At 65.0% G+C, this 57,671-nt stretch carries 45 protein-coding genes and 2 tRNA genes (2 of these 47 only partly in view); 21 read left to right on the top strand and 26 right to left on the bottom strand.

The window, feature by feature from the left end; translation table 11 throughout:
• The 6 genes in view from AC56LU_RS13960 to mnhG are tightly spaced (each overlapping or abutting the next) and all read left to right on the top strand, a layout consistent with a single transcriptional unit that may run on beyond the window.
• Positions 1-2,722, top strand: partial view of a monovalent cation/H+ antiporter subunit A gene (locus AC56LU_RS13960; RefSeq protein WP_497176205.1) — the 3' portion only. The gene continues 203 nt to the left of window position 1, outside the view; the window shows 2,722 of its 2,925 coding nt (coding positions 204-2,925); its start codon lies off the left edge, out of view; it ends in the stop codon at positions 2,720-2,722.
• Positions 2,722-3,066, top strand: coding sequence for a Na+/H+ antiporter subunit C (locus AC56LU_RS13955; protein WP_497176204.1), 345 nt, complete (start codon positions 2,722-2,724; stop codon positions 3,064-3,066). Before AC56LU_RS13960 ends, AC56LU_RS13955 begins: the two co-directional genes overlap by 1 nt.
• Entirely contained in the window at positions 3,063-4,712 is a 1,650-nt protein-coding gene (locus tag AC56LU_RS13950; RefSeq protein ID WP_497176203.1) for a monovalent cation/H+ antiporter subunit D, read from the top strand. The genes AC56LU_RS13955 and AC56LU_RS13950 overlap by 4 nt, the downstream gene beginning before the upstream one ends.
• Positions 4,709-5,242 carry a Na+/H+ antiporter subunit E gene (locus tag AC56LU_RS13945; RefSeq protein WP_497176202.1) on the top strand — a complete coding sequence of 178 codons (534 nt, stop codon included), beginning with the start codon at positions 4,709-4,711 and terminating at the stop codon, positions 5,240-5,242. The genes AC56LU_RS13950 and AC56LU_RS13945 overlap by 4 nt, the downstream gene beginning before the upstream one ends.
• A complete protein-coding gene (locus AC56LU_RS13940; RefSeq protein ID WP_497176201.1) occupies positions 5,226-5,504 on the top strand; it encodes a K+/H+ antiporter subunit F in 279 nt (92 codons plus the stop codon). The genes AC56LU_RS13945 and AC56LU_RS13940 overlap by 17 nt, the downstream gene beginning before the upstream one ends.
• Entirely contained in the window at positions 5,501-5,923 is a 423-nt protein-coding gene (mnhG, locus tag AC56LU_RS13935; RefSeq protein WP_497176200.1) for a monovalent cation/H(+) antiporter subunit G, read from the top strand. Before AC56LU_RS13940 ends, mnhG begins: the two co-directional genes overlap by 4 nt.
• Here the strand turns inward: mnhG and AC56LU_RS13930 are convergent.
• Entirely contained in the window at positions 5,920-6,861 is a 942-nt protein-coding gene (locus AC56LU_RS13930) for a LysR family transcriptional regulator (protein ID WP_497176199.1), read from the bottom strand. The genes mnhG and AC56LU_RS13930 overlap by 4 nt on opposite strands.
• A gap of 105 nt (positions 6,862-6,966) precedes the next feature.
• On the opposite strand from AC56LU_RS13930, the gene AC56LU_RS13925 reads away from it, so the two are divergent.
• The gene (locus AC56LU_RS13925) at positions 6,967-7,710 is read left to right on the top strand and encodes an SDR family oxidoreductase (RefSeq protein WP_497176198.1); all 744 of its coding nucleotides are present in this window, start codon (positions 6,967-6,969) and stop codon (positions 7,708-7,710) included.
• 32 nt (positions 7,711-7,742) lie between these two features.
• On the opposite strand, the gene AC56LU_RS13920 is transcribed toward AC56LU_RS13925, so the two are convergent.
• From AC56LU_RS13920 to AC56LU_RS13905, 4 genes are all read right to left on the bottom strand, one after another.
• A complete protein-coding gene (locus tag AC56LU_RS13920; RefSeq protein ID WP_497176197.1) occupies positions 7,743-9,032 on the bottom strand; it encodes a type II toxin-antitoxin system HipA family toxin in 1,290 nt (429 codons plus the stop codon).
• A gap of 2 nt (positions 9,033-9,034) precedes the next feature.
• Positions 9,035-9,280 (bottom strand): helix-turn-helix domain-containing protein, encoded by a 246-nt coding sequence (locus tag AC56LU_RS13915; protein ID WP_497176196.1) that lies wholly within the window; start codon positions 9,278-9,280, stop codon positions 9,035-9,037.
• Between the two features lie 193 nt (positions 9,281-9,473).
• Positions 9,474-9,971, bottom strand: coding sequence for a single-stranded DNA-binding protein (gene ssb, locus AC56LU_RS13910; protein WP_497176195.1), 498 nt, complete (start codon positions 9,969-9,971; stop codon positions 9,474-9,476).
• Positions 9,972-10,187: 216 nt separating this feature from the next.
• Complete coding sequence (locus tag AC56LU_RS13905; RefSeq protein WP_497176194.1) at positions 10,188-10,913, bottom strand: LbetaH domain-containing protein; 726 nt, start codon at positions 10,911-10,913, stop codon at positions 10,188-10,190.
• Positions 10,914-11,229: 316 nt separating this feature from the next.
• Here AC56LU_RS13905 and uvrA point away from each other — a divergent pair, with 316 nt between their 5' ends.
• A complete protein-coding gene (gene uvrA / locus AC56LU_RS13900; protein ID WP_497176193.1) occupies positions 11,230-14,079 on the top strand; it encodes an excinuclease ABC subunit UvrA in 2,850 nt (949 codons plus the stop codon).
• A 270-nt stretch (positions 14,080-14,349) separates the two neighbouring features.
• Here the strand turns inward: uvrA and AC56LU_RS13895 are convergent, their stop codons facing one another.
• Complete coding sequence (locus AC56LU_RS13895; protein ID WP_497176192.1) at positions 14,350-16,212, bottom strand: phosphoenolpyruvate carboxykinase (GTP); 1,863 nt, start codon at positions 16,210-16,212, stop codon at positions 14,350-14,352.
• A 345-nt stretch (positions 16,213-16,557) separates the two neighbouring features.
• On the opposite strand from AC56LU_RS13895, the gene AC56LU_RS13890 reads away from it, so the two are divergent.
• On the top strand, positions 16,558-17,550 hold the full coding sequence (locus AC56LU_RS13890; RefSeq protein WP_497176191.1) for a D-2-hydroxyacid dehydrogenase family protein: 993 nt from the start codon (positions 16,558-16,560) through the stop codon (positions 17,548-17,550).
• Here AC56LU_RS13890 and AC56LU_RS13885 read toward each other — a convergent pair.
• Positions 17,547-18,311, bottom strand: a complete 765-nt coding sequence (locus AC56LU_RS13885) for an L-asparaginase (RefSeq protein ID WP_497176190.1) — start codon at positions 18,309-18,311, stop codon at positions 17,547-17,549. The two genes, AC56LU_RS13890 and AC56LU_RS13885, sit on opposite strands and share 4 nt — an antisense overlap.
• A gap of 136 nt (positions 18,312-18,447) precedes the next feature.
• Here AC56LU_RS13885 and AC56LU_RS13880 point away from each other — a divergent pair, with 136 nt between their 5' ends.
• Positions 18,448-18,933 carry an asparaginase domain-containing protein gene (locus AC56LU_RS13880; RefSeq protein ID WP_497176189.1) on the top strand — a complete coding sequence of 162 codons (486 nt, stop codon included), beginning with the start codon at positions 18,448-18,450 and terminating at the stop codon, positions 18,931-18,933.
• An 81-nt stretch (positions 18,934-19,014) separates the two neighbouring features.
• Positions 19,015-20,628 carry a catalase gene (locus AC56LU_RS13875; protein ID WP_497176188.1) on the top strand — a complete coding sequence of 538 codons (1,614 nt, stop codon included), beginning with the start codon at positions 19,015-19,017 and terminating at the stop codon, positions 20,626-20,628.
• A 101-nt stretch (positions 20,629-20,729) separates the two neighbouring features.
• On the opposite strand, the gene AC56LU_RS13870 is transcribed toward AC56LU_RS13875, so the two are convergent.
• From AC56LU_RS13870 to AC56LU_RS13855, 4 genes are all read right to left on the bottom strand, one after another.
• On the bottom strand, positions 20,730-21,626 hold the full coding sequence (locus AC56LU_RS13870) for a recombination-associated protein RdgC (RefSeq protein ID WP_497176187.1): 897 nt from the start codon (positions 21,624-21,626) through the stop codon (positions 20,730-20,732).
• An 88-nt stretch (positions 21,627-21,714) separates the two neighbouring features.
• The gene (gene dinB / locus AC56LU_RS13865; protein WP_497176186.1) at positions 21,715-22,827 is read right to left on the bottom strand and encodes a DNA polymerase IV; all 1,113 of its coding nucleotides are present in this window, start codon (positions 22,825-22,827) and stop codon (positions 21,715-21,717) included.
• A gap of 137 nt (positions 22,828-22,964) precedes the next feature.
• The gene (locus tag AC56LU_RS13860; RefSeq protein WP_497176185.1) at positions 22,965-24,755 is read right to left on the bottom strand and encodes a S8 family serine peptidase; all 1,791 of its coding nucleotides are present in this window, start codon (positions 24,753-24,755) and stop codon (positions 22,965-22,967) included.
• Positions 24,756-25,120: 365 nt separating this feature from the next.
• The gene (locus AC56LU_RS13855; protein WP_497176184.1) at positions 25,121-27,325 is read right to left on the bottom strand and encodes a TonB-dependent receptor; all 2,205 of its coding nucleotides are present in this window, start codon (positions 27,323-27,325) and stop codon (positions 25,121-25,123) included.
• Positions 27,326-27,670: 345 nt separating this feature from the next.
• Here AC56LU_RS13855 and AC56LU_RS13850 point away from each other — a divergent pair.
• Together AC56LU_RS13850 and AC56LU_RS13845 are read left to right on the top strand one after the other, a co-directional pair.
• Positions 27,671-27,746 (top strand) — tRNA-Val (locus tag AC56LU_RS13850).
• Between the two features lie 41 nt (positions 27,747-27,787).
• Positions 27,788-27,864 (top strand) — tRNA-Asp (locus AC56LU_RS13845).
• A 295-nt stretch (positions 27,865-28,159) separates the two neighbouring features.
• Here AC56LU_RS13845 and AC56LU_RS13840 read toward each other — a convergent pair.
• Positions 28,160-29,314, bottom strand: a complete 1,155-nt coding sequence (locus AC56LU_RS13840) for a GGDEF domain-containing protein (protein WP_497176183.1) — start codon at positions 29,312-29,314, stop codon at positions 28,160-28,162.
• A 261-nt stretch (positions 29,315-29,575) separates the two neighbouring features.
• Between AC56LU_RS13840 and AC56LU_RS13835 the strand changes: the two genes are divergently transcribed.
• Positions 29,576-30,061: a cyclic nucleotide-binding domain-containing protein gene (locus AC56LU_RS13835; RefSeq protein WP_497176182.1), complete on the top strand. Its 486-nt coding sequence runs from the start codon at positions 29,576-29,578 to the stop codon at positions 30,059-30,061.
• Complete coding sequence (locus tag AC56LU_RS13830; RefSeq protein WP_497176181.1) at positions 30,058-31,221, top strand: AI-2E family transporter; 1,164 nt, start codon at positions 30,058-30,060, stop codon at positions 31,219-31,221. The genes AC56LU_RS13835 and AC56LU_RS13830 overlap by 4 nt, the downstream gene beginning before the upstream one ends.
• A gap of 93 nt (positions 31,222-31,314) precedes the next feature.
• Here AC56LU_RS13830 and AC56LU_RS13825 read toward each other — a convergent pair whose 3' ends face one another.
• The 6 genes from AC56LU_RS13825 to AC56LU_RS13800 all read right to left on the bottom strand — a co-directional run bounded on the left by AC56LU_RS13825 (position 31,315) and on the right by AC56LU_RS13800 (position 40,818).
• Positions 31,315-33,552 (bottom strand): YgiQ family radical SAM protein, encoded by a 2,238-nt coding sequence (locus tag AC56LU_RS13825; protein ID WP_497176180.1) that lies wholly within the window; start codon positions 33,550-33,552, stop codon positions 31,315-31,317.
• 90 nt (positions 33,553-33,642) lie between these two features.
• Positions 33,643-33,951 (bottom strand): DUF4404 family protein, encoded by a 309-nt coding sequence (locus AC56LU_RS13820; protein WP_497176179.1) that lies wholly within the window; start codon positions 33,949-33,951, stop codon positions 33,643-33,645.
• A gap of 10 nt (positions 33,952-33,961) precedes the next feature.
• A complete protein-coding gene (locus AC56LU_RS13815; RefSeq protein ID WP_027866485.1) occupies positions 33,962-34,174 on the bottom strand; it encodes a VF530 family protein in 213 nt (70 codons plus the stop codon).
• Positions 34,175-34,263: 89 nt separating this feature from the next.
• Entirely contained in the window at positions 34,264-36,402 is a 2,139-nt protein-coding gene (locus AC56LU_RS13810) for a M3 family metallopeptidase (protein WP_497176178.1), read from the bottom strand.
• A gap of 64 nt (positions 36,403-36,466) precedes the next feature.
• A complete protein-coding gene (locus AC56LU_RS13805) occupies positions 36,467-38,587 on the bottom strand; it encodes a M3 family metallopeptidase (protein WP_497176177.1) in 2,121 nt (706 codons plus the stop codon).
• Positions 38,588-38,682: 95 nt separating this feature from the next.
• A complete protein-coding gene (locus tag AC56LU_RS13800) occupies positions 38,683-40,818 on the bottom strand; it encodes a M3 family metallopeptidase (protein ID WP_497176176.1) in 2,136 nt (711 codons plus the stop codon).
• Positions 40,819-40,998: 180 nt separating this feature from the next.
• On the opposite strand from AC56LU_RS13800, the gene AC56LU_RS13795 reads away from it, so the two are divergent.
• A complete protein-coding gene (locus tag AC56LU_RS13795; protein WP_497176175.1) occupies positions 40,999-42,333 on the top strand; it encodes an FAD-dependent oxidoreductase in 1,335 nt (444 codons plus the stop codon).
• Here AC56LU_RS13795 and AC56LU_RS13790 read toward each other — a convergent pair.
• From AC56LU_RS13790 to AC56LU_RS13780, 3 genes are all read right to left on the bottom strand, one after another.
• Positions 42,308-42,511: a SlyX family protein gene (locus AC56LU_RS13790; RefSeq protein ID WP_497176174.1), complete on the bottom strand. Its 204-nt coding sequence runs from the start codon at positions 42,509-42,511 to the stop codon at positions 42,308-42,310. The genes AC56LU_RS13795 and AC56LU_RS13790 overlap by 26 nt on opposite strands.
• A gap of 53 nt (positions 42,512-42,564) precedes the next feature.
• On the bottom strand, positions 42,565-44,712 hold the full coding sequence (locus tag AC56LU_RS13785) for a DUF4214 domain-containing protein (RefSeq protein ID WP_497176173.1): 2,148 nt from the start codon (positions 44,710-44,712) through the stop codon (positions 42,565-42,567).
• A 156-nt stretch (positions 44,713-44,868) separates the two neighbouring features.
• The gene (locus AC56LU_RS13780) at positions 44,869-46,929 is read right to left on the bottom strand and encodes a UvrD-helicase domain-containing protein (RefSeq protein WP_497176172.1); all 2,061 of its coding nucleotides are present in this window, start codon (positions 46,927-46,929) and stop codon (positions 44,869-44,871) included.
• A gap of 66 nt (positions 46,930-46,995) precedes the next feature.
• On the opposite strand from AC56LU_RS13780, the gene modA reads away from it, so the two are divergent.
• The 4 genes from modA (at position 46,996) to AC56LU_RS13760 (ending at position 49,682) form a co-directional block, all read left to right on the top strand.
• A complete protein-coding gene (gene modA / locus AC56LU_RS13775; RefSeq protein ID WP_497176171.1) occupies positions 46,996-47,760 on the top strand; it encodes a molybdate ABC transporter substrate-binding protein in 765 nt (254 codons plus the stop codon).
• A complete protein-coding gene (modB, locus tag AC56LU_RS13770) occupies positions 47,753-48,460 on the top strand; it encodes a molybdate ABC transporter permease subunit (RefSeq protein WP_497176170.1) in 708 nt (235 codons plus the stop codon). The genes modA and modB overlap by 8 nt, the downstream gene beginning before the upstream one ends.
• A gap of 68 nt (positions 48,461-48,528) precedes the next feature.
• On the top strand, positions 48,529-49,014 hold the full coding sequence (locus AC56LU_RS13765; RefSeq protein WP_497176169.1) for an SRPBCC family protein: 486 nt from the start codon (positions 48,529-48,531) through the stop codon (positions 49,012-49,014).
• Positions 49,015-49,220: 206 nt separating this feature from the next.
• Positions 49,221-49,682: a PEP-CTERM sorting domain-containing protein gene (locus AC56LU_RS13760; protein WP_497176168.1), complete on the top strand. Its 462-nt coding sequence runs from the start codon at positions 49,221-49,223 to the stop codon at positions 49,680-49,682.
• Between the two features lie 19 nt (positions 49,683-49,701).
• Here AC56LU_RS13760 and AC56LU_RS13755 read toward each other — a convergent pair whose 3' ends face one another.
• On the bottom strand, positions 49,702-51,141 hold the full coding sequence (locus tag AC56LU_RS13755; protein WP_497176167.1) for a dihydrolipoyl dehydrogenase: 1,440 nt from the start codon (positions 51,139-51,141) through the stop codon (positions 49,702-49,704).
• Between the two features lie 65 nt (positions 51,142-51,206).
• Between AC56LU_RS13755 and AC56LU_RS13750 the strand changes: the two genes are divergently transcribed.
• Positions 51,207-52,064 (top strand): oxygenase MpaB family protein, encoded by an 858-nt coding sequence (locus AC56LU_RS13750; RefSeq protein ID WP_497176166.1) that lies wholly within the window; start codon positions 51,207-51,209, stop codon positions 52,062-52,064.
• A gap of 168 nt (positions 52,065-52,232) precedes the next feature.
• Here the strand turns inward: AC56LU_RS13750 and AC56LU_RS13745 are convergent, their stop codons facing one another.
• The 4 genes from AC56LU_RS13745 to hemE all read right to left on the bottom strand — a co-directional run.
• Positions 52,233-52,472, bottom strand: coding sequence for a hypothetical protein (locus AC56LU_RS13745; protein ID WP_497176165.1), 240 nt, complete (start codon positions 52,470-52,472; stop codon positions 52,233-52,235).
• 703 nt (positions 52,473-53,175) lie between these two features.
• Positions 53,176-54,033: a hypothetical protein gene (locus AC56LU_RS13740; protein WP_497176164.1), complete on the bottom strand. Its 858-nt coding sequence runs from the start codon at positions 54,031-54,033 to the stop codon at positions 53,176-53,178.
• An 80-nt stretch (positions 54,034-54,113) separates the two neighbouring features.
• The gene (locus AC56LU_RS13735) at positions 54,114-56,120 is read right to left on the bottom strand and encodes a primosomal protein N' (RefSeq protein ID WP_497176163.1); all 2,007 of its coding nucleotides are present in this window, start codon (positions 56,118-56,120) and stop codon (positions 54,114-54,116) included.
• A 558-nt stretch (positions 56,121-56,678) separates the two neighbouring features.
• Positions 56,679-57,671: the 3' portion of a uroporphyrinogen decarboxylase gene (gene hemE / locus AC56LU_RS13730; RefSeq protein WP_497176162.1), read on the bottom strand. Its footprint extends 90 nt past the window's final position; 993 of the gene's 1,083 nt are visible here — the last part of the coding sequence; the start codon falls outside the window, past its right edge; the stop codon is at positions 56,679-56,681.

The following is a 57,671-nucleotide window of genomic DNA, read 5'->3' as shown; positions in this document are numbered from 1 at the left end:
TATCGTGCTGCGCCTGGACGGCCTGGCCTGGGTCTTCACCGTGATGGTGCTCGGCATCGGGGCGCTGGTGCTGCTCTATGCCCGCTACTACATGTCGCGGCGCGATCCGGTCGCCCGCTTCTACGCCTACATGATGGCCTTCATGGGCGCGATGCTCGGCGTGGTCCTGTCGGGGAACCTGATCCAGCTGGTGGTGTTCTGGGAGCTGACCAGCGTCACCTCCTTCCTCCTGATCGGCTACTGGCAGGAGCGCAACGACGCGCGCCGCGGCGCCCGCATGGCCTTCACCGTCACCACCATCGGCGGCCTGTGCCTGCTGGCGGGTGTGCTCCTGCTCGGCCACATGGCCGGCAGCTACGAACTGGTGGACGTGCTGGCGGCGGGCAACCGGATCCGTGCCCACGACTGGTATGTGCCGGCCCTGGTGCTGGTGCTGCTGGGGGCGCTGACCAAGAGCGCTCAATTCCCCTTCCACTTCTGGCTGCCGCACGCGATGGCGGCGCCGACACCGGTCTCCGCCTTCCTGCACTCGGCCACCATGGTCAAGGCCGGCGTGTTCCTTCTGATCCGCCTGTGGCCGGCCCTGGCCGGCACCGAGGAATGGACCTGGATCCTCGGCAGCGCCGGGGTCTGCACCCTGCTGCTGGGGTCTTTCTTCGCGATCTTCCAGTACGACATGAAGGGCCTGCTGGCCTATTCCACCATCAGCCACCTCGGCCTGATCACCGTCCTGCTGAGCATCGGCACCCCGCTGTCGGTGGTGGCGGCGATCTTCCACACCATGAACCATGCGGTGTTCAAGGCGTCGCTGTTCATGGCGGTCGGCATCGTCGACCACGAAACCGGCACCCGCGACATGCGCCAGCTGCGCGGATTGCGGCGCGCCATGCCGCACACGGCGGCGCTGGCCATCGTGGCCACCGCGGCGATGGCCGGGGTGCCGCTGATGAACGGCTTCCTGTCCAAGGAGATGTTCTTCGCCGAGACCATGATCGTGGGCGGCAGCGAGAACTGGTGGATGTCGGTGGCGGCCGGCATGATGGGCCTGTTCAGCGTGATCTATTCTCTGCGCTTCATCAGCGTCTTCTTCGGGCCGCTGGCGCACGACCTGCCGGACGAACCGCACGAGCCGCCGCGCTGGATGCGGGTGCCGATCGAGTGCCTGGTCCTGCTGTGCGTCGCGGTGGGCGTGATGCCCGAGCGCGTGGTTGGCGACGTGCTGGCGGTGGCGGCGCATGCGGTGCTCGGTCCCACCATGCCCGAGTACAGCCTGGCGATCTGGCACGGCGTCAACCTGCCGCTGGCGATGAGCGCGATCGCGCTGGCCGGCGGCGTGGCCGCTTACCTGGTCCTGCGCAACTGGTTCGAGCTGGCGCAGCGCGACCGGGTGCCGGTACTGCACCGCCTGAAGGGTGCGCAGCTCTACGAGAACATCATGCTGGGCCTGTCGCAGGGCGCGGCCTGGCTGCTGCGCCTGGCCGGCACCCGGCGCCTGCAGCCGCAGCTGCTGGTGCTGATGGCGGCAATGGTCGCGGTGCCCCTGCTGGTGGCGCAGCCGCTGCGCGACGTCGCCCTGTCCGGCCTGGCTGCGCGTTCCCCGCTGTTCGCCCTGCTGTGGCTGATCGGCGCCGGCTGCGCCGTGGCCGCCGCCTGGAAGGCCAAATACCACCGGCTGGCAGCGCTGGCCCTGGTGGGCGGCACCGGGCTGGCCACCAGCGCCACCTTCCTGTGGCTGTCGGCGCCGGACCTGGCGCTGACCCAGCTGATGGTCGAAACCGTGACCACCGTGCTGATCCTGCTCGGCCTGCGCTGGCTGCCGCCGCGCTTCCCCCCCGCCGGCTTCGCGGCGCGCATCCCGCCAAGTGCCTGGCTGCGGCGCGGACGCGATGGGCTGGTGGCGGCGGCCGGCGGGCTCGGACTGGCGGCGCTGAGCTACGCGGTCCTGAGCACCCCGCAAGATGGCGCCAGCAGCGCGCTGCGCGATTTCTTCGTGCTGCGCGCCCTGCCCGAAGGCGGCGGCGCCAACGTCGTCAATGTGCTGCTGGTGGACTTCCGCGGCTTCGACACCATGGGCGAGATCACCGTGCTGTCGGCGGTGGCGCTCACGGTGTACGCCCTGCTGCGCCGCTTCCGCCCGGCGCCGGAAAGCGTCGCCATCCCGGTGCAACAGGCCAACGACGTCGACCCGGCGGTGGGCCAGAAGCCGGGGCAGCAGGCGCGCGACGGCTACCTGATGGTGCAGGCCGTGTACCTGCGCTTCCTGCTGCCGGTGATGGGCGTGATCGCCGTGTACTTCTTCATGCGCGGGCACAACCTGCCGGGCGGCGGCTTCGTGGCGGGCCTGATCTTCGCCACCGCACTCATCGTGCAGTACATGGTGGCCGGCACCGACTGGGTCGAGTCGCATCTGCGGCTGCGCCCGCACCGCTGGATCGGCTGGGGCCTGGCAACCGCCTGCGGCACCGGCATCGGGGCCTGGCTGCTCGGCTACCCCTTCCTGACCAGCCACACCGCCCACGTCACCCTGCCGCTGCTGGGCGAGCTGCACCTGCCCTCGGCCTTCGTGTTCGACCTCGGCGTGTTCCTGGTGGTGGTGGGCACCACCATGCTGATCCTGGTGGCGCTGGCGCACCAGTCGCTGCGCAGCCGCCGCACGCCGCCGGGCGGCAAGACCACGGCCGCCGCCCTGGCCGCCATGCCGCCCACCAAGGAGATCGGATAATGGAAATCGTCCTGGCCCTCGCGATCGGCATCGTGTTCGGTTCCGGCATCTGGCTGGTGCTGCGTCCGCGCAGCTTCCAGGTGCTGATGGGCCTGATGCTGATGTCGTACGCAGTCAACCTGTTCATCTTCGCCATGGGGCGCCTGAACCTGGACCGGCCGCCGCTGACGCCGGCCGGCACGATTCCCGATCCGGCCACGCTGGCCGACCCGGTGCCGCAGGCGCTGGTGCTCACCGCCATCGTGATCGGCTTCGCCACCACGGCCCTGTACCTGGTGGTGATGATCGGGGCGCGCGGCCTGAGCGGCACCGACCACGTCGACGGCGAGGAGCCGGAATCTTGACCGAGCTGACGAACCTGGACTGGACCCGCCACCTGGTGATTCTCCCGGTGCTGCTGCCGCTGCTGTGCGGCGCGCTGCTGGCGTCGCTCACCGAAGGCCGCCACGGCCTGAAGTTCGCGGCCGGCTACGTATCGGTGCTCGGCCTGCTGGCCAATGCGCTGGCGCTGGTGCTGCTGACCGACGGGGGCTGGCCGACCAGCATCCAGGTGTATTTCGCCGCCAACTGGGCCGCGCCCTTCGGCATCGCCCTCGTGGCCGACCGCCTGTCCGCCATCATGCTGGTACTGACCGCGCTGCTGGCGCTGGCCGCCCTGCACTACGCGCAGCCGCGCTGGGGCCGGATCGGGGTGCACTTCCACTCGCTATTCCAGTTCCTGCTCATGGGGATCAACGGCGCCTTCCTGACCCACGACCTGTTCAACCTGTTCGTGTTCTTCGAAGTGATGCTGGCCGCCTCCTATGGGCTGGTCCTGCACGGCTACAACGTGGCGCGCCTGCGCGCGAGCATGCAATACATCGCGGTGAACCTGGCCGCCGCCCTGCTGTTCCTGATCGGGGTCGCGCTGATCTACGCCACCACCGGCACGCTCAACATGGCCGACCTGGCGCAGCGCGTCGGGCAGCTGCCGCCGCACACGCTCGGCCTGCTCAAGACCGGGGTGACCGTGCTGGCGCTGGCCTTCCTGGTCAAGGCCGCCATGTGGCCGCTCGGCTTCTGGCTGCCCACCACCTACGCGGCCGCCTCGCCGCCGGTGGCCGCCATGCTGGTCCTGATGACCAAGGTCGGCGCCTACGTCATCCTGCGCATCTGGCTGCTGGTGTTCCCCGACGGGGCCGGCGAAGCCTCGCGCTTCGGCTACGACGCCCTGCTGTGGGGCGGGATGGCGACCATCGTGTTCGGCGCCGCCGGCATGCTGGCCACCGACACCGCCGGGCGCATGGCCGGCTATGCGGCGATCGTCTCGTCCGGCACCTTGCTGGCGGTGATCGGCTACGGCCAGCCAGGCCTCGTCACCGCCGGGCTGTACTACTTCATCGCCTCCACCATCGGCATCGCCGCCTTCGTGCTCCTGATCGAGCTGATCGACCGCATCCGCACGCCGGGCGCCGCGATGCTGGCGCTGACGATGGAAGTCTATGCGGTCGAGGACACCCCGGCCGAGCCGAAAGGCCGCGGCGTGCCGGCCGCGATGGCCTTCCTGTCGCTGGCCTTCGCCGCCTGCGCCCTGATGATCGCCGGCCTGCCGCCGCTGTCGGGTTTCGTCGCCAAGTTCGGCATGTTCCATGCGCTGGTCAACCCCGGGCCGGGCCTGCCTGCGATCGCGGGCGCCGGCTGGACCCTGATGGCGCTGGTGATCGTCTCCGGCCTGGTCGCCATCGTGTCGCTGATGCGCTTCGGCGTGCGCACCTTCTGGGCGGCGGAGACCCTCGGCCCGCCACGCCTGCACGCGGCGGAAGCACTGCCGGTGGCGGCGCTGCTGGCGGTGTCGGTGCTGCTGACGATACAGGCGCAGCCGGTGATCGACTACCTGGCGCGCGCCAGCGCCGACCTGCACCGCCCGGCCCTGTACATCGAACGGGTGCTGCGAACGCCGCCCGTGCCCGGGCCAGTGGGCCCTGCACATGCGGCCGCGGAGGCCCCATGACGCCGTGGCTGCCCTTCCCGATCGTGTCGCTGTCGCTGTGCGCGCTGTGGCTGCTGCTCAACCAGACGCTCGACCCGGCCAACCTGCTGTTCGGGGCGGCGCTCGGCGTGGCCGTACCGCTGCTGACGCGCCGGCTGCAGCCCTTCGGCTACCCGCGCCTGCACGCGCCGCTGACCTTCCTGCGCCTGCTTGGCATGGCCTTCGTCGAGATCGTGCATTCGTGCTTCAACGTGTGCCGCATCATCCTGTTCCGCGACCACCAGACCGTGAATGCGCAGTTCATCCGCGTGCCGCTGACGCTGCGCGACCCCTACGGCCTGGCGATGCTGTCCTGCCTGATCAACATGACGCCGGGGACGGTGTGGGTCGAGATCCTGCCGGAGCAGCACGAACTGTCGCTGCACGTGTTCGACCTGCACGACCGGCAGTGGTGGATCGACACCATCAAGAGGCGCTACGAAGCCCCCCTCATCGTCATTTTTGAGAACGACAAACCCGAATCGGAGGACGACCATGCAAACCCTGCTTGAACTGGCCATCGCCTACGCCATGGTATGCGTGCTGCTGGCGATGGGCTTCTGCGCGCTGCGGCTCCTGATCGGACCGTCGGGGCACGACCGGGTGCTGGCGCTGGACACGCTCTGGATGTGCGGCATCCTGCTGGCCCTGGTGCTGGGCATCCGCTTCGGCACCCAGGTATATTTCGAGGTGGCGATCCTGATCGCGCTGGTGGGCTTCGTGTCGACGGTGGCGATGGCGAAGTTCCTGATGCGCGGGGAGATCATCGAATGAACGGCGAATCAGCCAACATCCTGAGTGGCATCGAGCATATTCCCGCCTGGGCGGCCCTGCCGGTGGCCCTGCTGCTGGTGCTGGGCGCCAGCATCGTCCTGATCGGCGCGCTCGGCCTGCTGCGCCTGCCCACCTTCTACCAGCGCATCCACGGCCCGGCCATCACCGTCACCCTCGGCGCCGGCTGCCTGCTGCTGGCATCGATGCTGTACTTCACGGCAGCGCAGTCGCGTCTCGTCATCCACGAAATCATCATCTCGGTCTTCATCCTGATGACGGCGCCGGTGGTCTCGATGACGATCATGCGCGCCGCCGTGTATCGCGACCTGCGGGCGCGCCGGGTGGACGCCGGGGCGACGGCGGGCGAGGTGTACAGCATCGTCGAGGAATCCGTGGGCAAGCCGCCCAGCGAGCCCTAGACCTCCCGGATGCCGGAAAAGCGCCCGGCGATGCCACGTGCCCGGAACTGCTCGACGACGTACTCGACGAAGACCCGGACCTTGGCGGGCACCAGCTTGCGGCTCGCGTAATAGATGAACAGGGGACGTGTCGTCGCATGCCAGCGTGGCAGGATGCGCACCAGTTCCCCGCTCTCGAGCAGGGGCAGCGCATGTGGCAGCGGCAGCAATGCAATCCCCAGTCCGCACGCGGCGGCACGCGCCATCGCTTCCGGATCGTCGAATACTACCGCCGGGCGGATATCGGCCACGACCTGCTCGCCGCTGTCGCTCTGCAGTTCCCAGCTGACCAGGCGCCGCGACACGATCGAGCGGCGCAGCAGGCCGCGGTGCTGCGCGAGCGCGGACGGCGCGTCCGGCGTGCCATGGCGTTCCAGGTAGGCCGGCGAAGCCACCGGCACGATCCGCACCTGCGACAGCTCGCGCGCAACCAGGCCCTCGGTGAGTTCAATGCTGCCGCCGCCGATGGCGACGTCGAAGCCTTCCGCAATCAGGTCGACCTGGCGGTTGTCGAACCAGATGTCGGGAACGATGTCCGGATACTGCGCCAGGAAATCTTCGAGCAGCGGCACGAAGTAGAGGCGTCCCACTGCCGGGGCCATCGATATCTTCAGGTTTCCCGCCGGTTTGCCGGCGCCCTGGCGCAGCTCGCCGAAGGCGTCGCCGATGTCGCGCCATGGCAAGCCTACCTGGCGGTAGAGCAGTTCGCCCCCGGCGGTCAGGCTCAGGCTGCGCGTGCTGCGCTGGAACAGGCGCACGCCCAGCCCTGCCTCGAGGCGGGCCACACTCTTGCTGACGGCGGCTGGCGTGACGCCCAGGCGGCGCGCCGCCGCTGAAAAGCCGGATTCTTCGACTGCGGCGATGAAGGCGTCGAGGTGAATGGCGAGCTCATTTTGCATGCCTCATTTTATACCATTGGTTGAAGCTGATATGCCTCATCTGTGACTACCGGTATGAATCATCCTGGCCGATACTGGTTCCATCAACTCACGAAAGGAACCATCATGAACACCAGGCTCGAAGGAAAAGTAGCATTCATCAGCGGCGGTTCGCGCGGCATCGGCGCGGCGATCGCACAGCGGCTCGCCAGCGAGGGCGCGCAAGTCGTGATCGGTTACGCGGCGTCCAGCGCGGCTGCGCTCGCCCTGGCCGACAGTATCAAGGACAGCGGCGGCAAGGCCATCGCGGTGCAGGCCGATGCCGCCGATCCGGCCGCACTCACCAGGGCAATCGATGGCGCTGCGGAACGCTTCGGCCGTCTCGACATCCTGGTCAACAATGCCGGCGTCCTGCTGCTGGGGCCGGTAGACGAATTCTCGCTCGAGGATCTCGACCGCACCCTGGCAGTCAACGTGCGCGCCGTCTTCGTTGCGGCGAAAGCGGCGGCAGCGCACATGGTCGATGGCGGCCGGATCATCAACATCAGCAGCACCAATGCCTTGCGCATGCCCTTCACCGGCGGCGCCGCCTACGCGATGAGCAAGTCGGCCCTGACCGGGCTGGCCAAGGGCCTGGCTCGCGACCTGGGGCCGCGCAACATCACGGTCAACAACGTCCAGCCCGGTCCTGTCGACACCGACATGAATCCGGCCGAGGGCGAGTTCGCCAGCTTCCTGCACGGCCTGATGGCGGTGCCGCGCCACGGCCACGTCGACGAGATCGCCGGCATGGTGGCCTACCTGGCCAGCCCGGAAGCGGCCTTCGTGACCGGGGCGGACCTGCTGATCGACGGCGGCTTCGCGGCCTGAGGCGTAAGAAGTGGAGCGGGCTTCTTCAAGACTTACTCGTTAAGGAGCCGTTGCCGCATCCTGCGCGTAATGGATAGCACTTTGTCGGTGATTCTTTGCGCGAGGACCCGCTCGCCGGGCGCCAGCAAAGGCATTACCTCGGCCGCAGCGGCCGGCACTGCGGTGTCGACCCCCCTGGCCATGTCCCGTGCCAGCTTGTCGAGATACCTGGGGCCCACTCCCAACTGTGCGGCCAGCGCGGCCAGGTGCTCGCGCCCCAGCTTCCCGGGATCGGTCTCGCCCGCGATCGAGAACGCGAATTGCGATCCGAGTCCGGTATAGGCGCGCGTGCACATCAGGTCGTAGAACGGTGCGAGCCGCATCCCGCGTTCTGCAGCGATCATCGACAGGTTCTTGGCGTGCGAATCGTTATTCCCCGTGTACAGGTTGAAGAACAGCCAGCGCAGCAGGTGACGCTGGTCGACACCGGGCTGGGTCGACGTTTTCAGGAGCGCATAGCATTCGTCAAAACCGGGGCCGCCATCATGCTCGTACTTGACGTCCGAAGGCTTGCCCAGCAACTGGCAAAAGTCGGCCTGCCAGAGGCGCTGCAGTGTGCCGTCCTCAAGGCGCCGGCGGTCGTAGCGTTCGACCAGGCAGGCGCGGGTCGCGGGCTGGTAGGACACCGCTGCCGTGGGCAGGCCGCAGCCTTGCGCGGCAAGCATCATGATGGTTTCATTGGCCGCCGACGCGAAGACACTGATGTCGTTCCTGACGATGTCGGGCTTAAGGATGTGCGTCGACGGCGAACTGCCCATCGGACGGTAAGGAAGGCCATTGGCATCGATGACCAGCAGGAGCTTGTGCTGCGCCCCCGAGATCGACATGCGAGGCTTCGGCAAACCTGCCGCGGCCTTTTCGATCGCCTCGCGTTCGGCCGGGTTCGCGTCGCGATGCACCAGGGCATTTACCTGCGCCCAGGTCAGCGACTGGTAGACGGGGCGGCCGGGCTCTTCGCCCTCGGGCAGCAGAACGACGGATCCCGCGCTTTCCCCGCCGACACGCGCCAGCAGGCCGAATACGGTCGAGACCTGTTCCCGCATGCTGATGAGCTTACGCTGGTCCCCTTCCGGAAGCAGGTTCTCGAAAAATGCCGTGACGAAGGGTGAGTCGATCGGTTCGGCACCCAATGGCAAGGCCGGATGCAAGGGCTGTGCGCCCGGCCTGTCCAGCCAGCCCCGGCTGTAACGGAAGCTCAGGGGTTCGGAGGGGTAAAGCGTGCCCATCAGTCCGTCCGGAGCGAATACCGACAAGGCAGCAGGCAAGGGCATGCGTTTCGCCATGGTCACCCCCTGCGCACGACGAGTTCGAGGCCGAGCAAGCCGAGTATGTCGATGACCTTCTGCATCTGGACGGTTTCCTTGCCGTGCTCGAGGTCGATGATGAAGCGGTTGCCGAACCCGGCCAGTCCGGTAACGTCTTCCTGCGTCATGTCCTGGCTCTTCCGTACTTCACGGATGAGCTTGCCTAGTTCATGCACGGAACGGACGGTCTTTTCACTCCATTCCTCCGGTAGAACAGGCTTTTCCATCAGGGGCTCCTTTGTGCACGATCGGTAAGATTCTATGCCAAATGCGCGGGGCCACGCTAAAAAATGAGTGCTCGGTAAGATTTGATCTATATAGGTCGGATTTCTGGTTCCATATTACCGATCGGTAAGAACAAACACGGCGAAAAAAAACCCCCTTCAGCAGCAAGGGGGTTGATGTTCAGAACCTTCAGGCTTAGAACGGGATGTCGTCATCCATATCCGAGAAGTTCGGCGCCGGTTTCGGTTGCGGACGGGCTGCCGGCGCCGGCGGGGCCTGACGCGGGGCCGGGCGCTGTTGCGGCTCGTAGCCGCCGCCGTCATCCATGCCACCACCCATGTTGTCGCCGCCCATGCCGGCACGGCCGCCCAGCATCTGCATATTCTCGGCGATGATGTCGGTCGCGTAACGCTCGATGCCGTCCTTGTCGGTGTACTTGCGGGTCTGCAGGCGGCCTTCGACGTAGACCGAGGAACCCTTTTTCAGGTACTGGCCGACGATCTCGGCCAGGCGGCCGAAGAACGAGATGCGGTGCCATTCGGTCAGCTCTTTCTGCTCGCCGGTCTGGCGGTCTTTCGACTTGTACGAGGTGGCCACCGCGATGTTCGCGATTGCGTCGCCGCTCGGCATGTAGCGGATTTCCGGGTCGCGGCCGAGGTTGCCGACGATGATGACCTTGTTAACTGATGCCATGTTGATACTCCAATGGATTTTGTAGAGCCCTGACTCTGCGTGCTTCTAAGCGTCAGGGAACGGGTGGTGCAACTGACTATTATGGGGCCGATGAGCAGGAAAACCAAAGCGCTTTTTTCGCGCGCCGGCGGCATGTATGCTGAGACCCCGGGCACCCTTGGCCGGTGCCTGCCAGCGCGGTGATCCGGGTCAAAAAACCACTTCTAACGGTCGTGCTCAGCTCTGCTTGCCGTGCTGCGCTTCGTAGGCTTCGCGGCTGGCCTTGAGCCCGGCAATGATGGCAAGCGCTTGGTCGTCGTCGGCGGTCATGTCTTGCAGGAACATTGCATTGTTGTCGCGGATCCAGCTCAGCGGCATGTCCCACCAGGCCAGGTCGACCAGGGCCGCGCGCACCGCTTCCGAAAAACGGAACCGGATCAGCTTGGCCGGCGAGCCGGCATAGATGCCATAAGGCTCGGAACGGAAGTTCGGCGGCAGCAGCGAGCGGGCGCCGATGATGCAGCCGTTCTCGATGATCCCGCCGCCCAGCATCATGACTTCGTCGCCGATCCACACATCGTTCTTGACCACCGAATCGCCGTATTGCGGCGGCGGCGGGTGGCGCAGGCCCATGCCAGCGAGTCCGAACATATAGGTGGAGATGGTCTTCATCTCGTGCTGGCCGTTGAGCAGGAAGCGCAGGCGCAGGCCGCCGGCGACGAAGCGCCCGATGGCCAGGCCCTGCTGCCCCGCATCGTACTTCGCCAGCGAGCCGACGCCGAGGCTGGAGCAGCGGCCGATATAGAAATGGCCCTGCTGCGCTTCCTGGTCGAGCCAGTCGCGGAAAAACTGGTGCGGAATCATGCTGGTTCCGCCGCTGGCGTAGCCCATCACCGTGAATTGCCCGGCCCAGGGGTGATTTTCCTGGACGCCGTTGAAATCGTCTTCGGTCGTGATCTGCATGCTTGCCTTTCAAGTGGCAATACTGTCTCACAATACAATATTGCTTATAACCAACACTGTACTACGAAGGACCCGGTGAATCGCAAAAAAACTGCGGTTTGTTGACGGGCGAACTATTGAACTAAGGCCCAGACACATCAGATACCTCTACTCAGTCCTGGCGCCCGCGTATCCATACGGCACAAAAGTGCTGGATGCATGTACAGCATTTCGAAAAACCGGCTACACTAATGGGTTCTCTCCGATTGGCCCGCTCACCGCGACGCATGTGCGCCGGCCCTCCGCAAAACTAATTGAAAGCCTTTAAAAAAACTTAATGGAAGAAATTCGTATCCGCGGTGCGCGCACGCACAACCTGAAGAACATCAACCTCGACCTTCCGCGTAACAAGCTGATCGTCATCACCGGCCTGTCGGGTTCCGGCAAATCTTCGCTCGCCTTCGACACTTTGTATGCCGAGGGCCAGCGCCGCTACGTCGAGTCGCTGTCGGCCTATGCGCGCCAGTTCCTGCAGCTGATGGAAAAGCCGGACGTCGACCTGATCGAAGGCCTGTCGCCGGCGATCTCGATCGAGCAGAAAGCCACCTCGCACAACCCGCGCTCCACGGTCGGCACCGTCACCGAGATCCACGACTACCTGCGCCTGCTGTACGCACGCGTCGGCACGCCCTACTGCCCGCAACACCCGCACGAGCCGCTGGCGGCCCAGACCGTGTCGCAGATGGTCGATGCCGTCCTCAGCATGCCGGAAGGCACCAAGCTGATGATCCTGGCGCCCGTCGTGGCCAACCGCAAGGGCGAGCACGGCGACCTGTTCCAGGCCATGCAAGCCCAGGGTTTCGTGCGCTTCCGCGTCGCCAGCGGCGTCAATGCCGCGAAGATCCATGAAATCGACGAGCTGCCCAAGCTCAAGAAGACCGAGAAGCACACGATCGACGTCGTCATCGACCGCGTCAAGGTGAACCCGGAAATCAAGCAGCGCCTGGCCGAGAGCTTCGAGACCGCGCTGCGCCTGGCCGACGGCCGCGCCGTCGCCTACGAGATGGACACCGAAAAGGAAACGGTGTTCTCGAACAAGTTCGCGTGCAACGTCTGCGGCTACTCGCTGCAGGAGCTCGAGCCGCGCCTGTTCTCGTTCAACAACCCGATGGGCGCCTGCCAGGAGTGCGACGGCCTGGGCCATATCGAGTTCTTCGATCCGAAGCGCATCGTCGCCTTCCCGCACCTGTCGCTGGCCTCCGGCGCCGTGAAGGGCTGGGACCGCCGTAACCAGTTCTATTACCAGATGCTGCAGAGCCTGGCGGCCCATTACGACTTCGACCTCGACAAGCCATTCGACACCTTGCCGAAGCCGGCCCAGGAAGCGGTGCTGCACGGTTCGGGCAAGACCGCGATTCCATTCAGCTACGTCAACGAGCGTGGCCGCACCGTGATCCGCGAGCACACCTTCGAGGGCGTGGTCAACAACCTGCAGCGCCGCTACCGCGAGACCGACTCGATGGCGGTCAAGGAAGAGCTGGCCAAGTTCATCAACGAGAAGAAGTGCCCGTCCTGCGACGGCGCGCGCCTGCGCACCGAAGCGCGCTTCGTCAAGATCGGCCAGGGCGCCCAGCAGCGCGCCATTTATGAGGTGTCCGACAAGCCGCTGCGCGACACCCTCGCCTTCTTCGAGACGCTGGAACTCACCGGCGCCAAGCGCGACATCGCCGAGCGCGTCATCAAGGAAATCACGGCGCGCCTGAAGTTCCTGAACAACGTCGGCCTCGATTACCTGTCGCTCGACCGCAGTGCGGACACGCTCTCCGGTGGCGAAGCCCAGCGCATCCGCCTGGCCTCGCAGATCGGTTCGGGCCTGACCGGCGTGATGTACGTGCTCGACGAGCCGTCGATCGGCCTGCACCAGCGCGACAATGACCGCCTGATCGCGACGCTCAAGCATTTGCGCGACATCGGCAACTCCGTGCTGGTGGTCGAGCACGACGAAGACGCGATCCGCACCGCCGACTACATTGTCGACATGGGACCGGGCGCGGGCGTGCATGGCGGCCAGATCATTGCCGAAGGCACGCTCGAGCAGATCATGCAGAACGAGCACTCGGTGACTGCGCAGTACCTGGACGGCCGACGCAAGATCGCCGTACCGAAAAAGCGCACCAAGGCCGATCCGGCGCGCCAGCTGGTGATCACCGGGGCGCGGGGCAATAACCTCAAGAACGTGTCGCTCACGCTGCCGGTCGGCTTGATGACCTGTATCGCCGGTGTCTCCGGTTCGGGTAAATCGACCCTGATCAACGACACCCTGTACCCGGCCCTGTCGCGCCACCTGTACGGTTCGCAGACCGAGCCTGCAGAGCACGATTCGATCCACGGCCTGGAACACTTCGACAAGGTGATCTCGGTCGACCAGGCGCCGATCGGCCGCACGCCGCGCTCCAACCCGGCAACCTACACCGGCCTGTTCACGCCGATCCGCGACCTGTTCGCCACCGTCCCGACCGCGAAGGAACGCGGTTACTCGGCGGGGCGCTTCTCGTTCAACGTGAAGGGCGGCCGCTGCGAGGCCTGCCAGGGCGACGGCGTGATCAAGGTCGAGATGCACTTCCTGCCGGACGTGTACGTGCCTTGCGACGTCTGCCACGGCAAGCGCTACAACCGCGAAACGCTCGAGGTGCACTACAAGGGCAAGAACATCACCGAAGTGCTGGACATGACGGTGGAAGATGCGCACGAGTTCTTCAAGCCGGTGCCGGTCATCGCGCGCAAGCTGCAGACCCTGCTGGACGTGGGCCTGGGCTACATCAAGCTGGGCCAGAGCGCGACCACGCTGTCGGGTGGCGAGGCCCAGCGCGTGAAGCTGTCGCTGGAACTATCCAAGCGCGATACCGGGCGTACCCTGTACATCCTCGATGAACCTACCACCGGCCTGCACTTCGCCGACATCGACCTGCTGCTGAAGGTGATCCACCGTCTGCGCGACCAGGGCAATACGCTGGCGATCATCGAGCACAACCTCGATGTGATCAAGACGGCGGACTGGGTCGTCGACCTCGGGCCGGAAGGCGGCGCGGGCGGCGGCCAGATCGTCGCCAGCGGCACGCCGGAGGAGGTGGCGAAGAACAAGGCGAGCGTGACAGGCAAGTACCTGAAACCCCTGCTCAAGCAGTAATCCGGGAAGAGGCTTCGGCCTCTTCTTTTTTTTGCAGGATAGCTGAGACTTGCCGTAGGGTGGGCGGCTCCGCCGACTGAGGCAAGATACCGCAGTGCGGGCGCCGCCACGCGTTCAAGCAGCCTCCGAACAGCCATCTCGTCTGCGCGACAGGATTTGAACGCGTGGGCGGCGTGGACGGTCCGGGTGATTCAGCTCGTCGGGTGGCCCACCCTGCAAAAACAAAGACAGGCCATGGCCTGTCCTTGTTTGTTGCCTCAACTGGACGGCTTACGCAGCCAGTTGCTTCTCCAGCCTGGCCTTGGTATCCACCAGCTCCTGCGGCAGGTGGTAGGCCAGCTTCTCGAACAGCTCGCTGTGCAGCGTCAGCTCTTCACGCCAGGCGTCCTTGTCGATCGAGGTGATCTGGGTGAACTGCTGCTCGGTGAAGTCCACGCCATCCCAGTTCAGGTCGGCGTAGTTCGGCGAGGTGCCGAACAGGTGCTGCTGGCCGGCGGCGGCAGTGCCTTCGGAACGGTCAAGGACCCACTTCAGCACGCGCATGTTGTCGCCGTAGCCTGGCCACACGAAGCTGCCCTGGTCGTCGGTGCGGAACCAGTTGACGCAGAAGATCTTCGGTGCGGTGCCGGCGGCTTCGACTTTCTTGCCGAGGTTCAACCAGTGCTGGAAGTAGTCGCTCATGTTGTAGCCGATGAACGGCAGCATCGCGAACGGATCGCGGCGCACGATGCCCATCTGGCCGGCGGCGGCGGCGGTGGTTTCCGAGCCCATGGTGGCGGCCATGTACACGCCTTCGACCCAGTTGTTGGCTTCGGTCACCAGCGGCACGGTGGTCGAGCGGCGGCCGCCGAAGATGAAGGCCGAGATCGGCACGCCGGCCGGGTCGTCCCAGGCGGCGTCGATCACCGGGTTCTGGGTGGCGGCGACGGTGAAGCGCGCGTTCGGGTGGGCGGCCTTGGTGCCGGAGGCCGGGGTCCAGTCCTTGCCCTGCCAGTCGATCAGGTGAGCCGGGGCTTCCTTGGTCATGCCTTCCCACCACACGTCGCCGTCGTCGGTCAGCGCCACGTTGGTGAAGATGACGTTCTCGCGCAGCGAGGCCATGCAGTTCGGATTGGTCTTGTCGTTGGTGCCCGGAGCCACGCCGAAATAGCCGGCTTCCGGGTTGATGGCGTACAGCTTGCCGTCCTGGCCCGGCTTGATCCAGGCGATGTCGTCGCCGATGGTGGTGACCTTCCAGCCGTCGAACGCCTTCGGCGGGATCAGCATGGCGAAGTTGGTCTTGCCGCAGGCCGAAGGGAAGGCCGCCGCAACGTATTTCTTGTCGCCCTTGGGCGATTCGACGCCCAGGATCAGCATGTGTTCGGCCAGCCAGCCGGTGCCGCCCTGCTGCGCTTCCTGGTAGCCCATGTTCGAGGCGATGCGCAGCGCGAAGCACTTCTTGCCCAGCAGCGCGTTGCCGCCGTAGCCCGAGCCGAAGGACCAGATCTCGCGGGTGTCCGGATAGTGGACGATGTACTTGGTGGCGTTGCACGGCCACGGCACGTCCTTCTGGCCGGCGGCCAGCGGCATGCCGACGGTGTGCACGCAGGGGACGAATTCACCGTCGGTGCCGAGCACGTCGAACACGGCCTTGCCCATGCGCGTCATGATGCGCATATTGACGGCGACATAAGGCGAATCGGACAGTTCGACGCCGATGTGGGCGATCGGCGAGCCCAGCGGGCCCATCGAGAACGGCACCACGTACAGCGTGCGGCCGGCCATGCAGCCGTCGAACAGGCCGTGCAGGGTCCGGCGCATCTCGGCCGGGTCCATCCAGTTGTTGGTCGGGCCGGCCTGCTCTTTCGTGCTGGAACAGATGTAGGTACGGTCTTCGACGCGGGCGACGTCCGACGGGTCGGACCAGGCCAGATAGGAATTCGGACGCTTTGCCGGGTTCAGCTTCTTCATCGTGCCGGCTTCGACCATCTGCGCGCACAGGCGGTCGTACTCTTCTTCGGAGCCGTCGCACCAGTAGATGCTGTCGGGCTTCGTCAGGGCGGCGATGTCTGCCACCCAATTGATGAGCTGCTGGTGCTTGACGTGAGCGGGAACGTTGAGAGCGGCGACGCCGTTCATCACGGGCTGGTTCATAGATACCTCCAATGCCAATTAAGAATGCTGTCTGTCCCGGGCAGGAACGTCCGCCTGGCCGTGCCTTAGAATGGCTGTCCGCTCCATCGGAGCGCGGCGAGGTGTTACAAGACGGGCGGTCGTACCGGCGGCCTCTGAAGGAAGGCCGGGAACGGTGCTGCTGGGTCGATACGAACGTGTCAGACCCTCAAGAATTGGCCGATTGTACACCCGGAAAACCCGGATTCGTGCTCAGCTACTACAAAAAAGTAGCAGGAAATTCCCGAGTAATGTAGTAGGCTATTCAAGCTCTTTTTGGAAGCTGTTATTTCGCTACGCGATGAACGTTGAATGAGAGAAACTCTTATGCGTATAGCTGTTTTGGACGATTACCAGGATGCCGTGCGCGGCTTGCAGTGCTTCCGCCTGCTCGACGGCCACGAGGTCAAGGTATTCACCCATTCCGCGCGCGGGATGGGGCAACTTGCGGCGCGGCTGGCGCCTTACGATGCGCTGGTGCTGATCCGTGAGCGTAGCGCCTTCCCTGCCGCGCTCCTGGGGCGGCTGCCGAACCTGAAGCTGATCTCGCAGACGGGCAAGGTCAGCGGCCATATCGATGTGGCGGCGGCCACCGGACACGGCATCGCGATCGCCGAGGGTATCGGCTCGCCGGTGGCGCCTGCGGAACTCACCTGGGCGCTGATCATGGCGGCCAGCCGCAAGATCGTGCCGTATGCAAGCAACCTGAAGGAAGGCTTGTGGCAAACGGCCTCGACCAACCCGGTCCTCAACGGCCTGGGACGTTCGCTGCGCGGCCGTACGCTGGCGATCTGGGGCTACGGCAAGATCGGGCGCCTGGTGGCGGGGTACGCGCGGGCCTTCGGGATGCGCGTGCTGGTCTGGGGAAGCGAAGGCAGCCGGCAGGCGGCACACGGCGACGGCGTCGAGGTGGCGGCCTCGCGCGAGGCGCTGTTCGCGCAGGCGGACGTCCTGAGCCTGCACCTGCGGCTGAGCGATGCGACGCGCGGCATCATCAAGGCCGACGATTTCGCACGCATGAAGCCGGATGCCCTGTTCGTCAACACGAGCCGGGCCGAACTGGTCGAGGATGGCGCACTGGAACAGGCGCTGCGCGCCGGGCGGCCGGGGCATGCCGCGCTGGACGTGTTCACCAGCGAGCCGCTGCGGCCGGATTCACCGCTGCTGCGCATCCCGACCGTGCTGGCAACGCCGCACCTCGGGTATGTCGAGCAGGACAGCTACGAGATTTATTTCCAGACGGCGTTCGAGAACGTCGTGCGGTTTGCAGCGGGGCAGCCGGATAACATCCTGAATCCCGAAGCACTGGGCAAGCGCTAGCTTTCCTGCTTCAGCGCGGGCAGGCCGGTGAAATCGGGTTGACGCACCGGCATCACATGCGTGCCGGTCCACAGCCCCGCCCAGCCCGGCGGCCAGCCGATCGCCGGCCCGGCGTAAGGCTGCAGGCCCGCGCGCACCGGCACCACCGGCACCGGCGGCGCTTCGATCAGTCCCCCGCCTGCCGGACGTTCCATGTTCAGGCTGTACATGTAGCCTGGCAACAGCAGCTCGCACACCTGGGCGAACCAGGCCGTGTGGTCTTCGTCGCGCCCCAGCGCCTGCGCCAGGCCCTGCGGGTCAAACTTCGCCAGCGCGTGGATCAGCTCGTCCGTCGTCGCGCCCGGCGTGTCGCCCCAGCCCATCACCGGATTATTGTTGTAGTCGGCGCCCGAGCCGTACCAGCCTTCGCGCCAGGTACGCTGCATCCAGTTGCGCGGGCCGGTGAACAGGTGCCAGCGCCAGTGCAGGCCGGAGGGCTTCGGCCACGAGTACAGGTAGAGCTTCTGGTAGCCCGCCTGGTGCAGGGCGCGCACCATCTCCATCAGGCGCGCGTGCGGCATGCGGTCGGGCGGCGCGCGGCGGAACAGGATCGGTTCGCCATCCGCGTGCTGCACTTCGTCGCTCGACAGGTTCAGGTCGAGCGTGCGCTGCTCGCTGCCGAAGCGGGCCGAGATCCACCCGGTCAGCAGGTTGACGTGGGTGATCACGCCATAGCCTCGATGGCGGTGGAAGATGACAGTGCCCGGTGCGACGGCTTTCATGGGAAAGGAGTGAAGAAGAGAAGGAAAGGATTAGTCTACTCATCCGATCCAGGTGATTCTAGCGCAGTCACACTCGGATACATACCCGTTTACGGCTATCATTAGCCACCTTTTTTCTGCACGTGGACAAACCAACATGACTTTGCGAATCATCGCCACCGGCGGCACTTTCGATAAACACTACAACGAACTGAACGGCGTACTCGGCTTTGCCGAAAGCCATTTGCCGGCGGTAATCGCGCGCTCGCGCATGACCATTCCCGTCGAGTTGGAGGTGCTGCCGCTGCTCGACTCGCTCGACATGCAGGACGCCGACCGCCAGCGCGTGCTGGCAGCGTGCCAGGCGGCCAGCGAGAAGGCCATCGTCATCATCCACGGCACCGACACCATGCGCGACACCGCGGCCGTGCTCGGCGCGGCGACGCCCGGCCAGACCATCGTGCTGACCGGCGCCATGATCCCCTACGAGATCGCCAACTCGGACGCGCTGTTCAACCTCGGCTTCGCCTGCGGCGTGGCGCAGACTTTGCCGTCCGGCGTGTACGTGGCCATGAACGGCCAGGTGTTCCCATGGGATAACGTCACCAAGAACCGCGCCGCCGGCGTGTTCCAGCAACTGTAATTCTTCCCGGCACGCGCGCGCTGCCCGGGCGCGCGCCTTCCTATACTGCTCCCTCGACCGCATCCGTACGAGGAGAGAGCAATGAACGAGCAGCGTCCCATTCTAACCACGCGCCAGGGCCACCCGGTCCGCGACAACCAGTCGCTGCGCTCGGTGGGCGAGCGTGGTCCGGCCACGCTCGAGAATTACCAGTTCATCGAAAAGATCACCCATTTCGACCGCGAGCGCATTCCCGAGCGGGTGGTGCATGCGCGCGGCACCGGCGCCCACGGCTTCTTCGAACCTTACGGCACGATCGGGGGCGAGCCGGCCAGCAAGTACACCCGCGCCCGCGTGCTCAACGAGCTCGGTGTGCAGACCCCGATCTTCGTGCGCTTTTCCACCGTGATCGGCGGCAAGGAGTCGCCGGAGACGGCGCGCGACCCGCGCGGCTTCGCCATCAAGTTCAAGACCGTCGACGGCAACTGGGACCTGGTGGGCAACAACCTGAAGGTGTTCTTCATCCGCGACGCGATCAAGTTCCCGGACATGATCCACGCCTTCAAGCCCGACCCGGTGACCAACCAGCAGGAGCCATGGCGCTTCTACGACTTCATCTGCAGCCATCCGGAAGCGCTGCACATGGTCACCTGGGTCAAGAGTCCGTGGGGCATCCCGGCCAGCTACCGCGAGATGGAAGGCTCGGGCGTGAATACCTATAAACTGGTCAACGACCAGGGCGTGGCCCATCTGGTGAAATTCCATTTCCAACCAAAGCAGGGCGTGCGCAACCTCACCGCGCAACAGGCCGCCGAGATCCAGGCCACTGATACCAGCCATGCCACGCGCGACCTGTACGAGGCGATCGAGCGCGGCGACTGTCCGGAATGGGAGTTCTGCGTGCAGCTCATGAGCGACGGCGAACATCCGGAACTCGACTTCGACCCGCTGGACGATACCAAGCGCTGGCCGGAAGACCGGTTCCCGCTGCTGCCGGTCGGCCGCATCGTGCTGAACAAGAACCCGGACAACGTGTTCGCGGAAACCGAGCAGTCGGCCTTCGGCACCGGCGTGCTGGTGGACGGCATCGACTTTTCCGACGACAAGATGCTGCAGGGCCGCACCCTGTCCTATTCCGACACCCAGCGCTACCGCGTGGGCCCGAACTACCTGCAGCTGCCGATCAACCAGCCGCAGGAAGGCGCCGCGTCACGCACCAACCAGCGCGACGGCCAGATGACCTATTACGTGGACGGCCGCGGCGAGGACAAGCACATCAACTACGAGCCGAGCCTGATGGGCGGCTACGACGAAGCGCCCAAGCCCGAGAAGGAATACAGGCAGCACGTCGAAGGCCACCTGGGGCGCTACCAGACCAGCCGCACGATGGACGACTACGCCCAGGCCGGCGCGCGCTACCGTACGTTCGAGGACTGGGAGCGCGACGACCTGGTGAACAACGTGGGGGGCGACCTGAAGAAGTGCCCGGCGCCGATCCAGCTGCGCATGGTGTGGCACCTGTGGCATTGCGACGAGGACTACGGCCGCCGCGTGGCGGAGGTGGCGGGGATCGACCTGGAGCAGGCCAAGGCCTTGCCGCCGCTGCCGGGCAAGCCGGCGCCGCACCGGAACCGCACGGGCGCGACGTATTCGAATGGCCAGCCGGAACAGGGGGACGAGCCGTCGACCAGCGAGGAGATGGTGGGGGCGCAGTGAGTTTGCGCGGCGGTGCACGCACGGTTTGAACGCGTGGGCGGGAAACCCGCCCACGCGGTGACAGTTGACGCGTGCACGACCGCGCACGCGCTGACTACCGATTACGCCTTGGCTTCCCCGCCCAGCGCTTCCACGATGTCGGCCATCAGCTTGGCCATCTCACCTGTCATCAGGACGATGTCGTTATCGAAACGCTCATCGTCGCTGTAGGTGACCGCTTCGCCTTCCTTGATCACGTCCAGCGGCTTGACGCCCTTGATCGCCAGCGACTCGGTCAGCACGAAGCTGATTCGGTCGTTCCAGGTCATGGCCAGGCGGGTGCACTGCTTGCCGGCGGCGATGTGGCGGCGGATGTCGTCCGGTTCCAGGGTGTGCTTCACGTAGCGCACGGCGGCGCGGCTCTCGCCGGTGGCGCGCAGTTCGGTATCCTGGTCGATCGTGAAGCCGTAGGGCGCTTCGTCCGCCTCCAGCCAGCCGGTCATCACGGCCACCGGCGAACGCTGCACGCGCAGCGATTCGAGCGGCATGCGGTCGACCGCCTTGAGCAGCAGCTTGATCACGTCGTCCGCCTTCGACGGGCTGGCGGCGTCGACCACCAGCCAGCCGTTGACCGGATCGATCCAGACCCAGACGTTGCTGCGGATCGAGAAGGCGCGCGGCAGCAGTTCGTCGGCCACGCGCTCCTTCAGTTCCTTCATTGCCTTTTTACCTGGCGGGAAGCCCTGCTGCTCTTCCATCTCGGCGGCCTTGGCCTTGGCGACCTGGTTGATCACCGAGCTCGGCAGCAGCTTCTTTTCGGTGCCCAGCATCATCAGCATCTGCTTGTTGACGACGTGAACCAGCTTGCCATTGCCACGTGGCGAATCCCAGCCCTGGCGCAGCAGCTCATTGCTGCTCGCGGGCGAGAAGGCCTGCGACTGCAGTGCTTCTTCCATCTGTTCCGGGTTGAATGCCCAGGGAGCGGGCAGGCGATAAATCTGGAGATTCTTGAACCACATACGCTGTTATCCGGTTGTTTCCAAAATTCTGGGGAACGACATTCTACGCTGCCGGAAGGAAATTTCAGCAGCCGAAGGACGCAAAAAATTAATCTGTTGCCGGGTCGCTAACAGCCTCGACGATTGCAGGCGGCATGGCGTCATCGAACAGGCGCAGTTGCTCGACCGTCTCGGTGTCGCCCAGGCGCACGCCCACGCCCAGCAGGCGCACCGGTCGGCTATGACGGGCCCAGCCGGTTTCCATCAGCCGTGCATAGGTCGGGATATGTGGTGCATAGCCAACACACTCGACCGTGGTCTGCTGGAAGTCCGAAAACTTGATTTTTACGAACAGCTTGTTGATGAATTTCTCAGCGCCGTTGCGCTTGATGCGGCCCAGCAGGTGCTCGACCAGGTCCGGCAGCAGCTTCAGGCAGGCGTCCAGGTTCGGCACATCGGGCGTGTAGGTTTCTTCGGTGCTGATCGACTTGCGCTCGCGCGAGGTATTCACTTCGCGCTCGTCGATGCCACGGCAGAGCTTGTGCAGGCGGTAGCCGAAGCTGCCGAAGTGCTCGGTCAGCCGTTCGATGCTCCAGCTCCGCATGTCGCCGCAGGTCTGCAGGCCGAGCCGGCTCATCTTCTCGGCCGTCACCTTGCCCACGCCATACAGCTTCTTGACCGGCAGCGCGGCAACGAAGGCATCGACCTCGTCCGGGCGTACCAGGAACAGCCCGTCCGGCTTGTTCCAGTCGCTGGCGATCTTGGCCACGAACTTGTTCGGCGCCACCCCGGCCGAGGCGGTGATGCCGACGGTGTCGAAAATGCGCTGGCGGATCTCCTGCGCGATCAGGGTGGCGCTGCCCTTGCAGTGCGGTGAATCGCTGACGTCGAGGTAGGCTTCGTCGAGCGAGAGCGGCTCGACCAGCGCGGTGTAGTCGCGGTAGATGTCCATGATCTGGGTCGATGCGATGCGGTACTTTTCCATCGCCGGCGGAATCACCAGCAAGCCCGGGCACAGCTTCATGGCCTGGGCGGTGGCCATGGCCGAGCGGATGCCGAAACGGCGCGCCTCGTAGTTGCAGGTGGCGACCACGCCGCGCTGGTCGGGACGGCCGCCGACCGCGAGCGGACGCCCGCGCAGCGAGGGGTCGTCGCGCATCTCGACCGATGCATAGAAACAGTCGCAGTCGCAGTGGATGATTTTACGGAGCGGAGAGTTCACGTGGACGGCGGAGCCGACTACTGTAATTGCATACAGTATCCGTTTTTTCTTGCAGGACGTCAAAAAAAGAAACGCGCGGCATGCCGCGCGTTCCCGGATGAAGGCGGCGCAGGGGAGCGCGCCGCTTCGTCCTGAGCTTACCAGCTGAGCTTCAGGCTGTAAGTGCCGCTGGTCGAACCGGTGCCGCCGCTGTAGTACACGACGCGCACATAGCGGGCCAGCGTGCCGGTGCCGGTGTTGGTCGTGCTGTAGCTGTCGACCGCGCCGGTGCCGTTCTCGCTCTTGCCCAGGAGCGTGCCCGCGCTGTTGTACACGAACAGGTCGTAGTCCGAGGTGCCGTTCGGCGTCAGGGTCGAGCTCAAGGTCTTGCCGGCAGGTAGGTCGACACGGAAGTAGTCGGTGTCGCTCGAGCTGCCCATGTTGCCGGTCACGGTCGTACCGGTGGTCGACACCAGGTCGGCGGTGCCGGTGGTGTTGTTCGACTCGCTTTCGGCGATGGTCGGGCCTGGAGGCGGGGTGACGCCGCCGATCGCCGCATTGACCGCCGCGGTCGCGTCCACGATACCTGTGCCGCAACCCGAGCAGGTCGCCGGGAAGGCGCGCGCGGTCGACTTCAGCGTGCTTTCGATCTGGTCCGGCGTCAGGGTCGACTTGGCCGCGAGCATCAGCGCAGCCACGCCGGCCACGTGCGGGGTCGCCATCGAGGTGCCCTGGTAGCCGGCATAGTTGTCCGAACCCGGCGAGGAGGTGCCCGAGTTCAGGGTCGAGATCACGCTGTAGCTGCCGTCGCCGCCAGGCGCGGCCACGTCGACCAGGGTGCCGTAGTTCGAGTACGAAGCACGGCCGCCGGTCTTGCCGGTTGCCGCCACCGCGACCACGCCCGAGCAGTTCGCCGGATTGGCGTTGCTGACGTTCATGTTGTCGTTACCAGCCGCCACCACCACGACCGCGCCGCGCGAACGGGCGCCGTTGATGGCGCTCTGGGTGGTCGTGCCGCAGGCGCCGCCGCCGCCCAGCGACATGTTCAACACCTTGGCAGGGTTGGCATTGGCCGGGACGCCGCTCACGGTACCGCCCGAGGACCAGGTGATCGCGTCGGCGATGTCCGAGGTGTAGCCGCCGCACTTGCCGAGCACGCGCACCGGCACGATCTTGGCGTTGTACGCCACGCCGGCCACGCCCAGGCTGTTGTTGGTCTTGGCGGCGATGGTGCCGGCCACGTGGGTACCGTGCCAGCTCGAGCCCGAGGCCGGCGAACCGGCGCCGCATTCGCCTGCAGCCACCCAGTCGCCCGGATCGCTGGCGTCGCTGTCGCGGCCGTTGCCGTCGTTGCCGATGGTGGCGGTGCTGATGAAGTCATAGCCGGCCAGGTTCTGGCCGCTCATGTCGGCGTGCGGGCGGTAGCCGGTATCGATTACGGCCACGACCACGCCGGTGCCGGTCGACTTGTCCCAGGCGGTCGGCAGGCGCAGGCCGCCGGTCGCGTCGGTGTAATGCCACTGCTGGGCGTAGTAAGGGTCGTTCGCCGTCGCCATGTGGGTCATGATGCGGTCAGGCTCGGCGTATTCGATTTCCGGGTCGCGCGCCATCATTTCGGCAGCCAGCTTTTCGACTTCCTGCACGTGCTTGCGTCCATTGAGCTTGAACACGCGAGCGCCGGTCGAGATAGCATGGCTCTCGGCGACGGTCATGCCGAATTCCTGGCCTGCCCGGTCCAGCTTGGCCTTGCGATCCGCCTTCAAGGCAGCCTTGGCAGCCTTGGCAGCGCCCTTGCTGTCCGGCACAGCGTCCTTGTACTTCACAATGATACGGTCAGTCTCCATCACGAATTTCTGCTCGGCCGCACCGGCCGCTGCCGCCACAAGCGCGAGCGAGATTGCAGCGCACATCTTCAACATTGCAGGATGAATCGAATGCGATTGCTTCATGTTTCTTCCTTATTGTGTGTTTTCCGTCAAGCGAAATGACCCTCGCCTGTGTCATTGATTTCCGGTCATTGCCGGTGCCATCTGAACGTGGCGAAAACAGCGTAATACGAAAGGAAGAGTTTTTGCGTGACAATTGGAGACAATTTCGGCGTATTAACAACACCGGATGGAACCGATGCTGCAGAAACATGTTTTCTTCGGCAAAACGTTAAAAAAGGCAAATAACGTATGCCACAATTGTGTTAACATATCTCAAAGCTCTTTATATTTAAATAATATAAAGAACCCTGTATTGTTGAGTCTCACGACAAAGAAAAAGGCCGCGCATTGCGCGGCCTTGCCTGATCAATTCGGGTTGTTCAGGATCAGAAATTACCCTTGAATTGCACGCCCCACTGACGCGGCTCGTTGGCGAAACCGGTCAGGTTGTTGAAGTCGATGGCGCCGGTGATGCGGCGCTGGTCGAGCACGTTGCGGCCGAAAGCGGCCACCTCATACTTCCCGCCACCGAAGATGTAACCCAGGCGCACGCCGCCTTCCGTCAGCGGTGCACCGACGAACTCGGTCGCCTCGTACAGGAAGAAGTTGATCTTGCTGCGGTAGGACCAGTCGGTGAAGAAGTACAGCTCGCCGTCCGCGAGCGGCACGCCGTAGCGGGCAGTGGCATTGACGGTCCAGCGCGGCGCCTGCGGCAGCGAATTGCCGTCGATGACAACGCGGCCGGCGGCGTTGAGCGGGTCCGTCACGGTGCATTGCGCACACTTGTTGACGGACAGGCTGGCGTCGCGGATCTGGGTGTAGTTGTAGCTGGCGCCGGCGCTCACGCGCAGGGCCGAGCTGAGCGCCGCTTCGAAGTCGAATTCGGCGCCCTTGCCCTTGGTGCGGTCGGCGTTGATCAGGCGGTTGACATTCGAGTTGCCTCCCACCACGGTCAGCTGCTGGTCCTTGACGGTGTAGTCGTACACCGAGAACGAGGTGCGTGCACGGCGCTCGAACAAATCGGCCTTTACGCCCAGTTCGTAGGAGGTGATGGTTTCCGAATTGGCGACGGTGATCGGCACCGCGGCCGAGGCGGCTGCGATACTCGGGGCGCGGAAGCCGGTGGCGACGCGGCCGTACACGTTCACGGTCGGGCTCAGCTTGTAGGTCGCCGACAGGTCCCAGTTGAACTTGTCCTGGCTGGCCTCCACCGAGCGCGGGCCGGTCTGCACCACGTTCTCGTTCACCACGGTGCGGAATTCCTTCTCGTCCTTGGTGTAGCGCAAGCCGCCACGGACGGTCCAGTCCGGATTGATGCTGTAGTTCACCGAGCCGAACGCGGCCCAGGCTTCGTTCTTCTGGTTGCTGACCAGGCGCGAAGTGCGCGCGCCCGCGTCGTTGAAGTTGTCGCTGCCGCCGGTGGCGTCTTCATCGAAGAAGTACAGGCCCGCCTGCCAGTTCAGCGGGCCGGCGTTCTGCGATTCGACGCGGAATTCCTGGGTGTACTGGTCGAGGTCGCTGATGTAGCCGCCGGTCTGCACCTGGAACGGGATGAAGCCCGGTCCGGTCGGGGTACCGCCATCGATGTCGCCGCGGCTGAAGTAGTCGGCGACGTGTTCGTAGCCGGTGATCGAGAACAGGCGCACGCTGCCCAGGTCCCAGCTCATGCGCAGGCTGGCGCCATTGGTGTTCAGGTGCTGGAAATTGTCGGCATTGGTGACGATCTTGTCCAGGTCGTAGCCCGGCACGATCTTGTTGCTGCCCTTCTGGATCAGGTTGGCGCGGAACAGGCGGGCGCTGCCGTTGGTGCGACGCTGGTGCACGTTGGCCAGGGCGCTGAAGCCCTGGCCTGGGCTGTAGAGCACCTGGACGCGCTCGGCGTGCTCGCTGTAGCCGTCCAGCTCGCCACGCTTCTGGCTCATCGCCACGTCGGCGAAGTTGTCGATGTAGTCATCGCGGTGCTGGCCGGTGGCCGACACGCGCATCGCCCATTTATCCGACAGCGGAATGTTGACGGCGCCGTCGACGTTCATCGTGTAGTGGGTGGCAGCCGATGCGTTGTAGTAGCCCTCGACCTTGCCCAGCTTAGGCTTCTCGGATTCGAACTTGACCACGCCGGCCGGCGTATTGCGGCCGAACAGCGTGCCCTGTGGGCCGCGCAGCACTTCGACACTGGCCAGGTCGAAGATCGGGAAGCCTTTCAGGATCGGGTTTTCCTGCACCACGTCGTCGTAGACCAGCGACACCGGCTGCGAAGCGAAGGTGTTGAAATCGGTATTGCCGTAACCGCGGATGTAGAAACGCGGGAAGGTACGGCCATTCGAGGATTCGACGTTCAGGCTCGGTACCTTGCCGGCCAGCAGGCGGATGTCTTCGCCGCCCGAGATCAGCACGTCGAGCTTTTCGCCCTTGAGCGCGGTGACGGACACCGGTACTTCGCGGATGTTTTCAGTGCGGCGCTGCGCGGTCACGGTGACGGTCTGCAGTTCCGGCGCGTCGTTGGCGGAGGTGGTCTGGGCCTGCACGGGCATGGCGGCGGCAAGCGCCAGCGCGCCGAGCACGCGCTTGTGCATCTTGGACATCTTCATCATGGAATTTTTCCTGGTGATTGATAAAAGAACCGATGTCCCCGTTCTCTCTCATGCATCGCCGCGCGATCCCGTGGATGGCGCGGCGCGGGCGGTATGTTCCGCCTGCCGGCAGTGCACCTTGTCGATGTCTTAAACTTGCTGGCTTGTAAAGCGCGTATTGTCAGTGATGAATACGTGACATTGCAAGCAGGACACTCCGGCATGGCGGTATTTACAACACATCGGTCCGATGACGACCTTGAATATTTTTTCGAAACCCCTTGCACACCTCGAATACCACCCTCTATAATTCGGGCCTCTTCGGACGCAATGACAAGCGTCAGATAGAAACCTCTGGATAGAGACGGGCGCTTAGCTCAGTTGGTAGAGCGGATCCCTTACAAGGATTAGGTCGGGAGTTCGAGCCTCTCAGCGCCCACCAAGCCTTCCAGATGGTCGATCGGAGTAATGATCAGAGTAAACGGAGCGGTAGTTCAGTTGGTTAGAATACCGGCCTGTCACGCCGGGGGTCGCGGGTTCGAGCCCCGTCCGCTCCGCCAATATAAGAGGAAGGGTCCGATTCGTCGGACCCTTTTTTCGTTCAGCGGTCAGAGCATTCGTCCCTGCGGACGAATGCGGGCCATGGGCTCGAAGGGATCGCCTTGCAAGGCGATCCGCGGCCTGCGGGACGTAGGCGAGCCCCGTCCGCTTTGAACACCTCAAATAAAGATGGTCCGCCGAAGCGGACCATTTTTATTTGCACTCTAGTTTTTGCGATTTGATCGGGTGTTCTAGCACTGTTTGAACGCGCGGGCGGGAGACCCGCCCACCCTACGAAACCCACCGCTGAAGCCATCACGCCCGCCTCTGCTGCGGCACCCCCACCTCAACCCGATCCCTCCCCCCACTCTTCGCCGCATACAGCGCATGATCCGCCCGCGCCAACCCCATCCCCAGCGTCTCATTCGGATCCAGCACCACCACCCCGATACTCACCGTCATCGTATACGCCGTCCCGCTGGTAATCACCGCCGCCTCGCGCACCGCCTGCCGCAGCCGTTCCGCGGCAGCCAACGCGCCGCCCAGGTCGGTCCCAGGCAGCACCATCGCAAACTCCTCGCCGCCCAGCCGCCCGATGATCTCATGCGCACGCAGGCTCGCGCGCGCCGTGCGGACAAACACGACCAGCGCCTCGTCCCCGGTGGCATGGCCGAAGCGGTCGTTGATCTGCTTGAAATGATCGAGGTCCATCATCGCCAGCGCCAGCGGCTGGCGCTGGCGCAGCGCGGCCTGGCGCGCGTTCTCGGCGCGCTCGAGGAAGGCGTGGCGGTTCGGCAGGCCGGTCAGGCTATCGGTGGAGGCCAGGCGCGCCATCTCGGCATCGTCCTTCTCCTTGCACAGCAGCAGGAAGCCGAAGCCGTTGACGATCATCAGGAGGTAACCGGCCAGGTAGGCGGATTCCTGGGCGCCGCGCTGTCCCGGCCCGACCTCGCTGCTCAGGCAACAGGCCGCCCATAGGGCCACCGATACCGCGAACACCGCGTCGTTCACGCCGATGATCCGCTGCAGCAGCGACGCGCGGCGCCGCGGACGCAGCAGGATCCAGGCCATCGCCGCCGCGAACAGGGCGACGAAGCCGGCCACCAGCGCGGTCAGGTAGGGCACAGGCGCGCCGGCACTGCCGGCCGCCAGCACGATCGCCAGCGCCAGGGCCGCCACCGGCAGCAGGACGCGGCGCCAGCGTTCGAAGCCGAAGAAGATGCAGTAGGCAGCCACTTCAAGCGATACCGCGAGCACCCAGCCGGCGCCCTCGACACCGTTGAGCGCCGGGACGTCGAGAAAGGGCCGGCTCCAGCCCAGCAGCTGGCACACGCCGATACCGAAGCGCGCCCACATCCACAGCCGCAGTCCCGGGCTCGGTGCGGCGCCGTGCGTATAGCCCGCCATCAGCACGGCGAACGCAATATTGCCGACGCCAAGCGCCAGCAGGAAAGAATGAATGTCGATCACCGCTATTCCCAGGGTGAGCCGCTTGACATCACCATAAAGATATTATGTTGTTAACAGATGTTTCCTATGGGAATTATATTACACGCTTTTTCGACCTTGGGCGGCACAATTGAACAGCGAACTCAGCGGGAAAAGCCCGGGATGCGTGATGTGCAACACTTTCTGGCGGGACAGTTCTGGTTCGCAGCTTTTTGATGCACAGCAGCACCTGATAGCGGATAATCATCCGACAACAACCCAACGCACCGTTCTGGAGCAATCGTGATTTTCGGTTTTCTCAAGCCGCCCAAGATGTCGCCGCGCCTGCACCGGCTGAAGAACACTTCGCTCTTTTCGACGCTGACGCCGCTGGAGCTGAAAATCGTCGACGGCCTGCTGCACGAGCGCCGCTACCTCACCGATGAAATCGTGTTCGACGAAGGCGAGGAAGGCCAGGCGCTGTACCTGATCATGAGCGGCCGGGTCGTCATCAACAAACTCCACCAGGGGACCAACCAGGTGGTGGCAGAGCTCGAGCCGGGCAGCTTCTTCGGCGACCTGGCCCTGCTCGACAACTCGCCGCGCAATGCCCAGGCGCGCGCGGTCGAGCCCTGCGAGATGGCGGTGTTCTTCCGCGCCGACTTCCTGGGGCTGCTGGAAACCGACGCCGTGATCGGCTACAAGATTTCGCTGGCGCTGGCGCGCCATATCGGCCTGCGCCTGCGCGAATGGATGGGCACCGGACGTCCCCAGCTGGAAGCGCTATGAACCGCAGCGAGCGTGCCGGGCCGGTCGTCTGGACCGGGATCATCGCCGCCACCTGCGTGCTGCTGCTGGTCGTCCAGCAGGTGTTGTGGCTGGCCCTGCCCTTCATCTTCGGCGGCGTGCTGCACTACATCCTGGTGGGGCCGATGCAGCGCCTGGTGCGCGCCGGCCATGGGCGCAATGCCGCCGCGATGCTGGTGTGCCTGCTGTTCTTCGCCTTTCTTTCGCTGGCCCTGACCGCCGCCTTGTCGTGGAGCCGCGGGCCCGAAGAAGAGTCGTGGGAAAAGACGCTCGGCCTCTACCTCGACGGCGGGATCGCCTTCGTGCACAACACCATGACCCTGCTCGAGAAGAAGTTCCCGCTGCTGGCCGAGATGCACCTGACCTCGACCGCGAACGCGATCTTCCGCGCCCATACCGACAACTTCGCCGAGAAGCACCTGGGCGAGATCCTGGTGGCGCTGGCGACCTGGGTGCCGTCGCTGCTGCTGGCGCCCTTCCTCACCTTCTTCTTCCTGCGCGACGGCCTGCGCTTCAAGCGCTTCCTGGCGCGCGCGGTGCCCAACGCCTACTTCGAGCGCGCGCTCTACCTGCTGCACGAAGTCGACCAGACCGCGCGCCGCTACTTCGAAGGCCTGATCAAGCTGACCGTGCTCGATACGGTGGTGCTGGCGCTGGGACTGTGGACCATCGGCGTGTCCTCGCCGCTGCTGCTCGGGCTGATGTCGGCGGTGCTGGCCTGGGTGCCGTTTGTCGGCTCGGTGGTCGGCTGCGTGCTGGTGGTGATCGTCGCCTCGACTGACGCGCCCAGCAACCCGTTCATTGCCTACGGCGCGATCGGCGTGTTCGTACTGGTGCGCCTGCTGGACGATTTCGTGTTCATGCCGCTCACCCTGGGGCGCAGCATCCGCGTGCATCCCCTGGTGACGGTGCTGATGATTTTCATCGGCGGCGCGCTGGCCGGGGTGGTGGGGCTGATGCTGGTGCTGCCGCTGCTGGGCGTGGTGATGGTGGTCGGCGAGACCCTGGGGCGGTTGGTGACCAACCCGCGCTTGCGGGCGCGGCACCGCTATGCGCGGGCGCTGCGCACGCGCCAGGCCAGTGTCGACCTGGATATCGCGCGTGAGCGGCGCGGGGCGCCGACGCCGAACGCGGGCTTGTGACGCTTGGGGTGCGTAGGGTGGGCAAGTCCCTTGCCCACGCGTTCAAGCGGCTCATGCACTGGTTGAACGCGTGAGCGGGAAGACCCGCCCACCCTACCGTTTAGACTTCGATTTGATGGTCGACAGGATCGACGGCTTGACCTTCGACGGCGGCGCAACGAATGGCGTGCTCGCCGGTTTGCCCCGCCCGGCACGCTTCGGCGCCACCTCGACCGTACGCCCCTTCGGCACGCCGCCCGGCACACGCCGGTCTTCGCGCACCATCGAGGCGCCCTCGTCGGTCGCCGGAATCAGGTGGCGCTCGCCGTTGCCGATCAGGTCGCCGCGGCCCATGCGGCGCAGGCCTTCGCGGATGACCGGCCAGTTCTCCGGGTCGTAGTAGCGCAGGAAGGCCTTGTGCAGCTTGCGGGTCTTGCCGCTCTTCGCGGTCTCGACGACTTCGGAATCCTCGGTCACCTTCGCCAGCGGGTTCTTGCCCGAGTGGTACATGGTGGTCGCCATCGCCATCGGGGTCGGCGTGAAGGTCTGCACCTGGTCGAGCTTGAAGTTGTTCTTCTTCAGCCACAGCGCCAGGTTCAGCATGTCCTCGTCGGTCGAACCCGGGTGCGCCGCGATGAAGTAAGGGATCAGGTACTGCTTCTTGCCGGCCTCGAGCGAGTACTTGTCGAACAGGCGCTTGAACTCGTCGTAGGCGCCGATGCCTGGCTTCATCATCTTCGAGAGCGTGCCCTGCTCGGTGTGCTCCGGCGCGATTTTCAGCAGGCCGCCCACGTGGTGGGTGACCAGTTCCTTGACGTACTCGGGCGAGCGCACGGCGAGATCGTAGCGCAGGCCGGAACCGATCAGGATCTTCTTGATGCCGGGGATGGCGCGCGCCTTGCGATACAGCGAAATCAGTTTGCTGTGGTCGGTGCCCAGGTTGCTGCAGATGGTCGGGTAGACGCAGGACAGGCGGCGGCAGGATTCCTCGATCTTCTTGTCCTTGCAGGCCAGCCGGTACATGTTGGCGGTCGGGCCGCCCAGGTCGGTGATGGTGCCGGCGAAGTTCTTGGTGGTGTCGCGAATCAGCTCGATCTCGCGCAGGATCGACGGTTCCGAACGGCTCTGGATGATGCGGCCTTCGTGCTCGGTGATCGAGCAGAAGGTGCAGCCGCCGAAGCAGCCGCGCATGATGTTGACCGAATAACGGATCATTTCCCAGGCCGGGATGTGGGCCTTGCCATAGCTCGGGTGCGGGGCGCGGGCATAGGCCAGGTCGTAGACGTTGTCCATCTCGTCCATGGCCAGCGGCAGCGGCGGCGCGTTCAGCCACACGTCGCGGTCGCCGTGCTGCTGCACCAGCGCGCGCGCATTGCCGGGGTTCGACTCGAGGTGGAACACGCGCGAGGCGTGCGCATACATCACCGGGTCTGCGCTGACGGTCTCGAAACTCGGCAGGCGCACCACGGTCTTTCTCGCCTTTTCACGGGCGGCGGCCTGGCGCTCTTCGCGCGTCATGATGACGATCGGCTTGACCTCGGGTTCGGGCCTGGCGTTCTCGGTGGCGCAGGCTTTGGTGTCTTCCTGCGCCATCGCGTAGGGGTTCGGATGCGCGTCGACGCGGCCCGGCACGTCGACCCGGGTCGAGTTGTGCACGCTCCACTCGTCGTCCGGCAGCCAGCCGTGAGGCACCAGGAAGGCGGTGCCGCGCAGGTCGCGGATGCTCTTGATGCTCTCGCCGGCCGCGAGGCGGCGGGTGACGTCGACCAGCGCGCGTTCGGCGTTACCGAAGATGAGCAGGTCGGCCTTCGATTCGAACAGCACCGAGCGGCGCACCTTGTCCGACCAGTAATCGTAGTGGGCGATGCGGCGCAGCGAGGCTTCGATGCTGCCGGCGATCACCGGCACGCCCGGGAAGGCTTCGCGGGCGCGCTGGCAGTACACCGTGACGGCGCGGTCCGGACGCTTGTTCGGCTCGGCGTTCGGCGTGTAGGCATCGTCGGAACGGATCTTGCGGTCGGCCGTATAACGGTTGACCATCGAGTCCATGTTGCCGGCGGTAATGCCCCAGTAGAGGTTCGGCTTGCCGAGCGCGCGGAAGGGCTCGACCGAGGTCCAGTCCGGCTGGCTGATGATGCCGACGCGGTAGCCCTGGGCTTCCAGCAGGCGGCCGACCAGCGCCATCCCGAAGCTCGGGTGGTCGATGTAGGCGTCGCCGGTGACCAGGATGATGTCGCACGAATCCCACCCCAGCTTGTCCATTTCGGCGCGGGTCATCGGGAGGAAGGGCGCGGTCGCAGCGCGGCTGGAGCGCTTGGGAACGCTCGCGAAAAGGTTTACTGGGGAGTTCATTGGCCGGTATTGTACCGGAAAACCATTTTCGGGTCTTATTCAGCGCCCAAAAATGGCTTACTTATCAATGACTTGCTGCTCAGTTGTGGCTCAGATGCCCATGTTAGAAAGCATATTGCCGAGCTGGCGCAAGCCGGCCGAGACGGTCGGGTGGCGGACATTGAAGCGGGCCGCCAGTTCCTGGGTGCGCGAAGACAGGCCGTAGGTGTTCAGGTCGAGTTCGCTCTCGGCCTGGCGCGCCAGGGCGCGGTCGATGTCGCCGTCGAGCTGGCGCAGCAGGGTTTCCAGCTCCGGGTCGACGTTGTCGGTTTCCTGCAACTGGCGGTGCAAGGCCTTCAGGTGCGTCTTCAGGTTCGCATCGCGTTCGTTCAACTCTGGATTCTCGTTCTCGTTCAGCATGTCGCTCTCGCTAGTTGGTGAAGCGGGTCTCGAGGTACAGCGCCTCGACCTGCTCGCGCGCCCATGGGGTGCGACGCAAAAACTTCAGGCTCGACTTGATGCTCGGGTCTTTCTGGAAACAATTGATATCGATCCGGCGGCCGAGCCCCTCCCAGCCGTAGTGCTCGACGAGGCGGGTTAACAGGGATTCTAAAGTAATACCGTGGAGGGACTGAACACTCATCGCTGGTGATGTGGCCTGGGTTGCTGTGACATAAAAAAAGGGAAACAATGCACTGGCATTGTTTCCCCTGATTTTACGCTCCCAACAGCTTATTCGCCGGTCAAGCCGCGACGCTCCAGCAACGGACGCACTTGCGCATTGCGCCCGCTGAAGTTGCGGTACATCTGCATCGCGTCGATGGTGCCGCCGCGCGACAGCAGGGTCTTGCGGAAGTGGTCGCCGTTCTTGCGGGTCAGGCCGCCGTTTTCCTTGAACCAGTTGACGGTGTCCGCGTCCAGCTTCTCGGCCCACAGGTAGCCGTAGTAGCCGGCCGAGTAGCCGCCCGAGAAGGTGTGCGAGAAGTAGGTGGTGCGGTAGCGTGGCGGCACCAGGGCGAAGTCGACACCGGCCTTCTTCAGCGCGTCAGCCTCGAAGGCCAGCACGTCCGTCGGGATCTGGGTCGGCGACAGCTGGTGCCAGGCCTGGTCCAGCAGCGCCGCGGCCAGGTACTCGGTGGTGCGGAAGCCTTCGTTGAACTGCTGCGACGCCTGCACCTTGTCCAGCAGCTCTTTCGGCATCGGCGCGCCGGTCTGGTAGTGCTTCGCATAGTTGGCCAGCACTTCCGGCCAGGTCATCCACATCTCGTTCACCTGCGACGGGAACTCGACGTAGTCGCGCGGCACGCGCGAGCCCGAGAAGCGTGGGTACTTCACGTCCGAGAACATGCCGTGCAGGGCGTGGCCGAACTCGTGGAAGGTGGTGCGCACTTCGTCGTAGGTCAGCAGGGTCGGTTCGCCGGCGGCCGGCTTGGCGATGTTCAGGTTGTTGGCGATGACCGGCTTGGTGCCCATCAGCTTCGATTGCGGGACCCAGGCATTGGCCCAGGCGCCGCCGCGCTTGGTGGCGCGCGCATACGGGTCGAGGGTGAAGATCGCCAGCTGCTTGCCGTCGTGGTCGAACACGTCGAACACGCGCACGTCCGGGTCATAGGTCGGCAGGTCCTTGCGTTCCTTGAAGGTGATGCCGAATTCCTTGGTGGCGGCGAAGAACACACCGTCCACCAGCACGCGGTTCAGTTCGAAATACGGCTTGAGCTGGTTCGCATCGAAGGCGTACTTGGCGGCGCGCACCTTGTCGCTGTAGAAGGCCCAGTCGTGTGCGGCGGCCTGGAAGCCACCCTTCTCCTGGTCGATCACTTTCTGGATCTCGGCCGCTTCCTTGCGCGCGTTGTTCACGGCCGGCTTGGCGAATTCGGCCAGCAGCCCGTTGACGGCGGCGGTGTTCTTGGCGGTCTGGTCTTCCAGGTTATAAGCCGCGTGGTTCGGGTAGCCCAGCAGCGCGGCGCGCTCGGCGCGCAGCTTGGCGATCTTCAGCACCACGTCGCGGTTGTCGAATTCGCCGCCGCGCGAGCCGCGCGCCAGCGAGGCCGCCAGCAGCTTTTCGCGGGTGGCGCGGTTGGTCAGCACCGACAGGCCGGCCTGCTGGGTGGTGTTCACCACGGGAATGGCGAACTTGCCGTCCAGGCCGCGTTTCTTGGCTTCCGCGGCGGCGGCGTCGATCTGCTTGTCCGACATGCCGGCCAGCTCAAGGCGGGTGTCGACCACCAGGGCCGAGGCATTCGCTTCCTTCAGCACGTTCTGGGCGAACTGGGTGGACAGCGCGGCCAGCTGGCCGTTCATGCCTTTCAGCTTCTGCTTGTCGGCGTCGGACAGCTTGGCGCCGGCGCGCACGAAGTCGGTGTGGTAGCGTTCGATCAGGTACTTGGACTCGGCGTCCAGGCCCAGCTTGTCGCGGCGGTCGTACAGCGACTTGATGCGCGCGTACAGTTTCGGGTTCAGGCGGATCGCATCGTTATGGGCCGACAGTTTCGGCGCCAGCTCCTTGGCCAGGGCGATCAGGGTGTCGTTGGTGTAGGAGCCGGAGAGGGTGCCGAAGGCGGTGCTGACGCGGTTCATGAGCTGGCCCGAACGCTCCATCGCGACGATGGTGTTCTCGAGCGTCGGCGCCGCCTTGTTATTGGCGATCGCCTCCATCTCGAGCGTTTCCTGGCGCATCGCTTCGGCAAAGGCCGGGGCGAAGTGCTCGTTCTTGATCTGGTCCCAGGCCGGGTACTGGAACGGCAGGGTGCTCGGCTTGGCGAACGGGTTCGAGGCTTCGAGCATCGAAGCGGGGGCAAGGGGGGCAGCAACTGCGGCCAGGGTGGAAGCGACGCTTGCGGCGGCGACCAGCAGGATGTGTGGACGGATCATGTTGTCCTCGTTGTGGTTGTAATAGAACAGCAAACAGCCGGCGCAAGCGCCGGCCTCATCGATATTAATTCAGGCCGCGGCGCTCGAGCAGCGGCTCGATGACCGGGTCACGGCCGCGGAAGCCACGGTACATCTGCACCGCATCCATCGTGCCGCCCTTGGACAGCACCATGTTGCGGAAGCGGTCGCCGTTCTTGCGGTTCAAGCCGCCGTTTTCCTTGAACCATTCGCCGGCGTCGGCATCCAGGCGCTCGGCCCACAGGTAGCTGTAGTAGCCGGCCGAGTAGCCACCCGAGAAGGCATGCGAGAAGTAGGTCGAGCTGTAGCGCGGCGGGACTGGTGCGAAGTCGAGGCCGGCCTCCTTCAGCGCCTGCTCCTCAAAAGTCTTCACATCAGCCGGAATCGCCTTCGAGCCGAGCTGGTGCCAGCGCTGGTCGAGCACCGCGGCGGCCAGGTACTCGGTGGTGCGGTAGCCTTCGTTGAACTGCTGCGAGGCGCGCAGCTTGTCCAGCAGTTCCTTCGGCATCGGCGCGCCGGTCTGGTAGTGCCTGGCGTAGTTGGAGAGCACCTCCGGCCAGGCCATCCACATCTCGTACACCTGCGACGGCAGCTCGACGTAGTCGCGCGGCACGCTGGTGCCCGAGAAGCGCGGGTACTTCACTTTCGAGAACCAGCCGTGGGTGCCGTGGCCGAATTCGTGGAAGGTGGTGCGCACCTCGTCCCAGGTGAGCAGGGTCGGCTCGCCCGGGGCCGGCTTGGCCAGGTTCAGGTTGTTGGTGATGACCGGCTTGTTGCCCAGCAGGGTGCTCTGGCTGACCAGGGCGCCCATCCAGGCGCCGCCGCGTTTGTTCGGGCGCGCATACGGGTCGAGCACGAAGATCGCCAGGTGGGCGCCGTTGTCCTCGAACACGTCGTACACGCGCACGTCGGCGTCGTAGGTCGGCAGGTCCTTGCGTTCCTTGAAGGTGATGCCCCACAGCTTGTTGGCGGCGAAGAAGGCGCCGTCCTTCAGCACGCGGTCGAGTTCGAAATACGGCTTGAGCTGGTTGGCGTCGAATGCGTACTTGGCGGTGCGCACCTTGTCGCTGTAGTAGTTCCAGTCGTAAGCCGCGACCTTGAAACCACCCTTCTCGGCATCGATCAGTTCCTGGATCTCGGCGGCTTCCTTCTTCGCGTTGCGCACGGCCGGCACGGCCAGGTCGGACAGCAGCTTGTTGACGGCCGTCGTGTCCTTGGCGGTCTGGTCTTCCAGCGAGTAAGCGGCGTGGCTGCTGTAGCCCAGCAGTTCGGCGCGCTCGGCGCGCAGCCTGGCCAGCTGCAGCACGGCTTCGCGGTTGTCGAATTCACCGCCGCGCGAACCGCGCACCAGCGACACCGCCAGCAGCTTCTCGCGGGTAGCGCGATTGCTCAGCTGCGACAGCGGACCCTGCTGGGTGGTGTTCACCACCGGGATCACGAACTTGCCGTCCAGGCCGCGCTTCTTGGCCTCGGCCGCCGCGGCATCGATCACTTTTTCCGGCAGGCCGGCCAGCTCGTCGCGGGTGTCGACCACGAAGGCCGATGCATTCACTTCCTTCAGCACGTTCTGGCTGAACTGGGTCTGCAGCGCGGCCAGCTTGCCGTTGTAGTCGCGCAGCTTCTGCTTGTCCGCGTCGGACAGCTTGGCACCGGCGCGCACGAAGTCCTTGTGGTAGCGCTCGACCAGGAAGGCCGACTCGGCGTCCAGGCCCAGCTTGTCGCGCTTGGCGTACAGGGTCTGGATGCGCTGGAACAGCTTCGGGTTCAGGCGGATTGCGTCGCCGTGGGCGGCGAGTTTGGGCGCCAGGTCCTTGTCCAGGGCCTGCAGGGTGTCGTTGGTGTAGGAACCGACCAGGGTGCCGAACACCGCGGACACGCGGTTCAGCAGTCGGCCCGAACGTTCCATCGCGACGATGGTGTTTTCAAAGGTAGGCGCAGCCTTGTTGTTGGCGATGGCCTCGATCTCGAGCGCCTGCTCGCGCATGCCTGCGGCGAAGGCCGGGGCGAAGTGCTCGTTGCTGATCTTGTCGAAGGCCGGGTAGCCGTACTGCAGGGTGCTCGGCTTGGCGAAGGGGTTGGACGCGTCAAGCATGGTGGCAGGGGCGGCATAGGCCAGGTTGGCCATCGCAACGCTGGCTGCGATCAGGAGCATACGGGGACGATTCATTGTGTCTCGGTGTTGATTGAACTGCGTTGAAACGCGCCCGCCGGACGCCGCCGGGCTCGTGGCCCGGTGGCGTCAGGTCGCTGCGCAGGAAAAGATTAGTTGCCAGTGAGGCCACGGCGTTCCAGCAGCGGCTCGATGACCGGATCGCGGCCACGGAAATCGCGGAACAGGTCCATCGCGTCGGCGCTGCCGCCGCGCGACAGCAGGGTCTTGCGGAAATGGTCGCCGTTCTTGCGCGACAGGCCGCCACTCTGGGTGAACCATTGCACCGTGTCGGCGTCGAGCTTCTCGCTCCACAGGTAGGCGTAATAGCCGGCCGAATAGCCGCCGTTCATCGAGTGCGAGAAGTAGGTCGTGCGGTAGCGCGGCGGCACCGGCGCGAAGTCCACGCCGGCGTCCTTCAGTGCCTTGGCCTCGAAGGCCAGCACGTCCGTCGGGATCTGGCCTGGGGTGAGCTGGTGCCAGCGCTGGTCGAGCAGCGAAGCGGCCAGGTACTCGGTGGTCATGTAGCCCTGGTTGAACTTCTTGGAGGCGACCACCTTGTCGAGCAGCTCTTTCGGCATCGGCGCGCCGGTCTGGTGGTGCTTCGCGTAATTGGCCAGCACTTCGGGCCAGATCGCCCACATCTCGTTGACCTGCGACGGATATTCGACGAAGTCGCGCGGCACGTTGGTGCCCGAGAAGTGCGGGTACTTCACGTTCGAGAACATGCCGTGCAGCGCGTGGCCGAACTCGTGGAACATCGTGCGCACTTCATCGTAGGTGAGCAGCGTCGGCTCGCCCTTGGGCGGCTTGGGGATGTTCTGGTGATTGCCGACCACCGGCTTCCTGCCCAGCAGGCTGGATTGCGACACGTACTCGTTCATCCAGGCGCCGCCCTGCTTGTTGCCGCGGGCGTAAGGATCGAACAGGAAGATCGCCAGCTGCTTGCCGTCGTGGTCGAACACGTCGAACACGCGCACGTCGGGGTCGTAGACCGGCAAGTCCTTGCGCTCCTTGAAGGTGATGCCGAATTCCTTGGTGGCGGCGAAGAACACGCCATCCACGAGCACGCGGTTCAGCTCGAAATAGGGACGCAGCTGGTTCTCGTCGAAGTTGTATTTCGCGGCGCGCACCTTGTCCTGGTACAGCGGCCAGTCGTAGCTCGCGACCTTGAAATTCCCCTTCTCCTGGTCGATCACCTTCTGGATCTCGGCCGCTTCCTTGCGCGCGTTGTTCACCGCGGGCTTGGCCAGTTCGGCCAGCAGCTTGTTGACCGCCGCTGGATTCTTGGCGGTTTCCAGCTCCTGCGAATAGGCCGCGTAGTTCGGGTAGCCCAGCAGCGCGGCGCGCTCGGCGCGCAGCCTGGCCAGGCGCAGCACCAGCGGGCGGGTGTCGAATTCGCCGCCGCGGCTGCCGCGGTTCAGGCTGGCCGCCATCAGGCGCTCGCGGGTCGTGCGATTGGTGAGGGTAGCCAGCGGCGGCTGGCTGCTGGTGTTGACGATGGCGATCGCGTACTTGCCCTTGAGGCCACGTTTCTCGGCCTCACCCGCCGCGGCGTTGATCTCGGCGTCCGAGAAACCGGCCAGCTCCGCACGGGTGTCGACGATCAGCGCCGAGGCGTTGGCTTCCTTCAGCACGCGCTGCGAGAAGTCCGACTGCAGCGAGGCGATTTCGGCGTTGTATTTCTTGAGCTTGTCCTTGTTGGCGCTTGATAAGTTGGCGCCCGCGCGCACGAATTCCTTGTACACGCGCTCGAGCAGGTGCTTCGACTCGGCGTCCAGCCCCAGCGTGGCGCGCTTGGCGTGCAGGGTCTTCACGCGCTGGAACAGGGCCGGGTTCAGGTAGATCGCGTCGTTGTGCGCCGCCAGTCTGGGCGACATCTCGCGGTCGACCGCATCGAGCACGTCGTTGGTGTTGGCCGTCTGCAGGTTGACGAAAGTCGCCGCCACGCGCCCCAGCATCTGGCCGGCGCGCTCCATGGCGACGATGGTGTTGTCGAATGTGGGCGCGGAGCGGCTGGCGGCGATCGCGTCGATCTCGCGCAGGTGCTCGGCCATGCCGGCGGCGTAGGCGGGCAGGAAGTGCTCGTTCTTGATCTTGTCGAAAGCCGGGTAGTTCAGCGGCAGGCTGCTGGGCTGGGCGAACGGGTTGGCGGCGTCGAGGGCAGGTGCGGCCGGTGCGGCCACGACGGCGGAGGCGTGCGCGAGCGCGAGGCTGGCGGCAACGATGAACAGGTGTGGTCGGTTCATGCGATCTTTCGGGCTCTTGGGAAGGAGCTGCCGGGCGTGCTCGACAGCCGTTGCGCGACGATCATAGCAGGCTGAACGCATGGCGTCACAACAAAAAAGCTATGTATCAGCCTTGTATCCCGCTTGTATCCCCATGTATCAGCAAGGGTCCGATTTCGCGTGTTAGCATCCCGCTTCACCATGGATTCCCTCATCGAACGCCCCTATGACGCCATCGTCGTCGGCACCGGCCCCGGCGGCGCCAGTACGGCGCGCGAGCTGGCCCGCGGCGGCGTCCGCGTGCTCGTCCTCGAGCAGGGCAGCGCCGCGCCCCTGAAGGGCACGCTCGGCCAGATGGCGACCATGGCGCTGCCCGGCCGCGGCGCCTGGCTGCACCGCGACGCGTCGCTGCTGGTGGCGGGAACCACCCTGGGCGGCAGCTCGGCGCTGAACTTCGCCACCGCCGCCGCGCCGCCGCTTGCCATGTTCGCGGCCCACGGCATCGACCTGGCGCCTTACCTCACCGCGCTGCGCGCCGAACTGCCGCTGGCGCCCCTGCCCGACCGCCTGGTCGGCCCGATGGCCGCGCGCATCATGGCGGCGGCGCGCGCCGCCGGCCTGCCATGGGAAAAGCTCGACAAGATGATCCGTCCGCAGTCCTGCCGCAGCGGCTGCTGGCGCTGCGTGTACGGCTGTCCCTACGGCGCCAAGTGGAGTGCGCGCGATTTCGTCGAGCAGGCCTGCGCCGCCGGCGCCGTGCTGCTCGATCGCAGCCGGGTGCGGCGCGTGCTGATGGAAGACGGCCGCGCGGTGGGCGTGGAATTCAGGCGCGCCGGCGCGCTCCACACGGTGCGCGCGCCGGTCGTGGTGCTGGCCGGTGGCGGCATCGGCAGCCCGCGCCTGCTGCATGCCTCCGGCCTGGCGCCACGCCACGCGCCCTTCTTCAGCGACCCGGTGGTGGCGGTGCTGGGCAGCGTCGAGGATGTGGACGGCGGCGCCGAAGTGCCGATGGCCGCCGGCGCCAGCTTCCATGACGAGGGCATCGCGCTGGCCGACCTCACGCTCCCCACGCCGATGTACGCGGCCTTTGCGCTGCAGGCGGGCCGCGTCGACCGGGTGGGCGCGCATCGGCGCACCCTGAGCGTGATGGTGAAGATCCGTGACGACATTGGCGGGGCCGTCGGCCCGCGCTGGGTGGACAAGCGCTTGAGCCCGGGCGACAGTGCACGCTTCGACCAGGGCATCGGGATGGCGCGCAGGATCCTGGAGGAGGCGGGTGCGCAGCACATCTTCGCCACCCACCGGTTTGCCGCGCATCCGGGCGGCAGCGTCCCGATCGGAGGAAGAACGGGCACGGGCGCGGGCGTGGACAGCGATCTGCGCGCCGCGGCCGGCCTGTATGTGTGCGATGCCTCGGTGATCCCGCAGCCATGGGGATTGCCGCCCACCCTGACCTTGCTGTGCCTGGGCAAGCGGCTCGGCGCCATGCTGGCCGGCGCCGGCAGTGCCGTCAGTAGTGAGGCGGCTTCTCGTTGACCGGTCCCTGGCGCGAGGACTGCAGGGAGCGGACATGGTCCACCAGCGAAGCGACCAGCGCTTCGAGCTGGTCGATGCGGCGCCCCTGGCGGTAGATGGTTTCGTTGAGCGTCTCGACCAGGTCTTCCTGGTGCGCGAGCTTGATTTCGATATCGATGAAGCGGTCTTCCTGGCTCATGCTCGTACTCCGCGCAAAGCCGCCATTATGACAGCCTCGCGCGCGTAGCCGCGTCAGCCGCCGAGCGGGAACTCGATACCGTTTTCGATCAGGCCGATCACCTGCGCCTGGTTCTCCGGGCTTTCCGAGAAGAAGGCCAGCACCTCGGCACGCGAGGTCGACTTCAGGCCATTGACCCAGAAGTCGAAGCCCGCGCCTTCGGCCGGACGATGCAGCACGTGGGCGTACAGCTTGCTGACGAAATAGCTGTCCGACGGGTCGGTCGAATACAGCGCCTGCGCTTCCTTATCGGCCAGGAACATCTTCGAGATCTGGGTCAGCGTGTAGTTGCCGGTGTCGAGCGCCTTGATCCAGTAGGCCAGGCCGCCCTGGTCCGGATCGCGGTCGAAGGCGGCGCGGTACAGGCGGTAGACTTCGCCGGCGACGCCGTCGATATCGAGCGCCACCATGGTGTTGCCGAACTGGATGCGCTCGACGTTCACCAGGTTGTCGGTGCCGAGCACGCCGGTATCGTCGCTCACGGTGACGCCGTAGACGCCGCGGTCGATCGTGAAGCCGGCGCGCGCGCCGCTGTACACGACGGTATCGAGGCCGGCCCCGCCGTCGATCGCGTTGTTGCCTTCGCCCGGCGTGAAGCGGTTGTCCAGGCTGTTGCCGGCCTGGTTGAGTGCGCTGTTGATGGTGAAATCCAGGTAGGCCGCGGCGCTGGTGGCGTTGGTGGCGATGTCCTGCGACGACACGAGCACCTTGTAGACGCCATTCGGCAGCGCCGCCGAGTCGATCTTCCAGGTGCCGTCCGCCTTGACCGTCGTCTCACCGATGACGGTAGCGTCGCTGACGCGCACCAGCAGGATGGTCGTGGCGGGTTCCGCGGTGCCGCTGAACGACGGTTGATTGCCGCCCTCAGCCAGGCTCATCTTTGAGGTCGGGATGACAGGAGCGGTCGCATCGACGTTGAAGCTGACGGGGTCGCTGAATGTCGACACATTGCCCGCCGCATCGGTCGCGGTCGCGCGCACCGAGCGGTTCAAGCCGTCGCTGAAGGCGCTGGTGCGCACCGAGAACAGACCGCTGGCGTCGGCGGTGGCCTCGGCCACCAGGCGGTCGCCGTCGTACACGCGCACGACCGAATTGGCTTCGGCCGAACCGGTGACCAGTGGCCTGCTGCCGGCGGTGTAGCCGGCGGCGTTCTTCGACACCGTCAGCGTCGGCGCGGCAGGCGCCTCCGTATCCGCCAGCATCTGGGAAGCGCGGAAGCTTCCGTCAGCAAACGACAATTGCTCGATCCCGGCCAGCGTCACCGTACCCAGCGCCGCATGGGTGGCGAGCAGGTTGCCTCCGCCGCTTTCGCTGAAGACGAATTCGCCGCGCGCACGGCTGAACACCACCGTGTCGTTGCCGCCGCCGCCGTTGATGAAGTCACTGCCGCCGAGGCTGACGATAAAGTCGTCCGCAGCGGTACCGGTAATGTTGTCGGCCCCGGCCGTGCCGGTGATATAGCGCCCACCCGAGACCGAGCCGACGCCGAGCGCACCAGCCAGTCCGTCGCGTCCGTACAGCCAGTTCAGGGCGGCAATGTCATACGCGCCGAAGCTGGTGAACGGTCCGCCGAGATCGGTGTACGACATGATCGTGTTGCTCGTGTTGTCCTGGCCGACCGGCAGGCGGATGTTGTCTTCGAACGGGTGCTTCAGCCCGAGCGCGTGGCCCAGTTCGTGCAGTAAAGTCTGGTAGCCCTCACCGCCCGCCGCCAGGTTGTAATTCTGCCCACCCCACTCGACATGGTCGAGATAGACATACGCATCGGGTTTGTAGCCGACGATCTTGTCGCCGATATAGGAATACGGACCAGTCCAGCTGCACAGGCCAGTCGTCGTCGACCCGCTGAGATCCAGGTTGGCCAGATGGATCTGGGCATTGGTGCCGACCGGGGTTTCGACAAACTGGATACCCGTGATTTGCTGCAGATACGTGAAAGCGCCGCGCGTCGCCTGCTGCTGGTCTGCGGTGAAGGCCACCTGTCCAGTCACCGCCGCCCCTGTCGATTCGACCTCATTTCCCGATGCAATCGAGAACGTGTAATAGATCGTATTGGGCGTAACCCCCATCATGTAATTCCAGTCGGGGCCGATGTCCAGCAGCGCATCGATGTGGTTCAGCCCGGACAGCGGGGTAGTTTGTAAGTCGGAAACGGTCGCCATGCTTGAAATACTCGAAAAGTGGGCGCGAAGCTCTAGGATGAGCTCGCTTTGCGGAAAGTATTTCCTGCGGAACAAACGAAGTCAAATAAGAATTTCAATCGTGCGCAGGTATTGCCATCCCGACAAGGCCTGCGCGCAACGCACATGCCGCCTGTTTCATGCCTTCGGCATGGCGAGCAAGGCCTTCAGGCTGGCGAGGCGGTCTTTCGGCGTAATGATCTCGGTCTCCTTGGGCGGGGCGTCGCCGACGTCGAGCGCCATCTCCTTGATGAAGCGCGACGGCTCGCAATGCACCAGTTCGCCGGCGCGCTTGCGCTTCTTGCACCAGGTCAGGCGCAGGGTGCGCTGGGCGCGCGTGATCCCCACGTACATCAGGCGCCGTTCTTCCTGGATCCGGGCCGCGATGATTTCCACCGGCGCGTCGGGGTCGCCCTTGTGCGGCAGGATGCCCTCTTCCACCCCGACCAGGAACACGTGCGGGTATTCCAGGCCCTTGGAGGCGTGCAGGGTCGACATGCGCACCGCATCCTGTTCCTCGTCCTGGCCTTCGAGCATCGACATCAGGGCCACCATCTGGGTCAGCTCGAGCAGGTTCTTCTCTTCGCCGTCGCGATCGCGCCCGCCGCGTCCGCGCTCCTTCAGCCAGTTGGTGAATTCCATCACGTTCTGCCACTTGGCCTGGGCCGCGCGGTCGTCGAAGCTCTCGTACAGGTAGTGCTCGTAGTTCATCTCCTTCATCATGTCGTCGAGCACTTCGGCGGCGTTGTCGCCGCTGCCCGAGGGGCCCGGGCGGGTGGCGCGGTCTTCCAGCTCCAGCAGGAAGCGGCAGAAGTCGCGCAGCGGCGCCAGCTGGCGCTCGGCCAGCTTGGCTTCCAGCCCGTTCTTGCGCGCCGCCTCGAACAGCGAGCAGTTCCACTGCTTGGAGAATTCGCCCAGGGTCTCGAGCGTGGCCATGCCGACGCCGCGCTTGGGGGTGGTGACGGCGCGGATGAAGGCCGGGTCGTCGTCCTGGTTCGCGATCAGGCGCAGGTAGGCGATGATGTCCTTGATCTCGGCCTTGTCAAAAAAGCTCTGGCCGCCCGACATCGTGTACGGAATACGTTCCTTGCGCAGCGCCTGCTCGATCACGCGCGACTGGTGGTTGCCGCGGTACAGGATGGCGTAGTCGGTCCACTTGTTCTTGCGCTGGAAGTGGTCGGCCGAAATCATGATGGCGATCTGTTCGGCTTCCTGTTCGTCGCTCTGCATGCCCAGCACCTCGATCGGCTCGCCCAGGCCGTGCTCGGACCACAGCGACTTCTCGAACAGCTTCGGGTTGTTGCCGATGACCGCGTTGGCCGCCTGCAGGATGCGGGTGGTCGAGCGGTAGTTCTGTTCCAGCTTGATGACGCGCAGGTCGGGGAAGTCGGTCTGCAGGGTTTTCAGGTTTTCGACGGACGCGCCGCGCCAGGCATAGATCGCCTGGTCGTCGTCGCCCACCGCCGTGAACATCGGCTTCTTGCCGATGCCGGTCACCAGCAGTTTCACCAATTCGTACTGGCAGGTGTTGGTGTCCTGGTATTCGTCCATCAGCAAATAGCGCAGGCGGCGCTGCCAGCGGTCGCGGATCGATTCGTTGTTGCGGAACAGCTCCACCGGCAGGCGGATCAGGTCGTCGAAGTCCACCGCCTGGTAAGCCTGCAGCGTGGCCAGGTAGCTGCGGTAGACGCGCGCCGACATGGCTTCGTCTTCGTCCTTCGCCGCGCGGATCGCGTCTTCCGGATCCACGAGGCCGTTCTTCCAGAGCGAGATGGCGTTCTGGATGCGGCGGATTTCCTGTTTATCGGTGGTCAGCGCCAGGTCGGAGACGACGGTATAGCAGTCGTCGCTGTCCATGATCGAAAACTTGTCCTTCAGGCCGACGCCGGCCGCTTCCTGGCGCAGGATCTTGACGCCCAGCGAGTGGAAGGTGGAGACGGTCAGCTGCTTGGCCTGCTTGGGCTGCTTGAGCAGCTTGGCGATCCGCTCCTGCATCTCGAGCGCCGCCTTGTTGGTGAAGGTGAGCGCCGCGATCGTGCGCGGATCGTAGCCGCAGTGCTCGATCATGTAGGCGATCTTCTGCGTAATGACGCGTGTCTTGCCCGAGCCGGCGCCGGCCAGCACCAGGCATGGGCCGTCGAGATAGAGCACGGCTTCGCTCTGCGGCCCGTTGAGGCCGAATTTTGGTGCGTTGGACATGGGAAGAATCCTGCAGAATGGCCGGGTATTGTAAGGCTGAGTCAGCCAACGCGCTAAAATGAATCCATGAAAAGATTGCTTGTCATCTTGTTTGCAACACTGCTCGCGGCGCCGCTCCAGGCCGCGCCTTTGCTGGTGGCTGCGGCCAGCGACCTGGCGTATTGCATCGATGACCTGGCGGCGGCCTTCCGCAAGGAGGTGCCGAATGCCGAGCTGAAGATTTCCACCGGCGCGTCGGGCAACTTCTTTGCCCAGATCCGCAACGGCGCGCCCTTCCACGTGTTCCTGTCGGCCGACATGCTGTATCCGACCCAGCTCGCCAGGCTGGGCGCGGCCGACGGCGCCAGCCTGCGCCCCTATGCCATCGGCCGTATCGTGCTGTGGACGACCGATCCGCGCTTTGACGTCAGCCAGGGCTTGCCGCTGCTGCGCGACCCGCGCGTGGCGCGCATCGCCATCGGCAACCCCGACACCGCGCCCTATGGCCGTGCCGCCAAGGCCGCGCTGGAGCGCGACAAGCTGTGGGAGAAGGTAGCGCCCAAGCTCGTCATCGGCGAGAACATCGCCCAGGCGGCCCAGTTCGTCCAGACCGGCAATGCGCAGCTGGGCATCGTGTCGCTGGCCACGGTGCGCGCCCCAAAAATGGCGGGCGTGGGACGCTACCACCTCATCAGCGACACCGGCGTGGCGCCGATCGAACAGGGCGCCATCGTTACCCGCGCGGGCGGCAGCCAGCCGCTGGCGGCGCGCTTCATGCGCTTCCTCGGTTCCCCTGGCGCGCGCGCCATCCTCGAGCGCAACGGTTTCGCCCTGCCGGCCGCGCATGATTGAGGCAGGACTCGCCTTTTCCCCCGCCTTGTGGGACGCGCTGGCGCTGACACTGCGGCTGTCGCTCGTCACCTCGCTGGTGCTGATCGCGATCGCCATCCCGCTCGCCAACTGGCTCAACACCAGCCGCATGCGCGGCATCCTGTTCATCGAAACCCTGGTCAGCCTGCCGATCGTGCTGCCGCCGACGGTAATCGGCTTCTACCTCCTGATGCTGATGTCGCCGACCCGGCCGCTGGGGGCGGCCTGGCTGTCGGTGTTCGGCCATCCGCTGCCCTTTTCGTTTGCCGGGCTGGTGGCCGGCTCGGTGGTCTACAGCCTGCCGTTCGCGGTGCAGCCGATCCAGTCGGCCTTCCGCAACGTCAGCCGCGACCTGGTGCAGTCGGCGCTGGCGCTGGGCCTGACCCGGCGCCAGGCCTTCTTCTCGATCGTGCTGCCGCTGTCGCGCAACGGCATCCTCACCGGCCTGTCGCTCAGCTTCGCCCATACGATGGGCGAGTTCGGCGTCGTGCTGATGTTGGGCGGGAACATCCCGGGGCAGACCCGGGTGGCCTCGATCGCGCTCTACGACGAGGCCCAGAAGCTCAACTATGCGGCGGCGCATGCCTATGCGCTGGTGCTGCTGGCGATCTCGTTCGCGATCCTGGTGGCGATCGCCTTTTTCCAGCGCAAGCAGCATGCCCTGTTCCTGGGGAATAACTGAGCCTGGGGCGCGGCGGCTTGCCGCGCAATCGGGTACCATCGCGCCTACGCTTTTTGGGACACTGCACCATGAAATTTGAACATCTCATCGAAATCAACGACCCCATGAACCCGCTGATCGATACCATCTCGATCGAACAGCTGTGGCGCGGGCTGGTGCTGCGCGCCGAATCCCCGACCCTGTTCGTGCCTCACCTGGACGAATGCACGCTCGGTGAGCGCAGCAGCGGCAGCGTCGCGCGCCGCCTGCGCTACGGCGACCTGGTGATCGACGATGTCGTGTACTTCACGCCGCTGAAGGAAGTGCGCTACGAGGTGCCGGCCCAGGGCGAGATCGCCGCTTCCAGCCTGAGCATGAAGATCGAGGCACCCACCAGCGCCATGCTGATGGTGCGCTTCTGCTACGACGACGGCCAGGGCGAGCACACCGACCCGGCCAACGCCATGTACGACGACTTCAAGCGCTCGGCCTACCAGGAAGCCGACATCGACACGGTGCGCATCCTGCGCCAGATGGCCGGCCAGGGCAAGCTGGACGCCAGCTACCTGAACTGAACACACAGGCTCGATCAGGGCAAGGGCATCTCTGAAAGATGGCCGATTGCCAACAAGCATTTGTTTTTGATGTCGAGAAACTTTACACCAGCTCAGCATAAATATTTGATGCCGGACTAAGTCCTTGAATCGATAGTGATATTTTTCCTTGGTTCAATAATTGCTTTAGCTCAAGCACCTAAACCAATTCTGACTCAGGGAATAACATGTTCAAAACGGTTCTTTCGGCACTGGTGCTGAGTGTGATGGCGGCAAGCGCCAATGCGACCGTCATCGAGTACTCTATGACGATCAACGAGCAGGCAGAAGCCTCGGGCCAATTCACCGGCATCGACAGCAATGCCGACGGTCTCCTGAGCATGGATGAGCTCAGCGCGCTCACCTTCGATATCCCGGTCGTCAACTACCACTTCGACCTCAGCGTGCTGTCAGGTTTTGGCAGCTACAACATCCTGAACAACAGCTGGATTGCCGACGCTCCCGGCTGGGGTCAGCAAAATATTGCTTATCTGTCGTTCTACGATGGTAGTCTGGCGGTCATTCCTTCCAACGTCACCAACCTGGTCATGCGCCCGGTCAAGGCTGGCGACGTGCCGGAGCCTGCTTCTATCGCGCTGGCCGGGCTCGGCTTGCTGGCCCTGAGCGCCGCCCGCCGCCGCAAGAAGTAAATACCGGGCATACCGAGGGCTAGGTCCCCGGCTCGGTATCGGCCGGGTCGATCTCGCTCTGCCCCGTGGCCAGGCACTGCGCCAGGTCGCGCAGGGCGGTGCGCACGCCCTCCTCGATCACCGGGTGGTAGAAAGGCATCTCCAGCATCTGGTCCACCGTCATGCGCATCTGGCAAGCCCAGGACAGGGTATGCGCCAGGTGTTCGCCGCGCGGCGCGATCATCTCGGCGCCCAGGAAGCGGCGCGAGCCGAATTCCGCATACACCCGCAGCATCCCCTTGTTCTGCAACATCACCCGGCTGCGGCCCTGGTTCGCGAACGATACCGAACCCACCGCGAACTTGCGCTTGCCGCCTTCGCACAACTGGCGGTAGCCGGCGCCCAGCGTGGCGATGTTCGGCTCGGTGAAGGCCACCGCGATCGGCGTACGGCGCAGGCCGGGGCGCACGTCCGGGTAGCGTCCCGCGTTGTCGCCGGCGATCTTGCCGTGGTCGGCCGCATCGTGCAGCAGCGGGCGCTCGTTGTTGGCGTCGCCGGCGATGAAGATGTGGCTGTTCCCGCACTGCATGGTGCGGGTGTCGAACACCGGTATCCCGTCCGCACCGCGAGCGAGGCCGCTGTGTTCCAGCCCGATATCGTGGACATTGGGCGTGCGGCCGGCTGCCATCAGCACGAACTGGAAGCGCTCCGTGTTTTCCTTGCCGAGGGCATCGCTGACGGTCAGGGCGACCTCGTCGCCTTCCTGCACCGCACCCACGACCTTCGACTGGAACTGGATGTCGAGTTCTTCATTGAGTACGCGGCCCGCAGTGCGCAGCACTTCGGGATCGGTGATGTGGGCAATGCTGCCGCCGCGCGCATAGAACTTCACCCGCACCCCCAGGCGATGCAGGGCCTGGCCCAGCTCCAGGCCGATCACGCCGGTGCCGATCACGGCCACCGACTTCGGCAGGTCGTCCCAGTAGAACACGTCGTCGCTGGTAATGATGCCGGGGCCGACGTTCTCCAGCGCCGGCAGGCGCAGGGGCGTGGAGCCGGTAGCGATCACGACGCGTCCCGCGGTGATCTCGGTGTGCTCATCCACCAGCAGCGTGTGGGGATCCGTAAAGCGCGCGTGGCCGCGCAGCCGGTCTTCCTCATCGAAGGACTCGACGCTTTCCAGCACGAAGCCCACGAAGCGGTCGCGCTCGCTGCGCACGCGCGCCATCACGGCGCGGCCGTCGATGCGCACCTCGCCCGCATGCACGCCGAAGGGTGCGCTGTGCTGCATCGCATGCGCGCTTTCCGCAGCCGCGATCAGGAGCTTGCTCGGCATGCAGCCGACCCGTGCGCAGGTGGTGCCGTAGTGGCCGCCCTCGATGACCACGGTGCGGGCGCCCTGCGCCTTGGCCGCCCGGTAGGCCGTCATGCCGGCGGTGCCGGTACCGATGATGGCAACGTCCACGTCCAGTTTATTCATCGTCTTCTCCCTGCCTTCTCCGCATATCATGACGAAACGATACGCGATTTTGAGCGGGGGCGTGTATGCTGGACACGATCAAGGAACTGATGCGCCCGCCGCCCGGCATGGCCTTCGACTTCAGCCAGCCTGCAGGCGAACCGGCCCTGGCCCCGCACGACGGCGTCGCCTGGCGGGTGTTCGCCAATCCGGTTGCGCTGTTCGTCGGCGGCGTGGCCGCGGTGCTGCTCGAGCTGAGCGAGCCCTCGGTGCGCTCGGGCGTGTGGGAGCACGGCGGTTTCGCGCGTGATCCGGTCATGCGCCTGCGGCGCACCGGCTTTGCGGCCATGATGACGGTCTACGGCCCGCGCTCGGCGGCGGAGAAGCTGATCGCACGCGTGGTGCGCATGCACGGCAAGGTGCGCGGCCATACGCCGGACGGCGTTCCCTACCGTGCCGACGACCCGCGCCTGCTCGCCTGGGTCCAGGCGACCGCCACCTTCGGATTCGCCGAGGCCTATCACCGCTATTTGCGTCCCCTGTCCATCCTGGAAAAGGATGCCGTGTTCGCCGAAAGCGAACCGGCTGCCCGGCTGTATGGCGCGACTGGCGCCCCGCGTTCATGGGCCGGGTGGGAAGCGCTGCTGGCCGCCACCGCGCCCGGGCTGGAGGGCTCCAGCATCCTCGCCGACTTCATCCGCATCGTCGGCCAAGCGCCGCTGGTTCCGCCTCCGCTGCGGGCCCTGCAGCGCCTGCTGGTGCGCGCGGCCGTGCAGATCGTGCCGGAACCGGTGCGCTCGCTGCCGCAGCTGCGCGGACGCGGCCTGCGCCCGGGCGAGGCGGCGCTGGTCTGCGCGCTCGCGCGCGCCAGTGCGCTGCTGCCGCTGGGGGAGACGCCGCCGGTGCAGGCGGCGCGGCGGCTTGGGACGCCGGCTGGAGGGTGAGTGTACGCGCGGAACTTGGCGCCGCGTTGGTCAGGCGGAGAAGGAAAATCAGGCTTTGAAAATCGCTCGTTTCGCGCTTATGCAGGAATGGATCGATGTCCTCGTGTGTCGATGAAACAAACATTCAGTACGGTCTAGATCCGACCTCAAAGCAGACCCTGCCAAGATCTACGAAGCGCGACTACTTAGTGATTCTATAAACCGACCATAATTGGCTTGTAGCTCATCAATGTCAGCATGTTTCGCAAAAAAGGCGGCGTACAACTCGCCATTTTTCTCGTCATTGTCAGGACCGGGACGCGCAACGCCCAAGTCATCAGCCATCCAGTTCTCGACATCCTTTCCCGTGCCACCATGGCGATAAGCCGCAAAGATGAAGCGGCCGAATCCTTCGTAGTTTTCCGCCATAGTGTCTCCACGTCGAGTTAAGTTCGATAGTCCGCTCCTGGACCCAAAGCGGACCAACCGCCCACAAAATCTTCAGACAGATCACCTGTAACTCACGCTATTGTGGTGTAAGCGAGAGGTGTCTGTTGATTGTCTCGTACGATTCCTCTAGCAGCCCACTGTCCGAAAGAATTTCACCGTTCTCTTTGACGATTAGGATGTACTCAACCGGCTTCGGAGGTCCGGACCTCTGCACTTCGAATCCGAAAAACGTGATCCCTACCTCAGTAGGACAATTGAAAAAGAATTTTCCATAAAGATTTTTAGTTAGGAAAGTTTTACCGAAGGGCGTGTCCGACAAATCACTCAATTCACCCGTCTCGTTTCGTAACAGCGCAATTCGTCTCTGATCACGGTTTATGCGCAATGTGTAAGATCTCCCGGGGCATGTCGCAGATTCTGCAGTGATGTGGTTCGTCGCAACTTTTGCAAATCCTGACGACGACACGACGACGGGTTGCATTTTGTCGGAAATGCGCATACGAGACTGGCCGCTCGCCTCGTCTTGTATGCTCACACACGCAACGGCTAAAACCGCTGCAGCACAGTATTTGTGACTCATGCTCTCTCCAGTGAGGAAGGTCTGCAATCACGCAGGCTCGTATCGTACGTCTGCTTCTAGCCGGTCTCGCTCGTTCAGCGCACAGCAACTGCCGACCCGATCCTAATCCGCACTACACGGCTGCGACACCGTGCAGCGCTTCTTCCCGTAGTCCATTCCAAACGTATACTTGACCTCGATGAGCGTCTCCGCGGGAATACCGCCCGGATGCGGATAACGCGCCAGCGCGCGATTCGCGACGGTGCTGAGCGCCGCTTCGAAGCCGTCGGCCATCTTGCGCGCCTTGCGGTCGCGCAGTGCATCGCTCGACACCCAGCCCAGCATCTCGTATTCGCGCGATTCGCCGCGCTGCAGTTCGATGCGCGGCACGCCGGGCAGGAAGCGCAGGGTCACGTCGCCGCCGAGCGCGTGGGCGGCTGCCAGCTCGGGATATTTCACCTCGCCCGACATGGTCGCCATCACGCCGGCCAGATAATTGCAGATCGCCAGCCGTTCCGGCTTCCAGGTCTTCAGTTCCGCCACGAAGCGGTCGGGATCGGCCGCGGCCTCTTTCGGCGCGCCGCACTGGCGCAGCTGGAAACCGGGCGTCTTCCTGGCCCACCAGAGGGCGGCCGCCACGTCCGGCCCATTGGCGGGGTCGGCATAGCCGGCCGCGATCCGGGCGGCGGCGGTGTCCTCGCCCGCTTCGTGCGCCTGGACGTAGAAGCCCATGGCGCGCGGCCAGTCGCGCCTGACGCAGATGCCGTGCTCGTACATCGAACCGGCCAGCAGGAAGACTTCGGGATACCCGTTGCCCAGGCCGCTCTTGAGCCTGTCGACGGCGGTCTTGCAGTCGCGCGCTTCGATGCTGCCGCGGATGGCGTCGACGGCCAGGGCGCCGGAGCGGGTGCCGGCATAGGCATGGCCTGCGGACGCGGACAGGACGAGCAGCAAGGTGGCAGTGGCGGATGCGCGCAGCATGGCGCTCTCCTGTCGTGGTGGCGGAATCGCTACTCTAGCATTGCGGAAGGCGCCGAATTCTCTCCGATCGCCACACGAACTCAGATATCGAGCGGATCGACCTCGAGCGACCAGCGCACGCGCGACTTCATGGCGCGCAGGATCTCGACCCACTCGCGCAAGAAAGCCTGCAGCGCCGGCCGCGAGCTCGATTCCACCAGCAGCTGCGCGCGGTCGACGTTGTGCACGCGCGTCATCGTCATCGGGATCGGGTCGTTGATCATGATGGCCTCGGAGGGCAGGCTGTCGCGCGCCGCCTCCAGGAAGGCGATCGCGGTGGCCAGCTCGGGCGCCTCGGCGCGCAGCAGGGCCTGGTACATGAAGGGCGGCAGGCCGGCCTGGCGGCGCTCGTCGAGCAGGCTGCCGGCGAAGCGCTCGTAGTCGTGGCGCATCACGGCGCCGTACAGCGGGTGGCCGGCGTAGCGGGTCTGCACCAGCACTTCCGATGCTGCACCCGCACGCCCGGCGCGCCCCGCCACCTGCATCAGCTGCGCGAACAGGCGCTCGCTGGCGCGGTAGTCCTGCGAGAACAGCGCGGTATCGGGGTTGAGGATGCCCACCAGGGTGAGTCTCTTGAAGTCGTGGCCCTTGGCGACCATTTGCGTGCCCACCAGGATGTCCACCTCGCCCCGGTGCACGGTGTCGAAGGCCGCCTGCGCGCTGCCCTTCAGGCGCGTGGAATCGGCGTCGATGCGCAGGATGCGCGCTTGCGGGAACATCGCCTGCAGGCCCTCTTCGACGCGCTGGGTGCCGCGTCCGAGCGGCTGCAGGTCGACGTTGCCGCAGGTCGGGCAATGGCGCGGGATGCGCAACTCCAGGCTGCAGTGATGGCAGCGCAGCCGGTGCTCGGGGCGGTGCAGCACCATGAACGCGGTGCAGCGGGTGCAGTTGCTGATCCAGCCGCAGGCGTCGCAGCAGATCACCGGGGCATAGCCGCGCCGGTTCAGGAACAGCAAGGACTGCTCGCCGCGGTCGAGGCGCCCGCGCAGCGCGGCGATCAGGGCGCCGGTGAGGCCGTCCTTGGGGCGGTCGCGCTCCATGTCGACCAGTTTGACGGTGGGCAGCACGGCATCGCGCACGGCGCGCTCGCGCAGTTCCAGCTTGCGGTAGCGCCCGGATTGCGCATGGTGCCAGCTCTCGAGCGAGGGCGTGGCCGAACCGAGCACGATCGGAATCGCCAGCTGGTGCGCACGCCACACAGCCAGGTCGCGCGCCGAATAGCGCAGGCCTTCCTGCTGCTTGTACGAGGGGTCGTGCTCTTCGTCGATGACGATCAGCTTGAGGTTCGGCAGCGAGGACAGGATCGCCAGGCGCGTGCCCAGCACGATGCGCGCCCGGCCCTGGTGGGCGGCGAGCCAGTGCAGCATGCGTTCGCCCTCGGACAGGCTGCTGTGCAGCGTTGCCAGCATCAGGCCCGGGAAGCGCGCCCGGATATTCCCTTCCAGCTGAGGCGTCAGGTTGATCTCCGGGACCAGCACCAGGATCTGGGCGTCGGCGTCGCGCGCCAGCACCTGGGCGCAGGCCTGCAGGTAGACCTCGGTCTTGCCGCTGCCGGTGACGCCGTACAGCAGGATCGGGGTGAAGCCCTGCGCCCCGCCGATGACGTTCGCCGCCTCCTGCTGCGCCGGGTTCAGCACCGGCATGCCCGACGGCGTGGGGTCGTGCGCGGTAGCGTCCTTTGCCAGTTTTTTCAGCGCACGGTCGAGCGCCACGGTCTTGGGCACCCGCAGGTTCTTGGGCAGACCGGGCAGCGCCACTTCGCCGAGCGGACGCTGGTAGTAGTCGGCGGCGAAGCGCGCCAGCGCCAGCCAGCGCTCGGGCAGTGGGGTCAGCTGGCTGCGCACGGCCATCGCATCCTTCAGCTTATCGGCCGGCACCTCGGTTTCGTGCTTGACGGCAACGATCAGGCCCACCACCTCGCGCCGCGCGAACGGCACCAGCACCAGCTGGCCTACCGCCGGCGCTTCGTCCTGCTGATATTCCCAGCGGTAATCGAAGCAGCTGTTGAGCGGCGTGTCGAGCGCGACCTGTAGGAAGCAGTGTGCCAAATCCAACCTTCTTGAGTAAGGAAACCGGAGACCAGTAAGCTGTGGAAAACTTTGTGAATAGCGCCGTACTTGACCACGTTCGAGGTTTACGTTAGATCAACTGAAACTGCTCGATTCGCTGGCACAGCAATAAAATAACCAATGGATTCAAGGACTTGAAAATAATGAGTTATCCCTGTTAACAACTGGGGCTGGAATCGCCTTGCTGTGCATAACTGCAGATATGCAATGGGAAAACTCGCTGCGCTGCACCAGAAACTTCAGAACTTACTTGAAGAGTTGAGCTAAGTCCGCGTAAACCAAGCACTTTTCTCAACTCAGCCGGCATCCTGTGCATAACTTTGTGAACAAGGGACAGAAGGCCGGGACAATTTACTTACAACCGAAGCCGGCTACTGTGTAAATCCACAGTCCCTCATGAAAAAAACCTAGAAGAATCATTGACTTAGGTATTTCCCCGCAAAGCGAAGATGTCCACAGGAATAATTTTGAGGTTTGACGAACTTGTGAACAAGTGTGATTTTGCTGCGGCAACGCCGTCACCGCAGCGGGGCAGGATCAAGCGCTGCGTTGCTTGCGGCTGAAGCTGTGGACAGCCTCCACCATGGCCGTGACCGACTCTGGCGGAGTGAACTGGGAAATGCCATGGCCCAGGTTGAACACGTGTCCATGACCGGCCGATGGGGTGCCATAGGCCGTGAGCGAGCGCTCGACTTCGGCGCGGATCTGCTCCGGCGCGGCGAACAGGATGGCCGGGTCGAGGTTGCCCTGCAGGGCCACGCGGTCGCCCACCAGCGCGCGGGCCTTGCCCAGGTTGACGGTCCAGTCCAGGCCCAGCGCGTCGGCGCCGATGCCGGCCATTTCGTCCAGCCACAGGCCGCCGCCCTTGGTGAACACGATTGCCGGGATGCGCACCCCATCCTTCTCGCGTTGCAGCTGGCCCAGCACCTGCTGCATGTAACGCAGCGAGAATTCCTGGTAGGCGCCGTCGGCCAGCGCGCCGCCCCAGGAATCGAAGATCATCACGGCCTGCGCACCGGCGTCGATCTGGGCGTTCAGGTACTGCGCTACGGCGCGGGCGTTGGTGTCCAGGATGTGGTGCATCAGGTCCGGACGCTGGTACATCATCTTCTTGATGGTGTGGAACTCGCGCGAGCCGGCGCCTTCCACCATGTAGCAGGCCAGGGTCCATGGGCTGCCCGAGAAGCCGATCAGCGGCACGCGGCCGTTGATTTCGGTGCGGATCTGGGTGACCGCCTTGAAGACATAGTCGAGCGACGCCATATCGGGTACCTGCAGGGCGCGTACCGCTTCTTCGGACCGCAGCGGACGCTCGAACTTCGGGCCCTCGCCGTCGGCGAAGTACAGGCCCAGGCCCATGGCGTCCGGCACGGTCAGAATGTCCGAGAACAGGATCGACGCATCGAGCGGGTAGCGGTCGAGCGGCTGCAGCGTGACTTCGGTGGCGTAGTCCGGGTTCTTCGCCAGCCCCAGGAACGAGCCGGCGCGCGCGCGCGTGGCGCGGTATTCCGGCAGGTAGCGGCCCGCCTG

It is taken from the genome of Telluria sp. PB2R4, assembly GCF_059685695.1.
Note: the sequence above shows the minus strand (reverse complement) of the source record. Positions and strands in the feature narration are given on the sequence as shown.

Excerpts from the sequence above, each read along its gene's own strand:
- AC56LU_RS13955 (WP_497176204.1), top strand. The coding sequence starts at position 2,722 with ATGGAAATCGTCCTGGCCCTCGCGATCGGCATCGTGTTCGGTTCCGGC.
- AC56LU_RS13945 (WP_497176202.1), top strand. The coding sequence starts at position 4,709 with ATGACGCCGTGGCTGCCCTTCCCGATCGTGTCGCTGTCGCTGTGCGCG.
- AC56LU_RS13940 (WP_497176201.1), top strand. The coding sequence starts at position 5,226 with ATGCAAACCCTGCTTGAACTGGCCATCGCCTACGCCATGGTATGCGTG.
- mnhG (WP_497176200.1), top strand. The coding sequence starts at position 5,501 with ATGAACGGCGAATCAGCCAACATCCTGAGTGGCATCGAGCATATTCCC.
- AC56LU_RS13930 (WP_497176199.1), bottom strand. The coding sequence starts at position 6,861 with ATGCAAAATGAGCTCGCCATTCACCTCGACGCCTTCATCGCCGCAGTC.
- AC56LU_RS13925 (WP_497176198.1), top strand. The coding sequence starts at position 6,967 with ATGAACACCAGGCTCGAAGGAAAAGTAGCATTCATCAGCGGCGGTTCG.
- AC56LU_RS13920 (WP_497176197.1), bottom strand. The coding sequence starts at position 9,032 with ATGGCGAAACGCATGCCCTTGCCTGCTGCCTTGTCGGTATTCGCTCCG.
- AC56LU_RS13915 (WP_497176196.1), bottom strand. The coding sequence starts at position 9,280 with ATGGAAAAGCCTGTTCTACCGGAGGAATGGAGTGAAAAGACCGTCCGT.
- ssb (WP_497176195.1), bottom strand. The coding sequence starts at position 9,971 with ATGGCATCAGTTAACAAGGTCATCATCGTCGGCAACCTCGGCCGCGAC.
- AC56LU_RS13905 (WP_497176194.1), bottom strand. The coding sequence starts at position 10,913 with ATGCAGATCACGACCGAAGACGATTTCAACGGCGTCCAGGAAAATCAC.
- uvrA (WP_497176193.1), top strand. The coding sequence starts at position 11,230 with ATGGAAGAAATTCGTATCCGCGGTGCGCGCACGCACAACCTGAAGAAC.
- AC56LU_RS13895 (WP_497176192.1), bottom strand. The coding sequence starts at position 16,212 with ATGAACCAGCCCGTGATGAACGGCGTCGCCGCTCTCAACGTTCCCGCT.
- AC56LU_RS13890 (WP_497176191.1), top strand. The coding sequence starts at position 16,558 with ATGCGTATAGCTGTTTTGGACGATTACCAGGATGCCGTGCGCGGCTTG.
- AC56LU_RS13885 (WP_497176190.1), bottom strand. The coding sequence starts at position 18,311 with ATGAAAGCCGTCGCACCGGGCACTGTCATCTTCCACCGCCATCGAGGC.
- AC56LU_RS13880 (WP_497176189.1), top strand. The coding sequence starts at position 18,448 with ATGACTTTGCGAATCATCGCCACCGGCGGCACTTTCGATAAACACTAC.
- AC56LU_RS13875 (WP_497176188.1), top strand. The coding sequence starts at position 19,015 with ATGAACGAGCAGCGTCCCATTCTAACCACGCGCCAGGGCCACCCGGTC.
- AC56LU_RS13870 (WP_497176187.1), bottom strand. The coding sequence starts at position 21,626 with ATGTGGTTCAAGAATCTCCAGATTTATCGCCTGCCCGCTCCCTGGGCA.
- AC56LU_RS13860 (WP_497176185.1), bottom strand. The coding sequence starts at position 24,755 with ATGAAGCAATCGCATTCGATTCATCCTGCAATGTTGAAGATGTGCGCT.
- AC56LU_RS13855 (WP_497176184.1), bottom strand. The coding sequence starts at position 27,325 with ATGATGAAGATGTCCAAGATGCACAAGCGCGTGCTCGGCGCGCTGGCG.
- AC56LU_RS13830 (WP_497176181.1), top strand. The coding sequence starts at position 30,058 with ATGAACCGCAGCGAGCGTGCCGGGCCGGTCGTCTGGACCGGGATCATC.
- AC56LU_RS13825 (WP_497176180.1), bottom strand. The coding sequence starts at position 33,552 with ATGAACTCCCCAGTAAACCTTTTCGCGAGCGTTCCCAAGCGCTCCAGC.
- AC56LU_RS13820 (WP_497176179.1), bottom strand. The coding sequence starts at position 33,951 with ATGCTGAACGAGAACGAGAATCCAGAGTTGAACGAACGCGATGCGAAC.
- AC56LU_RS13815 (WP_027866485.1), bottom strand. The coding sequence starts at position 34,174 with ATGAGTGTTCAGTCCCTCCACGGTATTACTTTAGAATCCCTGTTAACC.
- AC56LU_RS13810 (WP_497176178.1), bottom strand. The coding sequence starts at position 36,402 with ATGATCCGTCCACACATCCTGCTGGTCGCCGCCGCAAGCGTCGCTTCC.
- AC56LU_RS13805 (WP_497176177.1), bottom strand. The coding sequence starts at position 38,587 with ATGAATCGTCCCCGTATGCTCCTGATCGCAGCCAGCGTTGCGATGGCC.
- AC56LU_RS13800 (WP_497176176.1), bottom strand. The coding sequence starts at position 40,818 with ATGAACCGACCACACCTGTTCATCGTTGCCGCCAGCCTCGCGCTCGCG.
- AC56LU_RS13795 (WP_497176175.1), top strand. The coding sequence starts at position 40,999 with ATGGATTCCCTCATCGAACGCCCCTATGACGCCATCGTCGTCGGCACC.
- AC56LU_RS13790 (WP_497176174.1), bottom strand. The coding sequence starts at position 42,511 with ATGAGCCAGGAAGACCGCTTCATCGATATCGAAATCAAGCTCGCGCAC.
- AC56LU_RS13785 (WP_497176173.1), bottom strand. The coding sequence starts at position 44,712 with ATGGCGACCGTTTCCGACTTACAAACTACCCCGCTGTCCGGGCTGAAC.
- AC56LU_RS13780 (WP_497176172.1), bottom strand. The coding sequence starts at position 46,929 with ATGTCCAACGCACCAAAATTCGGCCTCAACGGGCCGCAGAGCGAAGCC.
- modA (WP_497176171.1), top strand. The coding sequence starts at position 46,996 with ATGAAAAGATTGCTTGTCATCTTGTTTGCAACACTGCTCGCGGCGCCG.
- modB (WP_497176170.1), top strand. The coding sequence starts at position 47,753 with ATGATTGAGGCAGGACTCGCCTTTTCCCCCGCCTTGTGGGACGCGCTG.
- AC56LU_RS13765 (WP_497176169.1), top strand. The coding sequence starts at position 48,529 with ATGAAATTTGAACATCTCATCGAAATCAACGACCCCATGAACCCGCTG.
- AC56LU_RS13760 (WP_497176168.1), top strand. The coding sequence starts at position 49,221 with ATGTTCAAAACGGTTCTTTCGGCACTGGTGCTGAGTGTGATGGCGGCA.
- AC56LU_RS13755 (WP_497176167.1), bottom strand. The coding sequence starts at position 51,141 with ATGAATAAACTGGACGTGGACGTTGCCATCATCGGTACCGGCACCGCC.
- AC56LU_RS13750 (WP_497176166.1), top strand. The coding sequence starts at position 51,207 with ATGCTGGACACGATCAAGGAACTGATGCGCCCGCCGCCCGGCATGGCC.
- AC56LU_RS13745 (WP_497176165.1), bottom strand. The coding sequence starts at position 52,472 with ATGGCGGAAAACTACGAAGGATTCGGCCGCTTCATCTTTGCGGCTTAT.
- AC56LU_RS13740 (WP_497176164.1), bottom strand. The coding sequence starts at position 54,033 with ATGCTGCGCGCATCCGCCACTGCCACCTTGCTGCTCGTCCTGTCCGCG.